43 protein-coding genes and 2 tRNA genes (2 of these 45 only partly in view) are annotated in these 57671 nt (G+C 66.4%); 23 read left to right on the forward strand and 22 right to left on the reverse strand.

Going from position 1 to position 57671, the window contains the following annotated elements:
- The 3 genes from Q4F19_RS11200 to Q4F19_RS11210 all read left to right on the forward strand — a co-directional run.
- Positions 1-1151 carry the 3' portion of a galactocerebrosidase gene (locus Q4F19_RS11200; RefSeq protein ID WP_303542563.1) on the forward strand. 1030 nt of this gene lie to the left of the window's left edge, so only the last 1151 of its 2181 coding nucleotides appear in the window; its start codon lies beyond the left edge, outside the window; the stop codon is at positions 1149-1151.
- Complete coding sequence (locus Q4F19_RS11205) at positions 1148-3766, forward strand: glycosyl hydrolase 115 family protein (RefSeq protein WP_303542565.1); 2619 nt, start codon at positions 1148-1150, stop codon at positions 3764-3766. The genes Q4F19_RS11200 and Q4F19_RS11205 overlap by 4 nt, the downstream gene beginning before the upstream one ends.
- 70 nt (positions 3767-3836) lie before the next feature.
- Complete coding sequence (locus Q4F19_RS11210) at positions 3837-5879, forward strand: beta-galactosidase (protein ID WP_303542566.1); 2043 nt, start codon at positions 3837-3839, stop codon at positions 5877-5879.
- Positions 5880-6013: 134 nt separating this feature from the next.
- Here Q4F19_RS11210 and Q4F19_RS11215 read toward each other — a convergent pair whose 3' ends face one another.
- The 3 genes from Q4F19_RS11215 to Q4F19_RS11225 all read right to left on the reverse strand — a co-directional run bounded on the left by Q4F19_RS11215 (position 6014) and on the right by Q4F19_RS11225 (position 12510).
- Complete coding sequence (locus tag Q4F19_RS11215; RefSeq protein WP_303542567.1) at positions 6014-6169, reverse strand: DUF3309 family protein; 156 nt, start codon at positions 6167-6169, stop codon at positions 6014-6016.
- A gap of 367 nt (positions 6170-6536) precedes the next feature.
- A complete protein-coding gene (locus Q4F19_RS11220) occupies positions 6537-11309 on the reverse strand; it encodes a beta strand repeat-containing protein (RefSeq protein ID WP_303542569.1) in 4773 nt (1590 codons plus the stop codon).
- A 310-nt stretch (positions 11310-11619) separates the two neighbouring features.
- Positions 11620-12510 (reverse strand): LysR family transcriptional regulator, encoded by an 891-nt coding sequence (locus Q4F19_RS11225; protein ID WP_303542571.1) that lies wholly within the window; start codon positions 12508-12510, stop codon positions 11620-11622.
- 116 nt (positions 12511-12626) lie between these two features.
- Between Q4F19_RS11225 and Q4F19_RS11230 the strand changes: the two genes are divergently transcribed.
- Both Q4F19_RS11230 and Q4F19_RS11235 read left to right on the forward strand, forming a co-directional pair.
- The gene (locus tag Q4F19_RS11230) at positions 12627-14222 is read left to right on the forward strand and encodes a carboxyl transferase domain-containing protein (RefSeq protein WP_303542573.1); all 1596 of its coding nucleotides are present in this window, start codon (positions 12627-12629) and stop codon (positions 14220-14222) included.
- 5 nt (positions 14223-14227) lie between these two features.
- Positions 14228-16084 (forward strand): acetyl/propionyl/methylcrotonyl-CoA carboxylase subunit alpha, encoded by a 1857-nt coding sequence (locus tag Q4F19_RS11235; protein WP_303542574.1) that lies wholly within the window; start codon positions 14228-14230, stop codon positions 16082-16084.
- Positions 16085-16096: 12 nt separating this feature from the next.
- On the opposite strand, the gene Q4F19_RS11240 is transcribed toward Q4F19_RS11235, so the two are convergent.
- The 3 genes from Q4F19_RS11240 to Q4F19_RS11250 all read right to left on the reverse strand — a co-directional run bounded on the left by Q4F19_RS11240 (position 16097) and on the right by Q4F19_RS11250 (position 20203).
- Positions 16097-17311 carry a CaiB/BaiF CoA transferase family protein gene (locus Q4F19_RS11240; RefSeq protein WP_303542575.1) on the reverse strand — a complete coding sequence of 405 codons (1215 nt, stop codon included), beginning with the start codon at positions 17309-17311 and terminating at the stop codon, positions 16097-16099.
- A 130-nt stretch (positions 17312-17441) separates the two neighbouring features.
- The gene (locus Q4F19_RS11245; RefSeq protein ID WP_303542577.1) at positions 17442-18593 is read right to left on the reverse strand and encodes an FAS1-like dehydratase domain-containing protein; all 1152 of its coding nucleotides are present in this window, start codon (positions 18591-18593) and stop codon (positions 17442-17444) included.
- Positions 18594-18637: 44 nt separating this feature from the next.
- Entirely contained in the window at positions 18638-20203 is a 1566-nt protein-coding gene (locus Q4F19_RS11250; protein WP_303542580.1) for an acyl-CoA synthetase, read from the reverse strand.
- 115 nt (positions 20204-20318) lie between these two features.
- Between Q4F19_RS11250 and Q4F19_RS11255 the strand changes: the two genes are divergently transcribed.
- The 9 genes from Q4F19_RS11255 (at position 20319) to Q4F19_RS11295 (ending at position 30788) form a co-directional block, all read left to right on the forward strand.
- Complete coding sequence (locus Q4F19_RS11255) at positions 20319-21128, forward strand: IclR family transcriptional regulator (RefSeq protein ID WP_303542582.1); 810 nt, start codon at positions 20319-20321, stop codon at positions 21126-21128.
- 49 nt (positions 21129-21177) lie between these two features.
- Positions 21178-21966, forward strand: a complete 789-nt coding sequence (locus tag Q4F19_RS11260; protein WP_303542583.1) for a thioesterase family protein — start codon at positions 21178-21180, stop codon at positions 21964-21966.
- Between the two features lie 66 nt (positions 21967-22032).
- Positions 22033-22614, forward strand: a complete 582-nt coding sequence (locus tag Q4F19_RS11265; protein ID WP_303542584.1) for a pseudouridine synthase — start codon at positions 22033-22035, stop codon at positions 22612-22614.
- 217 nt (positions 22615-22831) lie between these two features.
- Positions 22832-23662, forward strand: coding sequence for a 23S rRNA (adenine(2030)-N(6))-methyltransferase RlmJ (locus Q4F19_RS11270; RefSeq protein ID WP_303542586.1), 831 nt, complete (start codon positions 22832-22834; stop codon positions 23660-23662).
- Positions 23663-24336: 674 nt separating this feature from the next.
- A complete protein-coding gene (locus tag Q4F19_RS11275) occupies positions 24337-24873 on the forward strand; it encodes an RNA polymerase sigma factor (protein WP_303542587.1) in 537 nt (178 codons plus the stop codon).
- Positions 24870-25817: a FecR family protein gene (locus Q4F19_RS11280; protein WP_303542588.1), complete on the forward strand. Its 948-nt coding sequence runs from the start codon at positions 24870-24872 to the stop codon at positions 25815-25817. Before Q4F19_RS11275 ends, Q4F19_RS11280 begins: the two co-directional genes overlap by 4 nt.
- Positions 25818-25946: 129 nt before the next feature.
- Positions 25947-28901, forward strand: coding sequence for a TonB-dependent receptor (locus tag Q4F19_RS11285; protein WP_303542591.1), 2955 nt, complete (start codon positions 25947-25949; stop codon positions 28899-28901).
- A 58-nt stretch (positions 28902-28959) separates the two neighbouring features.
- Positions 28960-30006, forward strand: coding sequence for a phosphatidylinositol-specific phospholipase C1-like protein (locus tag Q4F19_RS11290; RefSeq protein WP_303542593.1), 1047 nt, complete (start codon positions 28960-28962; stop codon positions 30004-30006).
- On the forward strand, positions 30003-30788 hold the full coding sequence (locus Q4F19_RS11295) for an acid phosphatase (RefSeq protein WP_303542595.1): 786 nt from the start codon (positions 30003-30005) through the stop codon (positions 30786-30788). Before Q4F19_RS11290 ends, Q4F19_RS11295 begins: the two co-directional genes overlap by 4 nt.
- A 172-nt stretch (positions 30789-30960) precedes the next feature.
- On the opposite strand, the gene Q4F19_RS11300 is transcribed toward Q4F19_RS11295, so the two are convergent.
- Positions 30961-31050: transfer RNA gene (locus Q4F19_RS11300), tRNA-Ser, on the reverse strand.
- A gap of 121 nt (positions 31051-31171) precedes the next feature.
- On the opposite strand from Q4F19_RS11300, the gene hspQ reads away from it, so the two are divergent.
- From hspQ to Q4F19_RS11320, 4 genes are all read left to right on the forward strand, one after another.
- Complete coding sequence (gene hspQ, locus Q4F19_RS11305; RefSeq protein ID WP_303542597.1) at positions 31172-31555, forward strand: heat shock protein HspQ; 384 nt, start codon at positions 31172-31174, stop codon at positions 31553-31555.
- Positions 31556-31628: 73 nt separating this feature from the next.
- Positions 31629-32873 carry a putative DNA modification/repair radical SAM protein gene (locus Q4F19_RS11310; protein ID WP_303542600.1) on the forward strand — a complete coding sequence of 415 codons (1245 nt, stop codon included), beginning with the start codon at positions 31629-31631 and terminating at the stop codon, positions 32871-32873.
- A 14-nt stretch (positions 32874-32887) separates the two neighbouring features.
- Positions 32888-33862, forward strand: a complete 975-nt coding sequence (locus Q4F19_RS11315; protein WP_303542805.1) for an ABC transporter ATP-binding protein — start codon at positions 32888-32890, stop codon at positions 33860-33862.
- Complete coding sequence (locus tag Q4F19_RS11320; protein ID WP_303542602.1) at positions 33859-34620, forward strand: ABC transporter permease; 762 nt, start codon at positions 33859-33861, stop codon at positions 34618-34620. Before Q4F19_RS11315 ends, Q4F19_RS11320 begins: the two co-directional genes overlap by 4 nt.
- Positions 34621-34648: 28 nt before the next feature.
- Here Q4F19_RS11320 and Q4F19_RS11325 read toward each other — a convergent pair whose 3' ends face one another.
- From Q4F19_RS11325 to Q4F19_RS11355, 7 genes are all read right to left on the reverse strand, one after another.
- Positions 34649-35383: a dienelactone hydrolase family protein gene (locus Q4F19_RS11325; RefSeq protein WP_303542604.1), complete on the reverse strand. Its 735-nt coding sequence runs from the start codon at positions 35381-35383 to the stop codon at positions 34649-34651.
- Positions 35384-35439: 56 nt separating this feature from the next.
- Positions 35440-35967 (reverse strand): tetratricopeptide repeat protein, encoded by a 528-nt coding sequence (locus tag Q4F19_RS11330; protein ID WP_303542605.1) that lies wholly within the window; start codon positions 35965-35967, stop codon positions 35440-35442.
- Positions 35968-36002: 35 nt separating this feature from the next.
- Positions 36003-37178, reverse strand: coding sequence for an RsmB/NOP family class I SAM-dependent RNA methyltransferase (locus Q4F19_RS11335; protein ID WP_303542606.1), 1176 nt, complete (start codon positions 37176-37178; stop codon positions 36003-36005).
- 156 nt (positions 37179-37334) lie between these two features.
- Positions 37335-38792 carry an IMP dehydrogenase gene (gene guaB, locus Q4F19_RS11340; protein WP_303542608.1) on the reverse strand — a complete coding sequence of 486 codons (1458 nt, stop codon included), beginning with the start codon at positions 38790-38792 and terminating at the stop codon, positions 37335-37337.
- Positions 38793-39059: 267 nt separating this feature from the next.
- On the reverse strand, positions 39060-39872 hold the full coding sequence (locus tag Q4F19_RS11345) for an HpcH/HpaI aldolase/citrate lyase family protein (RefSeq protein ID WP_303542806.1): 813 nt from the start codon (positions 39870-39872) through the stop codon (positions 39060-39062).
- 110 nt (positions 39873-39982) lie between these two features.
- Positions 39983-40273, reverse strand: coding sequence for a hypothetical protein (locus Q4F19_RS11350; RefSeq protein WP_303542610.1), 291 nt, complete (start codon positions 40271-40273; stop codon positions 39983-39985).
- A gap of 164 nt (positions 40274-40437) precedes the next feature.
- Positions 40438-41193, reverse strand: a complete 756-nt coding sequence (locus Q4F19_RS11355) for a queuosine precursor transporter (RefSeq protein ID WP_303542611.1) — start codon at positions 41191-41193, stop codon at positions 40438-40440.
- 58 nt (positions 41194-41251) lie between these two features.
- Here Q4F19_RS11355 and Q4F19_RS11360 point away from each other — a divergent pair.
- Positions 41252-41328, forward strand: a tRNA-Arg gene (locus Q4F19_RS11360).
- A gap of 44 nt (positions 41329-41372) precedes the next feature.
- Here Q4F19_RS11360 and Q4F19_RS11365 read toward each other — a convergent pair.
- Genes Q4F19_RS11365 through Q4F19_RS11385 form a run of 5 tightly spaced genes read right to left on the reverse strand, consistent with a single transcriptional unit; the run spans position 41373 to position 48127 of the window.
- Positions 41373-42149 (reverse strand): NTP transferase domain-containing protein, encoded by a 777-nt coding sequence (locus Q4F19_RS11365; protein ID WP_303542613.1) that lies wholly within the window; start codon positions 42147-42149, stop codon positions 41373-41375.
- On the reverse strand, positions 42149-43234 hold the full coding sequence (locus tag Q4F19_RS11370) for a D-alanine--D-alanine ligase family protein (RefSeq protein ID WP_303542615.1): 1086 nt from the start codon (positions 43232-43234) through the stop codon (positions 42149-42151). Before Q4F19_RS11370 ends, Q4F19_RS11365 begins: the two co-directional genes overlap by 1 nt.
- A gap of 38 nt (positions 43235-43272) precedes the next feature.
- On the reverse strand, positions 43273-44439 hold the full coding sequence (locus Q4F19_RS11375; protein WP_303542617.1) for a sugar-transfer associated ATP-grasp domain-containing protein: 1167 nt from the start codon (positions 44437-44439) through the stop codon (positions 43273-43275).
- Positions 44440-44462: 23 nt separating this feature from the next.
- Entirely contained in the window at positions 44463-45755 is a 1293-nt protein-coding gene (locus Q4F19_RS11380) for an alkaline phosphatase family protein (RefSeq protein ID WP_431312400.1), read from the reverse strand.
- A 5-nt stretch (positions 45756-45760) separates the two neighbouring features.
- The gene (locus tag Q4F19_RS11385) at positions 45761-48127 is read right to left on the reverse strand and encodes a TonB-dependent receptor (RefSeq protein ID WP_303542620.1); all 2367 of its coding nucleotides are present in this window, start codon (positions 48125-48127) and stop codon (positions 45761-45763) included.
- Between the two features lie 197 nt (positions 48128-48324).
- On the opposite strand from Q4F19_RS11385, the gene Q4F19_RS11390 reads away from it, so the two are divergent.
- From Q4F19_RS11390 to Q4F19_RS11400, 3 genes are all read left to right on the forward strand, one after another.
- The gene (locus Q4F19_RS11390) at positions 48325-50919 is read left to right on the forward strand and encodes a TonB-dependent receptor (RefSeq protein WP_303542622.1); all 2595 of its coding nucleotides are present in this window, start codon (positions 48325-48327) and stop codon (positions 50917-50919) included.
- A gap of 13 nt (positions 50920-50932) precedes the next feature.
- A complete protein-coding gene (locus tag Q4F19_RS11395) occupies positions 50933-52153 on the forward strand; it encodes a histidine-type phosphatase (RefSeq protein ID WP_303542623.1) in 1221 nt (406 codons plus the stop codon).
- An 86-nt stretch (positions 52154-52239) separates the two neighbouring features.
- Positions 52240-53886 (forward strand): inorganic phosphate transporter, encoded by a 1647-nt coding sequence (locus Q4F19_RS11400; protein ID WP_303542624.1) that lies wholly within the window; start codon positions 52240-52242, stop codon positions 53884-53886.
- Positions 53887-54069: 183 nt separating this feature from the next.
- Here Q4F19_RS11400 and Q4F19_RS11405 read toward each other — a convergent pair whose 3' ends face one another.
- From Q4F19_RS11405 to Q4F19_RS11415, 3 genes are all read right to left on the reverse strand, one after another.
- Complete coding sequence (locus tag Q4F19_RS11405) at positions 54070-54300, reverse strand: hypothetical protein (RefSeq protein ID WP_303542626.1); 231 nt, start codon at positions 54298-54300, stop codon at positions 54070-54072.
- A gap of 165 nt (positions 54301-54465) precedes the next feature.
- The gene (locus Q4F19_RS11410; protein WP_303542628.1) at positions 54466-54939 is read right to left on the reverse strand and encodes a response regulator; all 474 of its coding nucleotides are present in this window, start codon (positions 54937-54939) and stop codon (positions 54466-54468) included.
- 122 nt (positions 54940-55061) lie between these two features.
- Positions 55062-55775 (reverse strand): GDSL-type esterase/lipase family protein, encoded by a 714-nt coding sequence (locus Q4F19_RS11415; RefSeq protein ID WP_303542630.1) that lies wholly within the window; start codon positions 55773-55775, stop codon positions 55062-55064.
- Positions 55776-56184: 409 nt separating this feature from the next.
- On the opposite strand from Q4F19_RS11415, the gene Q4F19_RS11420 reads away from it, so the two are divergent.
- Positions 56185-57671 carry the 5' portion of a cation:proton antiporter gene (locus Q4F19_RS11420; protein ID WP_303542631.1) on the forward strand. Its footprint extends 55 nt past the window's final position, so the window shows 1487 of its 1542 coding nt (coding positions 1-1487); the start codon lies at positions 56185-56187; its stop codon lies beyond the right edge, outside the window.

The raw sequence follows: 57671 nt of genomic DNA on the forward strand, positions 1-57671 counted from the left end.
GCGGGCACTTCGAGATCAACCCCTCCTTGTGGGGATACGCGCATTACGGGCAATTCACCGCGCAAGGGTGGCAGTATCTGACGGGCGGCAGCGGCGATCTGGGAGGCGGCGGCACGTTCGTGACGTTGAAGTCGCCCGCCGACGACTACAGCATCATCGTCGAGACGAAGGACGCCTCCCGTGCGCAGCGCGTCGACTTCGCGATCGGGACGGGGCTGTCGCAATCCAGCCTGGCGGTCTGGCGAAGCGACCGCGACGAGCAGTTCGTGCGCGAAGCCGACATCACACCCCGCGACGGCAAGGTCTCGATCACGCTGAATCCCAATTCGGTCTATTCGCTGACGACGACGCGGGGGCAGCGCAAGGGCACGTTCCCCGAAGTGTCCGAGAAAGCCGCATTCCCCTTCCCCTATCTGGAGAGCTTCGACGGCTACGGGGCGGCGGAATCCTGGGGTTATCTGCCGCATTATTTCGCCGACATCAGCGGCGCGTTCGAGCTCTCGCCTTGTCCGGCCCGGCCGGGCGGCTGCCTGCGCCAGAAGGCGCCCCGGCCGACGATATCGTGGGCGCCCGATTGGCTGCCCTATACGATCATCGGCGACGATCAGTGGCACGATTACCAGGTCGATGCCGATGTCTATCTGGGAGACGGCGAGTCCGCCGCGGTCATGGGCCGGATCAACGATACCGGGACGGGCTACGGCTTCATTCCGAAGGGATATGTGCTGCGGCTGGATGCGAGCGGCGACCTGCGATTGAGCGTGGTCCGGGGCAAGGCGGACAAGAAGAAGCTGGTAGGCGACGCAGAGCAGCAGGCGCTGATCAAGGCACAGAACGACATGAGCGAAGGCGGCGAGAAGCTTCTGGCCACACAGCATGTCTCGGGCGTCGGGGCGCGGCAGTGGCACACCGTGTCGCTGCGTTTCGCCGGCACGTCGATCACCGGCTTTGTCGACGGGCGGCAGATCCTGCAGGCCGATGACGGTCTCTATGCGCACGGCATGGCTGGCTTGCTGGCGGGCGCTGCCGGCACGAAGCTCAGCATGCCCTATTTCGACAATGTCGCGATAACGTCGATCGGCACGCCGACGCCCGCGCCTGCGACGAAACGACGGTGGACGCCCATCTACGCGTCAGGAAAGCGATCATGAATCTTCTGCAGCATGCCGGTCGGGCAGCGAGGTCCACCGTTGCCGGCCTCGCGCGCGGGATACGGCATATCTGGCGAACCCGGATCGTCCGGCCGGCGCTGTTCGGCCTGTCCTTTGCAGCGGCGGCATTGCCCGCCCACGCGGCCCCGCCGCGCGCGCCCCTCGTGTCCGAGACGCCGCTTCCCGGCGCCTTCGCCCTGGCCGGCGCCGGCCAAGCGGCGATGCTCGTCTATGATCCGGCCGATCATGCCGTCGTCGCGCATGCCGTGCGCGACCTGGCTGAGGATGTCAGCGCGGTTACCGGGATCCGGCCCGACCTGCGCGCGAGATCGACGGCGCCCAAGAGCCGGCATATCGTGCTGATCGGCACGATCGGCCGCAGCCGCGCGATCGACGGCCTGATCCGCCAGGGCAGGATCGACGTGCGCGCGCTGCGCGGCGCCTGGGAGAGCTTCCTCATTCTCACCGTCCCGCATCCGCTGCCGGGGATCGAGGACGCACTCATCATCGTCGGCAGCGATCGGCGGGGCACCGCCTACGGCGTCTATGAACTGAGCGAGCAGATGGGCGTCTCGCCCTGGACATGGTGGGCGGACGTCCCCGCGCAGAAGCATGAAGCGCTCTGGATCCCTGCGGGGACCCGCCGCTTCGGGCCGCCCAGCGTCCGCTATCGCGGCCTCTTCATCAACGATGAGGATTGGGGGCTCTTCCCCTGGGCGGCGCGGACCTTCGATCCGGCCCGCGGCAATATCGGCCCGAAGACCTATGAGCGCGTCTTCGAACTGCTGCTTCGCCTGAAGGCGAACACTTTGTGGCCGGCGATGCACAAGGTCAGCGCGCCGTTCAACGCTGATTCTGCCAATGCGAAGCTCGCCGACGATTATGCGATCGTCATGGGCTCGTCCCATGCCGAGCCGATGCTGCGCAACAATGTCGGCGAATGGAAAGGCACGGCACAGGACTTCAACTATGCCGACAATCCGGCGGGCGTGCGCGCGTATTGGGAGCAGCGCGTCAGGACGAATGCGCGCTATGAGAGCCTGTGGACGCTCGGCATGCGCGGCATCCATGACGGCGGCATGGTCGGCGCATCGACGCTGGAGGGACGGATCGACCTTCTCTCAAGTGCGATCGCGGACCAGCGCGCGATGCTGCGGCGCCATGTCTCGCCCGATCTTTCGGGCGCCAAGCAGATGTTCATGCCCTACAAGGAGGTGCTGGATCTCTATCGCGGCGGGCTGAAGATCCCAGATGACGTGACGATCGTCTGGCCGGACGATAATTTCGGATATATCCGCCAGTTTCCGAGCGACGCCGAGCGCGCGCGCAAGGGCGGCATGGGTGTCTATTATCACCTCTCCTACCTTGGGGCGCCACTCTCCTATATCTGGCTCGGGACGACGCCGCCCGCGCTCGTCCAGGAAGAGATGACGCGCGCTTACGATGCCGGCGCGCGAACCGTGTGGATCGCCAATGCGGGCGACATCAAGCCGGCGGAGATCGGTGTCAGCCTGTTCCTGGAAATGGCCTGGGATATCGATCGCTGGCGCGACCGGGATCAAGTGGGTTTTCTCACGGACTGGGCGGGCCGCACGTTCGGACCCGCGCGGGCCGAGCCGATCGCCGCTTTGCTCGACGAGCATTTCCGCCTGAATTTCGAGCGCCGGCCCGAACATCTCCAATCCTGGCTGCCGGGAGAGCGGCCGCTCTATCCGCCGACGACGCCGTTCGAGATCGGCAATCGCTACAAGATATCGTCCGTCGAGATCGATCAGCGGCTCGATCGGTTTCGCACGCTCGCGGCCGGCAGCGACGCGATCCGGGCAAGCTTGCCGCAGGACTATGCGGACGCTTTCTTCGAGCTCGTCGATTATCCGGTGAAGGCTGCCGCTGCCGCCAATCGGCGTTTCTTCGGGGCGGAGCGCTACGACTCGCTCGTCGATACGCAGCCGACGATCGCGCGCGATGCCGGCGCCGCGGCGATCGCGGCCGATGTCGAACTCAAGGCCCTGACGCGCCGGTTCAACGAGACGATCGCCGGCGGCAAGTGGCGCTACATCATCACCGAGGAGCCCGCCGACAGCCAGTGGCGGCAATTCCGCACGGCCCCCGTTTCGCTTCCGGCGCCGGGGCTTGCGGGCGAACGTCCGTCGATTGCGCCCCCCTCGCCGCTTAAGGATGGCGGCGTGCTGTGGCAGGAAGCCGAGCAGTTCGTGTCGAACGACGGGTGGGTTCTGCACAAGAGCCTCGGCCGCGGCGCGGGGACGATGATTGCCCAGCATGCCGGCGCCCGTCTCGCGGTGCGCATGACCGTGCCCGCAGGCGGGCCGCGCACGCTCAGCCTCGGCATGTTGCCGCTTTTCTCGAACGACGGATCCGATGCCGTCCTGCATCTCGACGTCCAGATCGACGCCAATCCTCCGGTTCGGCTCGACGTCTCCCACCCGGCCGAAAGCCCCGCCTGGACGCAAGGCGTGCTCGATAATCTGCTCGCGGTGGAGCTACCCGATCGGCTTTCGCCGGGCATGCACGACATCGTCATCGTCGCGCGCAGCAGCGGCGTCGCGCTCGATCGGATCGCCAGCTCGCCGTCTGCCCCAGCGGCGGCGCATTGACACGCAGGATGTCGGCAATCCCGCGACCTGCCGGCGCCCGCGAAAACAGAACCCAGTTCAGGAGAAGACAATGACCGATCCGACCCGGCGACAGGTAGTCCAGGCCGCGCTCGTTCTCGCGGCGGCGGGACAGGCGGGCGCGAAAGCCTCGGCGGCGATGCTGGGCCCGGACGGGGACGCCGACGCGTTGCGTCTCGGCTGCTGCTATTATCCCGAGCAGTGGGATGAATCGCGCTGGAAGCAGGATGCCACCGACATGGTCGCGCGCGGCCTCAGCCGCGTCCGCATCGCCGAATTCGCCTGGACGCTGATGGAGCCCGAGGCCGGCCGCTACGACTGGGGCTGGCTCGATCGCGCCGTGGATACGCTGTCCGGCGCGGGACTCGGCGTGGTGATGGGCACGCCGACCGCCTGTCCGCCCGAATGGATGGTCGCGCGCTATCCCGAGATCCTGCCCGTCGCGAAGGACGGCCAGGTGAAGGGCTTCGGCTCGCGTCGCTATTATAGCTTCTCGAGCCTGCTCTACCGCCGCGAATGCGCGCGGATCGCGAAGGCGATGGCCGATCGCTACGGGCGCCATAAGGGCGTCGTCGGCTGGCAGATCGACAATGAATATGGCTGCCACGACACGACCTATTCTTATGGTGCCGCCGACCTCGCGGGGTTCCGGACGTGGCTGCGCGCGCGCTACGGCACGATCGCGCGGCTCAATAAGGCATGGGGCACCGTCGTCTGGTCACAGCAATCGCCGAGCTTCGAGGCGATCGGGCTGCCGACCTCCTCGCCCTACGATTTTCCGCCCGACATGCTGCTCGACTATCGCCGCTTCGCATCCGAACAAGTGATGGCGTTCCACAAGGTGCAGGCGGACGTCATCCGGCCGCTGTCACCGGGTCGATTCATCACGACCAACTTCATGGCCAACTTCACCGAGTTCGATCATTATCCGGTCGGGCAAGCGCTCGATATGGCATCGTGGGACAGCTATCCGCTCGGCGTCGCCGCCGGCAAGGACGATGCGCGCTGGGACCGCACCGGCAATCCCGATCTGACGGGCTGGAACCACGATCTCGTCCGCGGGCTGAACCCGGCACCCTTCTGGATCATGGAGCAGCAGCCGGGTCCGGTGAACTGGGCGCGCTACAATCCGGCGCCGCTGCCGGGCATGGTCCGCCTCTGGACGTGGGAAGCATTTGCGCACGGCGCGGGCACGGTCAGCTATTTCCGCTGGCGTCAGGGCCAGGTCGGTCCCGAGCAGATGCATTCCGGGCTCAACCGGCCCGACGGCCATATCTCCGCCGGCGGCGAGGAAGCCGCGCAGGTCGCCAAGGAGATCGCGCGCATCGGACCCATTCCGAAAAGCGCGCGCGGCGATGTCGCGCTCCTGTTCGATTACGAAACGGTGTGGATGACCGAGATCCAGCCCAACGGCAGCGGGCAGGATCATCTCGTCCATGCGCAAAGCTGGTACGCCGCGCTCCGTAAGATCGGGCTCAACGTCGACATCGTCCGCGCGGGCACGCCCGTTGCGGGCTACAAGCTCGTCGTCGTGCCGTCCGTCTGGACGATCGACGAGAAAATACGCGCCGAACTGGCCGCCGCCAACGGCCTTGTCGTGATCGGGCCGCGATCGGGCTCCAAGACCGCCGACTTCGCCATTCCCGGCGATCTTCCCCCGGGGCCGCTGCAAAGCCTTGTCCCGGTCAAGGTCAAGCAGGTCGCCATTGCGCGGGCCGGCACCGGAGTGCCCGTCACGGGCACCGGCATAACCGGCCAGGCCATGGGCTGGCGCGAATGGCTGGAAACGGCCCTGCCCGTGCTGGCACATTATGACGACGGCGAAGCCGCCGTCATGGGCAGCGCGCGCATCTGGTATGTCGGTTGCCAGGGCGATGCCGCTTTCACCGGATCGCTGTTGAAAACGGCATCGAACCGTGCCGGCCTGAAGACCTATGACCTCCCCGACGGGGTGCGCCTCCAGCGACGCGGCGCCCTCACTTTCGCGCTGAACTACGGGCCGCGCAGCTGGACCATTCCAGAGGCGCGCCGCAGGTTCGTGCTCGGCGGGAAGCTCGTCGGCCCGCAGCAGGTCTCGGCCTGGCGCGACGCCTGACAGCGCCCGATCGGACTATGCGGCGAGGTTGATCGCCTCGCCGTACGCCCGAGACAGCAACGGATCGCATCATCCACTGAGCGCGCAACAGGACAGGCGGACTTTTCCTCCCGGTCGTCTGACGGTCCTGCCGGTCAGATCCGACCCATCAGGAGCAGGATCACGACGATCAGGAGGACGAGCCCGAGTCCGCCAGAGGGTCCGTAGCCCCAGCTGCGGCTATGCCCCCATGTCGGCAGAGCGCCGACCAGAATGAGGATCAGAACAACGATCAAGATCGTACCGAGCATCTCGCTCTCCTGTCGATGACAACGGATACGCAACAAATCCCGCAGCCCCCTGTTCCGCCCGACACCTGCATCGGGGGATCCAGTGGCAGATTTCGATCAGCGGGCTTCAACGCGCGGGGCGGCTCGCGTCGCTGATCAGCGACGCGAGGCGATCATCCCAATTCGCCTGCCAAAGCAGGCTAGCCTTTGCGACCATGGCCGGCACCGAGCGCTCTCGCCGCATGACGAGATTGCCGTAGCCGACCACGCCGTGTTCGCACCGGCGCTTGTTATAGCGTCCGAAACGCGCCCTCTTATTCGAGGAGCGTCAGGCGTGAGGCGCTCACCGCATTGGCTTCATGGCTGAGCGCAGCCGGACCGGAGCCGATCAGAACGAGTAGCTGATCGATGCCCGCGCGCCATACTCGCCGATCGCTCCCGAGGTCTGACCGAATGCGCTGGCGCCCAGACGGAAGGCATCGCCGAAGCGGATGTCGGAGCCCCCCTCGACGCGGAGCGCATCCTTGCCGGTACGTGCTCCCACAATCGAGAAGCCCGTCCCGGTCCCGCCGAAATTCGCATTCTCGATACCAAGCGTGTTCCCCCAGTAGCGCTGATAGGAGATCGCGACATGGGGCAGCAGCGTCGCGGAGCCGAGCGGCGCGGTGCCGTACATCTTCGCGCCCGCCTGCAGCACGTCGATGCTGCGCGTCGAGCTCGCGACGGTCAGGGCAACCGCGCTGCCGGTCTCGGCGAAGCCGTCGCGATGGGTGCGCAGATGGGAGTAGCCAAGGAACGGTGCGAAGGTGGCGGCGCCGCGGGTAACGCCATAGGAGGCCGTCCCGAAGATCTGCGCCGTATCGGCATCGTATTTCGCAACCTGCAGTCCACCGATCGTGCCGACATTGACCGAGCGGCGCGTGCTGACATCATGCCAGCTATAGCTGACGCCGCCCGCCAGCATCACCGCATCGCGGCTCCAGCTGGCATAAGCGGTGAGCAGCTTGGTATCGATATCGGCATGGCTGGCCCGGCCGCGCAGCCCCATATCGCTGACCAGATAGCCGCCCGCGGCCCCGAAGCGCAGGCCGTCATGCCCGATATCGATGCCGGCGATCCCGCCGCGACGATCGGTGCGCGACGAGGCGACCCCCTGGCGCGAAGCGCTCTCGACCAGCCCGTACATCGCCTGGCCCCAGACGCCGACGCCGTCGCCCGTCGTGCTCGCGCGGGACAGTACGGCCCGCCCAACCTCCTGACCTTCAACCAGCAGGGCCGTGGGCAGGCTGGCGTGGATCTCGCCTGCGAGCGCCGTGAAGGCCGTGCGTGCGCCCGCCGCGGACAGGCCGAGGGTGTAGTTATAGAGCGTATTGCCGAGCCCGCGCGACTGGACGGCAGCTCCGACACTAGCCTGATTGGCGTCGGCCGCGATCGAGGCGAAGCTCACATCGTTGCGCGCCAGCGTCAGCGTCACCGCATTCGCGCCATAGCTGAGCAAGGGCGTCAGATAGGCAAGGCTGCTGCTCGTGCCCGTGAAGGTGCCCGAGACGCCGCCCGCCGCGGTCAGGATCGTGTAGCTGGTGAGGTTGGCATAGGTGCCGGTAGCATCGGGGAGGACGCGCACCGCGCCCGCCAACGTCGCCGTTCCCGTCGCGTTGATGCGATCGGCCTGGCCAGCGGCGTTCGCCTCGACCGCGAAGGTCGAACCGGCCTGGAAGACGACGTTGCCGTTGACGGTCTGCGTGCCGATCGAATTGCCCGGCGCATAGGTGCCGCCCGATCCGATCGTGACCGAGGCGACATTGCCCGTGCCGCCGAGCGTGCCGCCGCTGGTCACGGTGGTCGGCGAGACGATGCTGCCATTGACCGAGAGCGTGCCGCCGGAGACGGTCGTCGGGCCGGTATAGGTATCGACGCCGGTCAGGTTGAGCCGCCCGGCGCCCGTCTTGGTGAGGCTGCCATTGCCGGTCAGATTGCCCGCAAAGCTGGTGCTGGTCGCCTGGTTCACGGTCAGCGCACCGCCGGCGATGTTGACGCTGGCGGCGCTGCTGACGCCGGCCAGTTCCGCCACGACCTGCGTCGTTCCGGAAAGATCCAGCTGGCCTGCACCCTCGACCGCCAGTTCGGTGGTCGCGGCGACCGGCGTCGAGAGCTTGATCGAGCCGGCGAGAATGTTGGTCGTGCCGGTGAAGGCGAAATTCGTCCCGAACGTCAGCTTGCCCGAACCCGATTTGTTGATCGTGCCCGCCCCGCTGACCGCGCCCGTGAAGACATAATCGTCAGACCGGTTGACCACCAACGTGCCGTTGTTGGCGAGGCTGCCCGTGAACACGCCGGTCGTGCCGCCGGCGCCAACCTGCAACGTGCCGGTCGGCGTGGTCGCGAAGTTGCCGCCCTGCGTGCCCGTGATGATCGCGGTCGTGCCGCCGTCGATCGTCGTCGCGCCCGTATTGGCCAGGCTGTTGACGCCGTCGAGGCGGACCGTGCCCGCGCCGGTCAGCAGGACCGCGCCGCTGCCCGTGATCTGCGTCGCGCCGAAGGTCGAGCCCGCGGACGCGCTGCTGCTGCGCACCACCAACGTGCCGTTGTCGATGATGGTTGGCGCGGTGACACCGGCAAGGCCGGTCGCGCCGTTGACGTTTTCGAGGCTGGCGCCCGAGGCGATCGTCGCGCTGTTGAAGGCGCTGCCACCGCTTGCCGGCGCGGTCCAGTAGCCGCTTTGGACGGTAAGCCGGTCGAAGCCGGTGAAGGTCGCGACCGTCTGGCTCGACGAGGCCGCCGCCGACGTGCCGGCGAGAATTGCCGCATCGGTGCCGCCGCCGCCCGCGATCGTCCCGGTGACGGCCGATCCGTTGCGCAGGATCACGCTGTCGTTGGTCGCGCCGAGCTGGACGGCGACCCCGCCGCTGCCGGCGGCGATCACGCCGCTATTGTCGACCGTCGTGATGCCCGTCGCGACGATCGCCGCGCCCGTCCCGCTGGTCGAGACCGTGCCGAGGTTGACGATGTTGTTCGTCGCCCCGACCGTGCTGAGGCCGGCGACGCTGCCCTTCGCGCTGGCGCCGCTGGCGATCGTCACGTTCACGGCCGCCGGCGGATCGATGAACAGGCCGGTGCCGTTGGCGGCGCTCAGCGCCCCCGTGACGTTGACCGTGATCGGACCGCTCGCGGAGACGATGTGGACCGCGTCCGAGTTCGCGCCCGTCGTCGTGACATTGCCGGTCGCGACCGTGATCGCGCCCGCATTGCTCGACACGTTGATGCCGGCCGAATTGGCACCCGTCGTCGAAACGTTGGCGCTCGTCAGGGTAACGATATTGTTGTCGGCAAGGATGTTGATGGCGTTCGAGGTCGCGCCCGTCGTCTTCACGGTGCCGGTATTGGTGACGGAGATCGCCGCCGTGCTGATCGCGCCGCTCGGCGTGCCGAAATTGTTCCGGGCGCGACCGGCCTCGACGTCGATACCGCGCGCCGTGGCGCCGGACGTGGAAATCGTGCCCGCGCTGGACACCGTGATCGCCCCCGTGTCGCTCAACGCATCGATACCGTCGGCATAGCGCGCATTGGCCGCGTTCACGACGCCGGTGACATATCGGGTCGTTCCGGTCGTGGTGACATCGCCCGTGCTGACGATCGTCAAAGCGCCCGTGGTCGAGACGCCGTTGATGCCGTAGCCACCGTTGCCGATGACTGAGACGGTGCCACTGTTGATCGTGCCCGTGCCGCCGCCGACGGCCTGCAGCTGGATGCCGAAGGTGTTGCCGGTGCCGGTGTAGACGATGCTGCCGCTGGTGATCGTGGCCGCCGCGGTGCCGCTCGCGACCGCGGTAATGCCGAGACCCTGCAGCGAATTGACGCCGGCCGCCGTCGTCGTCAACGCGATCGTGCCGCTGGTCAGGCTGATCGCGCCGTCGTTGTTGAGGCTGATGCCGCTGCCCGTGCCGGTAATCGTGTTGCTGCTGACGGTGAGCGCGCCGTTCGTGCCGCCCGTGAAGTATGATTCGATCGCCTGGCTGGTGCTGTTGATCTTGTTGCTGACGATCGTGATCGCACCGGAGCCAGTCTCGCCACCGGTGACGGAGATGCCGTTGCCGCCTGCCGCGGAGAAAGCGATCGTGTCGGATCTGATCGATGTCGCGCCGGTGCCCGCGTTGACGACGATGCCGGTGTCGAACGTGCCGCTCCCGGTGATCGTGCCCGAATCCACGCTGGTCGCGCCGCTGCCCGCATCCACCTGGATGCCGGTGGAATTGCTGGCGAGGCTGATCGTGCCGCTCTTGATCGTGCTGGTGCCGCCGCCGCCTGTCGTATCGGTATTGATCCCCGTCGCCGATTGGGTCGCGGTGATCGTACCCGAATCCACGTTGACCGATCCGTTGTCGGACAGGTTCGCCTGGATGCCCGCCTGATTGACGCCCGACAGATTGACCGCAGTGGACTTGATCGTCGCGCCGCCCGCGCCCGCCTGGACGAAGATCGCTCCGCCGCCGTTGCCGCTCGCATTGGTCAGCGAAGCTGTACCGGAGTTCACGATCACCGTCGCGCCCTGCGCCACGATGGCATTGACCTGGCCTGTGCCGTTGGCGGTGGCGATCCCGCTATTGATCGTTGTCGTGCCGGTCGGCAGTGCCGCGCCCGTGCCATCGCTCGTGGAAATACCGCGCAGGCTGCCAACCGCGCGAGTCGACGTAATCGTGATATTGCCGGCTGGCGACGTGACGTTGATCGCGCGATCATTATTGTTGGTGTTCGCCGTCGTCGTCCCGGCGACCAGGTTGATATTGCCGTTAGTCCCAGAGATATTCACGCCGTTGGTCGAGTTCGCGCCCGTCACGTTGACCATGCCGGTGGTCACCCCGATCGTGCCGGCCGTTGTCACGTTGGCGAACAGCGCAGATCCGTTGGTGGCGCTCGCCGCCTGCAGATTGGCGAAATCGAGCAGGATATTGCCGGTCGTCGTACGGACATCGACCACCTGCGCGGTATCCGTCAACGTGTCCGAACGCGTCGCCGAGAAGTTGCCCGAGCCATTGAAGACCACCTTTTCGGCAGAGGCCGGAAGGCTCCACGAGCATCCGATCGCAGTGCCGAGTAGCGCAGCACACCGAATGGCGCGCGCGCGGCCGCGATTGCCGGCAACCCGGCGAGCAACGATGATCATAGAACCCCCTCGTCTCGATAACTTGTCGCGGCCCGCGTAGTTGATCGAGCATTGGTCAGCAAGCGGTACTTATCTGATAAATACCTGAAATTTCTCGCAAAAGTTAATAGAAAATCAACTTTTCGGCGACTTGCTCGCCCGACTGCCTTGCGTAGATCGCCGGCGACCAGCCCCCTCTCGATCTGCACTGCAATGCACTTCACAGATCGATCAATGCAAGGGAGACCGTCCGCTCGTTGACCATGGCCGAGCGGATGGCATCTCGACGGCAGGTCCGGTTTGCACAGCGTCCGCCAGCAGGACCTTGAGCCTATTCGGATTGGTCGCTTTGCTTCAGCGCAGCTGACGTCAGCCCATCGGCGATGATGTCGAGCGCCTTCGACGACGGTCGCTCCGAAGGCGCGCGATCATATATTAAACCGATCGTTCGGTCCGCCTCGAAACCGGAGAGCGCAACCATACGGACAGACGGCGCATGAAACCCTGCGGGCATCACGGTCAGGCCGTGTCCGCCGCGAACCAGCGCGAGGGCTTGAGCGTCACTGGTGGTCCGAGCGGAGATGAACGGTCGGACTCCGCGCGACGTGAAGTAGCGACTGGTTTCCTGCAGCGCTTCGCAGTGGCGGCGGACGACCATCGCGCTGTCCGCCACCTCTTCCGCATGGATCACATCCCGGCGACCGAGAGGATGATCGCGCGCGAGGACCAGTCGATAGGGTTCATGGAACAAGGCGCGCGCGAACTTCGCTCGATCCGGCCTGATCAACGACAATATGACATCGACGCGTCCGCGATCGAGGTGGCTGAGCATAGCCCGTTCGTTTCCCTCGACGATCTCGAGCCTTTCCTCGCTCCCGCCTGCCGCGACCGCGGCCGCCGCCGTGCCCAGCCAATCGGCGGGCAGCGTCGAGATGACGCCCAGACGGATCGTCGTCCGGAACTTGGAGACGCGCGCCTCCTGCTCCGCCAGCGTGAACTCTCGTTCGATCCGTCGCGCGCGATCGACGAGGCGGGTGCCGGCACCGGTCAACTCCACGCGCCGGTTGGTACGAAGGAACAAGGTCCTGCCGACTTCCGCTTCCAGCTTCGCGATACCAACAGAAAGAGTCGGCTGAGAGACCCCACAATGCTCCGCCGCGCGCGAGAAATTGCCTTTGTCGACCACGGCAAGCAGGTATCGGAGCAGGTATCGGTCGATCATAGACCATGTCTATCCCGTGGTTCAGCCACTATCAATTTTCCACATGCCGATTAGGTTGTTATCACCGACCGTACAGGACGAGGATGCATTGATGTGACGTGGACGCGGCTCAGCGCATGACGCGGATTCGGACGCTCATCGATCCAGCCTCCGCGGCGTTTGCCGCCAACGCCGCGCATAACGGGGCGCTCGCCGACGAATTGCGGGCGAAAGTTGCGACCGCCGCGCTGGGCGGATCGACGGAGCACCGTGAACGCCACGTTGCGCGCGGGAAGCTGCTGCCGCGTGACCGCGTCGCGCGCTTGCTCGATCCGCTCTCGCCGTTTCTCGAAATCGGCGCGCTTGCGGCCAACGGTCTTTACGACGACGGCGCGCCGGGTGCCGGGGTGGTCGGCGGGATCGGGCGCATCGCCGGGCGCGAGTGCATGATCATCGCCAACGACCCGACCGTGAAGGGCGGCGCCTATTTCCCGATGACCGTGAAGAAGCATCTGCGGGCGCAGGAAATCGCGCGCGAGAACCGGCTGCCGTGCATCGCGCTCGTCGATAGCGGCGGGGCCAATCTGCCCCATCAGGCGGAGGTCTTCCCCGATCGGGATCATTTCGGGCGGATCTTCTACAATCAGGCGCAGATGTCCGCCGAGGGCATCCCGCAGATCGCATGCGTGATGGGCAGCTGCACGGCCGGCGGCGCCTATGTCCCGGCCATGTCGGACGAGACGGTGATCGTGCGCAACCAGGGCACGATCTTTCTCGCAGGCCCGCCATTGGTGAAGGCCGCGACGGGCGAGGTCATCACGGCCGAGGAACTGGGCGGCGCGGACACGCACGCCCGCAGGTCCGGCGTGGTCGATCACGTCGCTGAGAATGACGAGCATGCCCTGCTGATCGTCCGCGACATCGTCGCGACGCTGAATCGGCCCAAGGCCGTCGATATCGATATCGCCGAGCCCCGGCCGCCGCTGTTCGATCCCGCCGAGCTTTACGGGATCATTCCGCAGGACGTGCGCGCGCCATATGATGTCCGCGAGGTGATCGCGCGCATCGTCGACGGCTCCGAACTCCACGAATTCAAGGCGCTCTACGGCACGACGCTCGTCTGCGGCTTCGCGCGGATCTGGGGCATGCCGGTCGCGATCCTCGCCAATAACGGCGTGCTGTTTTCGGAAAGCGCGCAGAAGGGCGCGCATTTCATCGAGCTGGCGTGCCAGCGTCGCGTGCCTTTGCTCTTCCTCCAGAACGTCTCGGGCTTCATGGTCGGCGGCAAATATGAGGCGGAGGGCATCGCCAAGCATGGCGCGAAGCTTGTGACCGCCGTCGCCACCGCCTCTGTGCCCAAGATCACCGTGCTGATCGGCGGCAGTTTCGGCGCGGGCAATTACGGCATGTGCGGCCGCGCCTATCAGCCGCGCTTCCTCTTCACCTGGCCGAACAGCCGGATCAGCGTGATGGGCGGCGAGCAGGCCGCCTCCGTGCTGGCGACCGTGCATCGCGACGCGGAGAGGTGGACGGCGGACGAGCTCGAAGCGTTCAAGGCGCCTATCCGCCGGAAATATGAGGATGAGGGCAATCCATATTATGCGACCGCGCGCCTGTGGGACGATGGCGTGATCGATCCTGCGCAGACGCGCGACGTGCTGGGGCTCGCCTTCTCGGCGACGCTGAACGCGCCGATACCGGAGCGAGCGCAGTTCGGCCTGTTCAGGATGTGACGGCGATGATCGAAAGCCTGCTCATCGCCAATCGCGGCGAGATCGCCCGCCGCATCATCCGCACCGCACGCAAGCTGGGCGTACGGACGATCGCGATCCATTCCGACGTCGATCGCACGATGCCGTTCGTGCGCGAGGCGGACGAGGCGGTCTGCATCGGCACCGCGCTCGCCAAGGACAGCTACCTTCGCCAGGATCGACTCCTGGCCGCGGCCTCAGAAACCGGCGCGGCCGCGATTCACCCCGGCTACGGCTTTCTGTCCGAAAATGCCGAATTCGCCGAAGCCGTCATCGCGGCCGGCCTGGTCTGGGTCGGCGCGCCGCCCGCCGCCATTCGCGCGATGGGGTTTAAGGATGCCGCGAAAGAACGCATGATCGCAGCCGGCGTACCGGTGACGCCCGGCTATCTGGGTGCCGACCAGTCGCCCCATCGTCTTCAGGCGGAGGCGGACGCGATCGGCTATCCCGTACTCATCAAGGCAGTCGCGGGCGGTGGCGGCAAAGGCATGAGGCGCGTCGACGAGGCTGGCGCTTTCGGCGAAGCCCTCGCCAGCTGCCAGCGCGAAGCGGCCGCATCGTTCGGCGACGAGCGCGTCCTCATCGAGAAATATATCCTCGCGCCGCGTCACATCGAGGTTCAGGTGTTCGGCGATACGCGCGGCAATGTCGTGCATCTGTTCGAGCGCGATTGCTCGCTGCAGCGGCGGCACCAGAAGGTGATCGAAGAGGCGCCCGCGCCCGGCATGGATGCAGCGACCCGGGAAGCCGTCTGCGCCGCGGCGGTGAAGGCCGCAGCCGCCGTGGACTATGTCGGCGCCGGCACGATCGAGTTCATCGCCGATGCGTCGGATAGGCTTCGCGCCGACCGGATCTGGTTCATGGAAATGAACACCCGGCTCCAGGTCGAGCACCCCGTCACCGAGGCGATCACGGGACAGGATCTCGTCGAATGGCAGATCCGCGTCGCCTCGGGCGAGCCTCTGCCGAGGCGGCAGGACCAGCTCGCTATCGACGGATGGGCGATGGAGGCGCGCCTCTATGCGGAGAACCCGGCCACCGGCTTTCTGCCCTCGACGGGACCGCTCGAGACGCTGCACTTCCCGCACGGCATCCGGATCGACAGCGGCGTGGAACAGGGCGGAGAGGTCACGCCCTATTACGATCCGATGATCGCGAAGCTGATCGCGCGCGGCCGCACCCGCCCCGAGGCGGCGGGCAAGCTCGCGCGCGCCTGCGCGAAGGTCCGGGTCTGGCCGGTCAGGACCAACGCCGCCTTTCTCGCGCGCGCCGCTGCGCATCCCGATTTCGTCGCCGGTCGCATCGACACCGGCTTCATCGAGCGCCATGCCGAGGCGCTGATCCCGGCTACCGAGCCATCGGAGGCCGTCCTGCAGGCGGCTGCCGCCGCGATCCTGCCGACGGGAGCGGACGATCCCTGGACCGCGCTTCGCGGCTTCCGGGTCAACGCCGGCGCGTCGCGGCAGATTCAGGTCGTGGTCGCGGACCGTACCTATCTCGTCGAACTTACCGACGACGTGCCGGCCGCGCACGTGACCGACGGCGTGCTCTTCCTGAATGGCGAAGCGTGGCCATTCGGACCGGACCGCGCCGATCATGTCGCCGGTGGCGCCGCGGCCGGCGACGGAGCGATCCTGTCGCCGATGCCGGGCCGGGTCATAGCGGTGCTGGTGAAGGAAGGCGACGCGGTCGCCAAAGGCGATCGCCTCGTCGTGATCGAGGCGATGAAGATGGAGCAGGCGCTGCTGGCTCCGTTCGACGGCAATGTCATCGAGCTTAAGGCGAGCGAAGGGGCTCAGGTCAGCGAGGGCTCGGTGCTCGCCCGGATCGAAGCACAAGGTTGAGGCCTGGCCTCTTCAGGCGACCACCCCATCCGCGCGGAGCTGCGCGATCCGCTGCGCATCAATGCCCAGGATGCCCCCCAATATCTCGTCCGTATGTTGCCCCAGAACAGGCGGCGGCATCGGCTTCTCCTGCTCGGCGCCCGGAAATTTGAAGGGCCGGTTCACGATCGGCACCTTGCCCAGCACCGGATGCTCCACCTCCACCACCATCTCGCGCGCCACCGCTTGCGGCTGCGCCAACGCCTCGCCGACGCCGAGGACGGGGGCGTGCGGCACCTGATATTCGGTAAAGAGCTCGACAAGTTCCGCCACCGTCCGCGGCGCGGTGAAGGCTTGGATCAGGTCGTTGACCGGCGCGCGGTGGGCGCGGCGCTGGCCGATCGTTTCGAAGCGCGGATCCGTCGCCGCATCGGGACGGCCGATCGCCTGGCAGATGCGGCTCCAGAAGGAATTGGTGAGGCAGGCGATGATGATCGACCCGTCCGCCGCGGGGAAGGCCCCATAAGGGACGAGGCTCGGATGTTGCGAACCCTGCGGCTGGGGCTCCTCGCCCGTGAAGAAGGACAATTGGGCGATATAGCCGAGCATACCGAACAGGCCGTCGAGCAGGCTGATATCGATGAGCCGGCCCTTGCCCGTCGCATGGCGCTCGTGCAGCGCCGCCAGGATCGCGATCGGGCCGTTGATCCCGCCGACCAGATCGCCGAGCGGAATGCCGAGCTTGGTCGGAAGCCCGCCTGGCTCGCCATTCACGCTGAGCACGCCGGAAAGCGCCTGCGTGACGATGTCGAAGGACGGCCGATCGCGCAGCGGGCCCGTCATGCCGAAGCCGGAGATCGCGCAGTAGATCAGCCCCGGGTTGATCGCGGACAGAGCCTCGTAGCCGAGCCCGAGACGATCCATCACACCCGGGCGGTAATTCTCGATCAGAATGTCGCATCGGGCCGCGAGATCCCGCGCGAGCACGACACCCGCCTCGACCTTGAGATCGATGACGATGCTCTTCTTGCCCCGGTTGTTGCCGAGGAAATAATGGCTTTCGCCGTCGCGGATCGGCGGGAAGGTGCGCGTCTCGTCGCCGGTGCCCGGCGGCTCGACCTTCCACACCTCGGCACCGAGATCGGCGAGCGCGAGGCTTGCCGCCGGCCCGGCGAGGACGCGCGTGAAATCGAGCACGCGGATGCCTGCGAGAGGCCCGGCCCAGATCGAAGAGGAGGTATCGGTCATAGCTGGACCAAGGCCGTGTGCAGGCCGCCGGCGGCCTCGGTTGCGGAATGTAACAGGCCCCTGCCCGTCAGGGAAAGGATCGAGTGAGACGCAGCATGCGGCAACGCATAAGCGCCTCACTCCTTGAACGTCAGCCCTTGCTCGGCAGCTCGGCGATGGCCGTGCCGATCGCGGAGAGCTCGCCGCGATGCGTCTCGGCGCGCTGCTGCACCTCGACCAGCTTCTTGCCGCCTTCCTCGAACTTGCGGACGACCGAGCCGTCGATGAAGATCACGTCGCCGTCGGGATTGTGGCGGCGGATCTGGCAGCCGGACTGCATCAGGAAGCCATCGTCGCCGATCCAGTTGGTCATGTGGTGGGTGAGCCACGAGCAGCGCTCGGGGCCATAATCATAGGCGCCCGGCGTGCCGACCTCGCGGGCGAAATCGTCGTCCCAATGGACGCGCTCGGGCACGTCGCTCACGCCGAACTTGTTCGGGATGCCGAGCCCGGGATGATCGTCGATGAGTCGGAAGTGCAGCTTGTTCGTGCGGATATAGAGGCCGCCCCAGCCCTGCGCATAGCCGATGAAGCCAGTGACCGTCATCGGCCCCTTGAGCATCCTCGGCAGCGCATCGCCGACGGTGACGTCTTCCCAGTAGCGGGGCGTGGCGCCGCGAACCTCTTCGTTGCGATAGAGATCGAACCACTCCTGCATCTGCGCGTCGGTGAGCCGCTCTTCGCGGTTGGCGCGCGCCTCGGTATATTTCGTGCCGCGCTCGCGTGCCTCGTCACGATCGGTGCGGAAGACATAGCTGTCGCACGCCGCGACCTTGTCGCCATGCTGGTTGAAGAAATCGACATGGTAGATCTGCTGGTAGGCGCGGCCGGCGAAGCGCGTCTCGTGGCCGATCAGATCCTTCAGATAGGCTTCGGTCGTGATCGTGTCGCCGCGCAGCACCGGCTTGATCCAGGTCCAGTCGGCACCCGCCCACATAGCGTGGACGCCGGGAAGCCCGCCGCAATAGCCCGAGACGATGCGGCTGGTGGAGAAGAGGAAGCTCGGCAGCGCGACGATTCCGCCATATCTGGTCTTCTCGGCATAAGCGGGATCGCACCACAGAGGGTTATCGTCGCCGATGCCGTGCGCGTAATGGCGGATGCCGTCGCGGGTCGCCTCGTAGTTCCACGGCTCGACCGTATTCTCGATCTTGACCCCGATGCGCTTGCGCAGATCGTCGAGCCCCTCCTCGGTGATCTTGGGGAATTTGTCGGTGGATCGTTCTGCCACGCTGGTTGCCATGTCTCTTCTCCTGAAAGTCCTTGTTGCCGGCCCTGTCCGGCGGGTCAGTCTGCGAGTTCGGCCGCTTTCGCAGCCTCGCGATCGCGGAGGATCTTGCGGTGGACCTTGCCCGCCGGCGTCTTGGGCAATTCGCTCACGAACTCGACAATGCGGGGGAATTCATGCTGGGCGAGCCGCTCCCGCGTGAAGCTTTGGAGTTCCTTGACGAAGGCGTCGCTCGGCGCGCGCGGGCTGACGACGAACGCCTTGGCGACCAGACCGCGCGTCGCATCGGGCGCGCCGATGACCGCGCATTCCTGAACATCCGGATGCTTGAGCAGGGTATTTTCGATCTCGACCGCGCTCATCGTCCAGCCGGCCGAGATGATGACGTCGTCGGCGCGCCCGCAATGGTAGAAATAGCCGTCTGCATCGATCTTCGCGAGATCCTTGGTCGTCTCCCAGCGATTGCGACGCCACAGCATCAGCTCCCCGATCTCGCCCGGGGCGGAGGGCGTGCCATCGGGCCTTTGCGCCTGCAGCACCTGACCCGGCACGGCCTTGCCGAGCGAGCCGGGCTTGACCGTGAAATCCGCAGCGCCGGGATAGTTGACCAGCACGACACCGATCTCGGTGGTACCGTACATGCTGCAGGCAGGCACCTTGAAATAGCGATCGATGAAGTCGAGCGTCCCGGGATCGATCGGCTCGCCCGTGTAGGAGAGTTTCCGGAAGTGGAAGGTGAAGTCGCCCGCCGCGCCGCTATTCTTCATCATCCGGTAGTGGGTGGCGGCCGCGGACATGTTGGTGATCTTGTGATCGCTCAGCGCCTGCATCAGCCGCACGGGATCGAAGCGGCCGGCGAAGGTGCCGGTCGTAACGCCAAGTCCCAAAGGCGCGAGCGTGCCGTGCCACAGGCCATGCCCCCAGGCGGGCGAGGACGGGCAGAAGAACTCGTCGCCCGGGCGGATGCCGGTGCCGTACAAAGCCGCGAACATCAACGTCACGAGCGAGCGATGCGTGTGCCTGACCGCCTCGGGCAGCTCGCGCGTCGTGCCCGACGTATATTGGAAGACCGCGAGATCATCGGCCTTCGATCGGGGCGCGTAGCTCGACGGATATTCCGCGATGACGTCGAGCAGGCCCTCGTCGGCCACCACGACGCGGATCCCGTCCATCCCGCGAGCCATTTCGGCCTTTTCACTGTTGGTGATGAGGATCTTGGGCGTGCAGTCGTCCACGCGTAGCCGGAGCGCGTCGGGGCCGAACAGGGTGAAGAGCGGCACGGAAATCGCGCCGGTCTGCATCGCGCCGAACAGGCAGACGTAGAAGGGCAGCGAAGGCTCGAGCATGAAGGCGATGCGATCGCCGGGTCGGACGCCCTCGGCCTCCAGCCAGTGCGCGAACCGCGCGGCACCGGCGGAAATCTCGTCGAAGCTCAGTATTTCGTCGCGTCCGTCGGCATGCGCGATGCGGACGGCTGGCCGCCGGGAGCCGTCGGCATGACGCGTGATGCATTCGTGCGCGATGTTCAGACGGTCGCGATCGCCATCGAACAGCTCCCACAAGGCAGCCGAACCGGCATGCGTCTGGGCATCCGCATAGCTCGTATAATCGGTCAGCTTCGCCATCGGTTCGCCGGTCGTTGCTCACGAAACCGAGCGACATGTCGCTCGACCTCTCCGCGACGAGCCATGCCACGGGCGACTTGTCATTGTAAATATAGAATGATATTCGATATATTGAATGGAAAAAGAAAATGACCCCGTCGGTCGGTCCGCCGACCTCTCGCTCGCCAGAGCTGTGCGAGACAGCAAGGCGCCTGCCATCGCCCGGGCCGCCGCGGTGATGCGGCTGCTGGGCAAGAGCGAGACGCCGCTCGGGCTGCAGGGAATTTCGGGCGCTCTGGGCCTCGTGCCGAGCACCTGCCTGTATGTGCTTCGCGCGCTTGTCGCCGAGGAGCTGGTCTCCTTCGATCCGGACACGAAGCGCTATGCGCTGGAAGTGGGCGTGCTCACGCTTGCGCGACAATGGCTCCGGCGCAACCAGTTCAGCGATCTCGCCCAGGCCGTGCTCGATCGGATCGGCCAGGCATTCGACGTGACGATGCTCGGCGTCCAGATCGTCGGGCTCGAGCATATCATCGTGGTCGCGACCTCGCGTACGGGCCGGAACTTCCAGTTCAGCGCGCAGGTCGGCGATCGTTTCCCTGCGCTGATCAGCGCCACCGGCCGCTGCATCGCCGCATTCGGAGCCTATCCGGAGCGCGAGCTGGAGCGCCGCTTCAAGAGCCTTCGCTGGGATGATGCGCCGAGCCTGGAGGCGTGGCGCGAGCAGGTTGCGCAGACCCGCGCGCAGGGCTTCGCGGTGGACGAGGGCAATTACATATCGGGCATGACCGTGATCGCGGCGCCCGTCTGGAAAGGGCGTGACCGGCCCAGCCATGCGTTGGTCGCAATCAGCATCGGCAGCGCGCTCAAGCGATCGGGATTGCCGGAGTTGCAGGACATGCTGGTCTCGTCCGCAGCGACGATCTCGCGCCAGCTGAGCGGGTAACGCTGCTCCCGCGCGGGACTCAGGACGCAACATGCGCGAGGGGGAGTATATGTCCGGTCTTACGGCGATCCTTGACAGTCTTTCCAATGAACATGGCGAGTATCGATTGGAGGCGCCCGAAGCGTGGTCGCAGGGACGGACGCTGTTCGGCGGGATGACCGCCGCGCTCTCTTACTGGTCGATCAGAAAGGCGCTCGGGGATCTTGGCCCGCTCAGGTCGGCGCAATTCGCTTTCGTCGCCCCTGCCAAAGGCATGCTGCGTTTTCAGCCTGCGCTGCTCCGTCGCGGTCGATCAGCCGCGGTGGCGAGCGCGGACTGCTGGACGGCCGATGGGATCGCAGCGCGCTCGACCTTCACCTTCGGTCGCGCGCGCGACAGCGAGATCTCCCACGATTTCACACCGCCTCTACCGGTCCCCCCATCCGAGTTGTGCAGCCCCTTCCACAAGACCGACAAGCCTCTCGCGGGCTTTCTCGGTCAGTTCGAATTTCGCCTCGCCGCAGGCGGGCGTCTGTTCGAAACCGACAAACGCCCGGAATTCGCAGTCTGGACACGCCTGCGGGACGGCGATGGCGCGGATCCCGTCGCGACATTGCTGGCGGTCGGAGACGCGCTTCCGGGCGCGGCAATGGTCCGCTTTCCCAGATTGGCGCCGATTAGCACCATGACGTGGGGGTTCGATTTCTATCCGGAGACCCGGGAGGCAAGCGGCTGGTATCTGATCTCTTCCTCCAGCCAAGCGGCCCACAACGGATATTCTCTGCAAGAGATGCGCGTCTACAACGAGCAGGGCGAGCCGCTGGCGGCCGCTCGACAGGTCGTTGCCGTCTTTCTTTAAGAGATGGGCGCCGGATGGCGGCATGGGCCTGAAGACATGGCCGCAACCGGACGATATGAAATCGGGATGGCCCGGCTCCTCCTGTTCAACAAACCCTTCGGAGTCTTGTCGCAATTCACCGACCGCGGATCGCCGACGGCTCGGTCGACATTGTCGGACTTCATTACCGTGGAGGGCGTCTATCCCGCCGGAAGGCTCGATCGGGACAGCGAGGGCCTCCTGCTGTTATGCGATGACGGGCGGCTGCAGGCGCGCATCGCCGATCCACGCTTCAAGCTGCCCAAGACCTACCTCGTGCAGGTCGAGGGCGATCCGCAGGAGCTGGAATTGGAGCGCCTGCGGCAGGGCGTCCGGCTCAAGGATGGCATGACTCTGCCGGCCGATATTTCTCGCATGGACGAGCCGGACCTGTGGCCGCGCGATCCGCCGATACGCCAGCGCAAGTCCATCCCCGACAGCTGGTTGAAGATCACCATCCGCGAAGGGCGCAACCGGCAAGTGCGCCGGATGACGGCGGCGGTCGGGTTGCCCACGCTCAGGCTGGTGCGCTGGTCGATCGGCGGCTGGGCTGTCGCCGGGATCGCGCCAGGCCATTTCGAGGAGCTCCCCAGTCTGGGCGAGATGAGCCGTGGTCCGTATGACCGCTGATGCAGTTTGGCGGGCGAAGGGGAACCGGCTGGCGAGATTGCGGATCAAGCCGGTCGTGCCGTCGACCGCTCAAGTGGACTTGAGGCTTCGCGCGGAAGGGCTTTGAAGCTTTCTTTCTGGCTCATACGAGCTCCGGACCGGTTGCTTCCATCGCATCGCGCTCGGCTTCCTTGCCCAGCAGCTCACACCAAGGCCGATCGGCAGGATTTTCGATCCAATGAATTATCGCCATTCCTTCCATGCCGGCAACAGCGCCGACGTCGTGAAGCACAGCCTCCTGATCGCCCTCGTCCGAGCCTTGCAGCTCAAAGAGGGGGCGCTGACGCTGATCGACGCCCATTCCGGTTGCGGGCTCTACGACCTTGACGGCGATCAGGCCCAACGCACCGGCGAGGCCGCGCAGGGCGTGCTGCGGACCTTAACCGACCCGAACCCTTTGCTGAACGATTATCGCGCCGCCGTACAGGCGGTGAATGTGGGAGCCGAGCCGCATCTCTACCCCGGCTCACCGCGCATTCTGGCGCAGTTTCTGCGCCCGCAGGACGTCCTGATCCTCAACGAAAAACATCCCGAGGACGCCAATGCCCTGCGCGGCGCGATGCGCGGCACACCCGCTGCGGTGCATGAGCGCGACGCCTACGAGCTTTGGCTGGCGATGGTCCCGACCCGTACCGGGCGCGGCGTGGTGGTGGTCGATCCGCCCTACGAGCAGACAGACGAACGCGAACGGATCACGGTCACCCTCGCCGCCGCTTACCGCAAATGGGCGCATGGCGTGACGGTGATCTGGTATCCGCTCAAAGACCGCGCCGCGCATGGGCGGTGGAAGGAGCAGTTACGCGCGCTCGGCATCCCCAAATTCATGAGCGTGGAGCATTGGCTGTACGATCACATTCAGCCCGGCCTCTACAACGGCGCGGGTCTTTTCATCGTCAATCCGCCATACGCCTTCACACAGGCGCTGCCGCCTCTGTTGGAAGCCCTCCGCGCCGCGCTGGCGCCGGAAGGGCATAGCGGCGAGATCACGGCCGATTGGTTGAACGATTAAAGCAAACGCGTATCGCCGCCTTCTCCGAAGACGGAATTGCCGCTCTCAGGTTACGAGCAAACCATCTCGCGAGTTTCGCGGGATGTCGGATTTCGGCTGGCGACTATCGCTTCACTTGCACCACGTTGATCGCAAGACGCTGGCCGGTCCGCTTTTTCAGTAGCTCGACTATTTGCGGCCGTCGGAACGGCAGCTGAGCCCCACCACCAGATTCTCTCCGAAACCATGATGGCGAGATGAACGAACGACGGCTTTCAAGATCGACGACTCGCCGCTCACGCGACCGATCATGGGGCGCGTGTCCGATCAGCAGCCTATGCCGCGAGCTGACATTTGCTCGGGCGGCGCTGAACGACTGGCTCTCGTCGTTAGCTGCCGCGACCATCAGAATCGATGAGACGCCATTCGCGCAGGCCATGGGGAATCCGAAACCGGGCGTTGGGCCGGCTCAATTCTAGCTGCTGCAAGGGCGTGAAGCGAACAATGCGGCGGCGCACCGTCCGAAAGCAGCCATGCCGCTCATGATCAATTGCCGATCTGCCAACGTCCGCTGTCACAGACGCTTCACGCAGCTGGCTTACGCAGTCGGAATTGGGCGTTTTTCAGCCGGGAACGAGTCGGGATGACACTGCCAAAGCCGGCTGCCGCCGGGACGCGCCCGCGAGGTCGCCTCGATGAATGAGCTGACGGCCGTTGCCGCCCGGCGAAGCGCCGCCGCCGAGGAGACGGCGCTTCATCGGGCGCTGCACGGTTTCGTGACCGGGCGCCTGAGGGATCGCTGCGCGGGCGAGGACATCGTCCAGGAGACCTACGTCCGCCTCTACGATTATCGGCGGACACGGACGATCACGGACGCTGCCGCCTTCTGCTTCGCGGTCGCGCGCAATCTGGTTCACGATCATTTTCGCCGGCTGCGCGCTTTGCCGCCGGGCGCGGAGCTTGCCGACGACATCGCCTGTCCGCAGCCACGCGCCGAGGAGGTGCTCGATTTCCGCCAGCGCGTCGATGTGCTTATCGGCGCGCTCAGGGTGATGCCGCCGCTCCGGCGCGAGATATTCCTGCGGCGCCGGCTCGACGGCATCCCGGGCCGCACGATCGCTGGCGATCTCGGCATGACCCCCGCCGCCGTGGAGAAGCATTGCACCCGCGCGCTCGCCGACCTGCGCCATGCCCTGGAGCGGCGCGGCCTTGCGATCGGCGCCAGCGCATGAGCCGCCGCGCCGCTCTGCTCGACGCTGCGCGCTGGACATTGTGCGAGGAGGAGCATGCGCTCGCCGAGCCGCCGCCCCACGCTGCCGACGACGTCCAGGCCACGCTTCACGATCCCGCGCTAAGCGCCGCGCTCGCGGAGATGGGGGCGATCGCCCGGCTTTCGGACGCCGATGTGCGGGCCCTCCGCGCCGGTCGCCGTCATGCGATCGGCACCGGCATCGTGGCGGTGCTGGTCGCGGTGGTCGGCATCGGCGCCTGGCAGCGCACACGGATCGCGCCGACGGGCTCCGAGACACGGCATTTCGAGACGCGCCGCGGCGAGCAGCGCGTCGTCCGGCTCGAGGACGGATCGACGCTGCGGCTGGATGGCGCGACGAGCGTGGACGTGACGTTGGATCGCCGGGAACGACGGGTCGAACTGCGCCGTGGCGACGCTTATTTCGATGTCGCGCATGAGGCGAACCGTCCGTTCGTCGTCCAGGCCGGCGGCTCGGCGACGCGCGTGCTCGGCACCGCCTTCACGATCGACCTCGCCGGCCAGGACGTGCGGCTTTCCGTCTATCGCGGCCGGGTCCGTTTTGGTGGCGACAAGGGCTCAATCCTCGTCTCGTCCGGCTGGCGCTCGCGCTTCGCCAGTGGGTTCGCCCGCACGCCGACGCGCTTCGACGCGGCGCAGCAGGACTGGCGCGGATCGTGGATCGATACCGATGACATGCAGCTCGGCGAGCTAGTCGACGCGCTCAACCGGCGTGCCGGCCCGCTGATCCTGCGGCCCTCACCTGGCCTCGCCGCCATTCCCCTAGCCGGCCGCTTCAGGCTCGATGATGCCGAACTTCTTCTGGGCGCGATGGGCGCCGCCTATGGCTTCCGCGTCGAGCGGGAGGGGGATCGGCTGCGCCTGACGGGCCTCGTCGATCCTATCGCGAGATCGACGCCGAAATGACGCCGCACTGCAACAAAATTCTTTTGTCCTGATCCGGATCGCCCCCCGTCTTCCTGTTCGGAGGCGCATCGCGCTGCAACGGAGGGACAGATGACACGCTCAAGGGGGATTTCGCTCTCAGCTTTGGCCATGGCGCTCGCCACGCCATCGATTACACACGCGCAGACGGCGCAGACGGCCAATCTGGCGCGCGCTATGCAGTTCGACATCGCGCCGACCGATCTGCGCACCGGCATCTCCCAATTCTCGCTGGCGACCGGCCTGCAGGTAATCGTCGCGCCGACGGCGGTAGCCGGGCGGCAGACCGGGGGCGTGCAGGGTTCACACAGCGTGCGCGCCGGTCTCGATCAGCTGCTGCGCGGCACCGATCTCGTCGCCTCGATCAAGGGTGGGGTCGCGGTGCTGAAGCCCGCCGGCGGGGGCGGGCGCCGTGCACCGATGGTGACGCCGGTATCCGCCGTTTCGACGGCCACGGTCGCCGAAGCCGGCAACGGCGCACCGTCCGACATCGTCGTTTCCGGCTATCGCCAGAGTCTTACGGAGGCGCAGGTTCTGAAGCGCGGCGCAGTCGGCGCGGAGGACGACATCGTCGCCACCGACATTGCCGCCTTTCCCGATCTGAACCTCGCGGAATCGCTCCAGCGCATTCCCGGCATCACGATCACGCGCGACAGCGGCGAGGGTCGCCAGATCGCCCTGCGCGGCCTGGGCGCGGATTTCACCCGCACCCAGCTGAACGGGATGGAAGTGCTCGGCAACACCGCCTCCGGCATGGACAATCGCGGCAACGTCGCGCGCTCGCGCTCGTTCGACTACAGCCTGTTCGCGTCCGAGCTCTTCAACCGCGTCTCTGTCCAGAAATCCTATTCGGCCGATCAGGACGAAGGCGGCATTGCCGGCACCGTCCAGCTGACCAGCGCGAAGCCGCTCGACTATGAAGGCTCCAAATTCGTGGTCTCGGCCAAGGGGCAGACGAACACGAATACGAACGGTGTCACACCCCGTCTTGTGGGCCTCGCCTCGGTTCGCTCGGGTGACCTGGGCGCGCTCGTCTCCGTCGCCTACAGCAACATCCGCAACAACGAATATGGCTATCGCAACTGGGGCTGGGGCCTCACCAGATATGCCGCCGCCAATATCGGCCCGAGCGTCGATGCGGCGACGCGCCAGAAGCTCCTCGCGGGCGTCTGGCAGCCGACCGCGCAGTCGCCGTCGAGCTGGTATACGAACCGGAAGCGGCTCGGCGTCACCTCGTCGCTGCAATATCATCCCGGCGACCGCTTCAAGATCGACGTCGATCTGCTCTACGGCCGGCTGTGGGATCATCGCGACGATTATGCGCTGGCGACCGCAGGCGCGAACCCACTGACCGGCACGACGATCAACGGCACGCAGATCATCCAGAGCGCGACGATCGACGACACGAACACGCTGCGCGCGGCCAGCTTCACCGGCATCGACCTGCGGTCCGAGCATCACATCGTCAAGAACCACACCGATTTCTACCAGGCGGTCGCCAATACGAGCTGGACCGCCACGGATCGGCTGACGGTCCACGCGCTGGGCGGCTACGAGGAAGCCGATTTCGCGCAACCGGTGTTCGACAAGGTGTTCATGGAGGCCAAGAACACGGCCTTCAGCTACGACACGCGCCCGACGGTCCCGGTCAACACCTACAGCATCGACCTGACCAACCCGAACCTCTGGCAATTGCAGCGCCTCGACGTTCAGGAGAACAAGGTCGTCAATCGCTACGCCAACGGCAAGCTGGACGCGACATACCAGCTCGACGATGCCCTGACGCTGAATGCCGGCGGTCAGTTCAAGCACTTCACCAACAGCGGCTATACCTGGGCCAACAAGGTCTTCCACAATGTGCCGACCCTGACCGCGGTCCCGAACGACCTGAAGCAGACGGTCGGCGTCGACACGCTGACCCAATATATCGTCGGTGATGTCGACGGCATCTATTCGCTGATCGGCGACCCGCGGAACCTGACCGCGGCGAACCTCCAGGCGGGCAGCGACTATCGCGTCGACGAGAAGACCTGGGCCGGTTTCGCGCAATTGAACCTCGACACGCGGGTGGCCGACATGCGGCTGCGCGCCAATGCCGGCGTGCGTTATTATTCGACCGATCTCGTCTCGTCCGGCAATCTCGCGACCGGTGCCGGTTTCGTGCCGGTCTCGATCTCGACGAACAGCCACGGCTGGCTGCCCGCGGCCAATATGGCGCTGGACGTCGCGCGCACCGTCGTGGTCCGGCTGAGCGCGAGCCGCAACGTCAATCGGCCGGGCCTGGGCGATCTCGCCGCGGCGGGCACGATCACGACGCGGCCGAACGGCGGATCGCTGAGCCTCGGCAATCCCTTCCTCAAGCCCTACAAGGCGACGTCGGTTGAGGGATCCGCCGAATGGTATATGGACCAGCACGGCTTCGCCTCGCTTGGCGTCTTCTACAAGAAGATGGGCAGCTTCGTGACCACGTCATCGCAGCAGATCCCGTATGGCCAGACCGGCCTGCCGCTGTCGCTGCTGATCCAGGGTCAGGACGCCAACACGCCCTATGACGTGAGCCAGCCGATCAACGGCCCGGGCGCGGATATCAAGGGTATCGAAGCCGCCTTCCAGCACGACTTCACCTTCCTGCCGGGCGCTCTCCGGCATCTGGGCATGGTCGTGAACGGCACCTATTTCGACGGCGACCAAACGGTCTTCTACACGACCGGCGGAGTGACGACCTCGCGCAGCCTGCCGCTCTACAACCTCTCGAAATGGGCGGCGAACGCGACGCTCTATTATGAGAATGCGGTTTGGGGTGCGCGCGTCTCGGCCGCCTATCGGAGCCAGTATCTGACGGGCGCCGGCAACGCGCTCGCCAATGCCGGTGGCGGCATCAAGGGCACCACCAACGTCGACTTTCAGGCGCATTTCAACATCACACCGCGGATCCGCCTGATCGCCGAGGGCATCAACCTTACGAACGAGCCGATCCGCCAGTTCGCGAGCGTCGATGCGGACCGGACCGAGGTCTACACGACCGCCGGCCGGATCTTCTCGTTCGGCGTCAGCGCCGAATTCTGACGCGGAGCGCCCGCTCGGTCTCTGGCCGGGCGGGCGACCCAATTGCTGTGGTGATGAGATGATTCCACTCCTGCTTGCGCTCACGTCTGCCGCCGTCCCCGCGATCCGCATGAACGACATCAGCGTGGTCGGCACCCACAACAGCTACAAACAGGCGATGCCGGCCGCGACGATGGCCAGGCTGCGCGCCGCCGATCCAAAAGCCGCCGACACGCTCGATTATGGCCACCGGCCGCTGGCCGACCAGCTCGACGCGGGCGCCCGCCAGCTCGAGATCGATGTCAATTACGATCCGCAGGGTGGCCATTATGCAGCCGGATCCACCGATCCGAAACTAGGCGTGCCGGGCTTCAAGGTGCTGCACATCCCCGGCATCGACAATGGCAGCGCCTGTCCGCTGTTCACCGATTGCCTGCGCACGATCCTCGCATGGTCGAACGCCCATCCCCGCCACGTCCCGATACTGCTGATGTTCAACGCCAAGGACGAGCAGAATGCGGCGCGCGGCGGCATCGATGCCCTGCCCTTCACCGAAGCCGCTTTTGATGCGCTGGATGCCGAGATCCGCTCCGTCCTGCCGGCCGCCAAGATCATCACGCCGGATGAGGTGCAGGGCCGCTACCCGACGCTGCGCGACGCCGTGCTGGCGGGCAACTGGCCGACGCTGGAGAAAGCACGCGGCCGCCTCCTCTTCGCGCTCGACGAACCGCCCGCGAAGGTCGCGGTCTATCGCGGCGCGCGCCGCTCGCTGGAGGGCCGCATCTTCTTCATCAACACCGACGAGCAATCGCCGGCCGCCGCCTATCTGACGCTCAACCGCCCGATCGAGGATCAGGCGCGGATCCGCCGCGACGTCGCTGCAGGCTTCCTCGTCCGCACCCGCGCCGACGCCAACACGATCGAGGCGCGTGCAAACGACACGAGGGCACGAGAGGCTGCGTTCGCCAGCGGCGCGCAATATGTCTCGACCGACTATCTCTGGCCGGATCCGCGCTTCGGAAACGATTACGCCGTCCGCCTGCCTGGAGGCGCCGCGGCACGCTGCAACCCCGTGCGCGCGCCGAAGGACTGCCGCGCTGCGGATCTCGAGGGTGCGCACAGATGAAGCGAGCCGCCTTTCTCGCTGGTGCCGTCGTCGCGCTTGCCGGCGCCCGGGCCGCGAATCCGCCCAGACCCTATCTGGCCGATGTGCCGAAAGCGGAGCTGATCCGCATCCTGCCGCCGCCGCCCGCCCGGGGATCCGCCGAGGACGTGGCCGACCGCCGCATCTTCCGCGAGACGCGCACGCTAGCAGGCGGCGCCCGCTGGCGGCTCGCCACGCGCGACGTGACCGACGATCGCTTCACCACCTTCGCCTGCGCGATGGGCATGACGCTCGATCGCCAGACCGCTCCCGCATTGGCCCGGATGTTCGACCGGATGGGCGGCGTCGATCTCGTGGGATCGGTCAAGAGCGCCTACCAGCGCCGCCGTCCCTATCTCGATGCGCCCGGACCGATCTGCGAGCCCCGGACCGCGCACCTTGCCGCCAATGGCGATTTTCCTTCGGGCCACGCCGCGACCGGCTGGTCGACCGCACTGGTACTGGCAGAGCTTATACCCGAGCGGGCGACCGCGATCCTGCGTCGCGGACGCATCTATGGCGAGAGCCGCTTCCTGTGCGGATCGCACAGCAGGAGCGCGGTCGAGGCGGGCTATATGTCCGGCGCGACGATGGTCGCCCTGCTTCACGCCTCGCCCGATTTCGGCACGGACATGCTGGCGGCCCGCAGGGAACTGGAGAGCCTGCGATCGCGCGCGCAAGCGCCGGGTGCCGCGCGGTGCGGGCCGGAGGAAGGAGAGGCATTGCCATGGACCGCCCCCCGGCGAGGCAATAAGCATCGATAGACACCCATTGTTCGGCATGCCGCATGGTCCGCGAGCTTCGCTCATCAGCCGCCTCACGTAGCCAGACATGGCGGTCGCATCTCAGCATGGCCGCGAGGCGTCGCCATGCTCGGTGGGTCCAGAGAAAATCGTCGATTCTCATGGAGGAGTGCGGCCCCAATAGATGGGCCCGTGGCGGAGAGGGTGGGATTCGAACCCACGGTGAGCGCAAACCCACAACGGTTTTCGAGACCGTCCCAATCGACCACTCTGGCACCTCTCCGCAGCGAGGTTCGAAAGCCACCCGAAGGGCGGCCGGATCGATCGAGCGGCGCCTCTAGCCGAGCCGAACCGGCTTGCCAAGGGCGCTTGCGCAGGTCCGTACAGGACCTAAATAGGAGCGCATGACGCTCACGCCCCGCACCAACATCGTCTCATCCGGTCCGCTGCCCGTGATGCCGCCGATCTCGCACGCGCGTTTCGCGCTGGGCGAGGTCGTGCGCCACCGGCTGTTCGGCTTCCGCGGCGTCGTCTTCGATGTCGATCCGGTCTTCGCCAATAGCGACGAATGGTATGACGCGATTCCCGAGGAGGTGCGCCCGGTCAAGGACCAGCCCTTCTACCATCTGCTCGCCGAAAATGCCGAGGCGAGCTACGTCGCCTATGTCAGCCAGCAGAATCTGGAGCCCGACCGCAGCGACGAACCGATCGATCACCCCGCGATCAGCGGCCTGTTCGAGCCTTTCACCGACGGCCGCTATGCGCTGCGTCGCGAGCATCGCCATTAGAATAATTCGCTAAATCGAGGAGCTTGCGTCGATTGCCCTTGCCCTGCCGTTCTGGCGAACATATCACGAACGCATGGCGCAGCTGGACACCAAGGCGAAGCTGGCGATCCTCGCCGATGCCGCCAAATATGATGCGTCCTGCGCTTCCTCCGGCACGGCCAAGCGCAACTCTCGCGACGGCAAGGGGATTGGCTCCACCGAGGGCATGGGCATCTGCCATGCTTATGCGCCGGATGGCCGCTGTATCTCCTTGCTCAAGATCCTGCTGACCAACAGCTGCATCTTCGACTGCCATTATTGCATCAACCGCAAGAGTTCGAACGTCCGCCGCGCGCGCTTCACCGCCGAGGAGGTCGTCCAGCTCACGCTCGCTTTCTATCGGCGCAATTATATCGAGGGGCTGTTCCTCTCCTCGGGGATCATCTCCTCGTCCGATTATACGATGGAGCAGATGGTCGAGGTCGCGCGCAGCCTGCGCGAGGATCATCATTTTCGCGGCTATATCCATCTGAAGACGATCCCCGATGCGGATCCCGCGCTCGTCCACGCCGCTGGGCTCCATGCCGATCGCCTGTCGATCAATGTCGAGCTGCCGACCGCGCATGGCCTCGCCCGGCTCGCGCCCGAGAAATCGGTCGTGCGGATCGCCGGCGCGATGGGCGATCTGAAGGAATCGATCGACGAGGGGCATGACGCGCGCAAGCGCTTCCGTTCCGCTCCCAAATTCGCCCCCGCCGGCCAGTCGACGCAGATGATCGTCGGCGCGGACAGCGCCAATGATGGCGAGATCATCGCCAGCGCGAGCGGGCTTTACGATCGCTTCGGCATGCGCCGCGTCTATTATTCGGCGTTCAGCCCGATCCCCGACGCGAGCGCGATCCTGCCGCTCAAGCGCCCGCCCTTGATGCGCGAGCACCGGCTTTATCAGTCGGACTGGATGATGCGCTTCTACGGCTTCAAGGCGGCCGAGGTCGCCGCCGCCACCGACGCATCGGGCATGCTCCCGCTCGACATGGACCCGAAGCTCGCCTGGGCGCTCAAGTTTCGCGACATCTTCCCGGTCGACATTAACCGCGCACCGAAGGAGGCACTGCTGCGCGTCCCCGGACTCGGCACGAAGGCGATAGCCGCGATCCTTACCGCGCGCCGCGTCCGCCGGCTGCGGCTGGAGGATGTCGCGCGGTTGACCGTTTCGATCGCGAAGGTCCGTCCCTTCCTCATCGCCGCCGACTGGACGCCCGCGCGGATCGACGGCGCGGTCGATCTGAAGGCGCTCGTCGCGCCCAAGGTCGAGCAGATGGAATTGTTCGCCGCCTGAGCGCGCGGGTGGCGATGTCCGCTGCGCCGCCCTATGTGGCGCGCGTGACCAACATTCTTTCGATTTCCGGCCTCTCTAAGACATACGAAGGCGGCCACCAGGCGCTGAAGAGCGTCGATCTCGATATCCGCCGCGGCGAGATCTTCGCGCTGCTCGGGCCCAATGGCGCGGGCAAGACGACGCTGATCGGCGCGGTGTGCGGCCTGGTCCGCCCCACCGCGGGCACGATCATGGTCGACGGCGAGGATGCGCGCCGCAACTGGCGCAAGGCGCGCGCGCGGATCGGGCTCGTGCCGCAGGAGCTGTCGACCGACATGTTCGAGCATGTCGCGCACACCGTCGCCTTCTCGCGTGGTCTGTTCGGCAAGCGCCGCGATCCCGCGATCGTCGAGCGCGTGCTCCGCTCGCTGTCGCTGTGGGACAAACGCGACGCCAAGATCATGCAGCTCTCCGGCGGCATGAAGCGCCGCGTGCTCATCGCCAAGGCGCTCGCGCACGAGCCGGACATCTTGTTTCTCGACGAGCCCTCGGCGGGCGTCGACGTCGAGCTGCGTCGCGAAATGTGGGCGATGATCGGCAAGCTGCGCGACGACGGCGTCACGATCATTCTGACGACGCATTATATTGAGGAGGCCGAGGAGATGGCCGACCGGATCGGCGTCATCAACAAGGGCGAGATCATCCTCGTCGAGGAGAAGAAGGCGCTTCTGGCCACGCTCGGCAAAGCGGAGGCGGTCGTCGGCCTGACCGAGCCGCTCGCCGAGATCCCGCCGGGCCTCGCCGACTGGCCGCTCGCGCTCTCCGACGACAGGCAGACTTTGACCTACACGATCACCGCCGAGGAGGCCGAGGCGCGCGGCCTCGCCCAGCTCGTCAAAAGGCTGGAGGCGGAGGGGATCGACTTCCGCACGCTCGACACGCGACGCTCGAGCCTCGAGGACATTTTCGTCGATCTCGTCGAAGGCAGCCGCGGAGGATCGGGCGCATGAACCTTACCGCGATCCGCGCCATCTATCTGTTCGAGCTCGCCCGCACCTGGCGCACGCTCTTCCAGAGCATCTTCACGCCGGTGCTGACGACCTCGCTTTATTTCGTCGTGTTCGGCTCGGCGATCGGCGGGCGGATGCACGAGGTCGGCGGCGTGCCCTATGGCGCGTTCATCATCCCGGGGCTGATGCTGCTGACGATCCTGTCGGAGAGCATCGCCAATGCGAGCTTCGGCATCTACCTGCCCCGCTTCACGGGGACGATCTACGAACTGCTCTCGGCGCCTGTCGGCGTCGCGGAGACGCTGATCGGCTATGTCGGCGCGGCGGCGACCAAATCGATCATCCTCGCGCTCATCATCCTCGCCACGGCGCGCTGCTTCGTGCCCTATCATATCGTCCACCCGTTCTGGGCGGTGGGCTTCCTGCTGCTGATCACGGTCAGCTTCTGCCTGCTCGGCTTCATCCTCGGCTGCTGGGCGGACGGGTTCGAGAAATTGCAGGTCGTGCCCCTGATGGTGGTGACGCCGCTCACCTTCCTCGGCGGCACCTTCTACTCGATCGACATGCTGCCCGAGCCGTGGCGCACGATCACGCTCTTCAACCCGATCGTTTATCTCGTTAACGGCTTTCGCTGGGCGTTCTACGACATTGCCGACGTCGACATCCGCATCTCGGCGGGATTGATCGTCGCGTTTCTCGCCGTCCTGATCGGCGTGATCTCGTGGATCTTCAGAACGGGCTGGCGGCTGCGCAGCTGACGCCGGGGATCCGCGGCGATCGCGGATCTCAGCGGAGCGTGCGATCGAAAAAGGCCAGCATCTCGCGCCAGCCGCGCTCGGCGGCGGCCTCATCATAGACGGGGAAGTCCGGCTTCATCCAGCCGTGCGCTGCAGGATAGGTTTCCGCGCGATAGCGAACCTGCGCCTGATTCAGGGCAGTTTCGAACTGCTGGGCCATGGCGGGCGGGTAACCGCCGTCATTCTCGGCCGCGGCAATGTACAATTCGGCCTTGAGCCGGGGAGCGTAGCTATGCGGGCTGCCGGGTGTTTCGGTCGCCAGATTGCCGCCATGGAAGCTGGCGACGGCGGCGAAGCGATCGGGCCAGGCGCCCGCCGCCGCAATCGCCATCCCGCCGCCCATGCAGAAGCCGACCGCGCCGACCTTGTCGCCCTGTACGTCCGCGCGGCCATCGAGATATGCGAGGAACGCCTCGCTGTCCTCGGCGGCCTTCACATTGCCCGTCGTTGCCACCAGCGGGCCGATGACCGCTCGGAAATCGCCCTTGAAAAGTTCCTTGGGATCGAACGGACCATAAGGGCCGTAGCGGTAGAACAGGTCGGGCAACAACACGACATAGCCGGCGTCCGCCAGCCGCTCCGCCATGCCGCGCACGGCAGGCCGGATGCCGCCTGCATCCATGTAGAAGATGATGGCAGGGCCGGGCCGGCCGTCTCCCGCCGTGAACAGGTCCGCCGGGCATTCTCCGTCGCGGGTCGTGATCGTCGTCCGCTCGTGAGGCATGATCATGCTCCTGGATCGGGGATCAGGGCCGTCGATTCCCGGCCATCACAATATGCTCAGGGCTTGGCGCTTGCGTCTTCCTTGCCCTTGGGCGGCACGGTCGTGGTGTTCTGGGCGGTGACGACCGCGGGCGGCGGGCCTTTGGCGATCGCCGCGGCGAGCGTCACGGCAGGCTGGCACTCGGCCTTGCAAAGCGTGCGGACCTTGGCGAGATTGGCCTTGGCGCGCTCCACCGCGCCGCGATCGACGAGAGCGACGCCCTGGCCGGAGAGCGCCGCCACATCGTTCGGATCGATCGCCAGCGCCTCGCGATAGAAGCGCACCGCCTTGCCCGGCAGCGCCTGCGCGGTCGCGACCTTGCCCATTGCGATATAGGCGCCGCGATTCTTGGGATCGATCGCCAGCGCCGTCTCCAGCAGGTCCTGCGCCTGCGTCAGCTGGCCCGCCGTGCGCGCCGCATCGGCACGCGCGAGCAGCGCCAGGCTGCGCGGATCGATCTGGTCGTCCGGCTTCTGGCTCTCCACGCTCGACGAGACGGTGGCCAGCACGAAGGCCATCGCGACGGCAGCAGGCGAGAAACGCATCACATTCTCCCAGAAGGGGTCAGCCGGCACGGCTATCACGCCCGGATAAGACTGGCGACGAAAAAGCCGTCGGTGCCATCGCGCGCGGGGGTCAGCATAGAGCCCGCACCTGAAGCACGGCCTAACGACAGCGCCTCCGCGGTCCAGCCGGGATTGTCAGCGAGGAAGGCGGCTATCCGGTCGGCGCCCTCGTCGGGCAGCAGCGAGCAGACCGCGAACACCAGCCGCCCGCCCGGCCGCACCAAAGCCGCGCCCAGCGCCAAAACGTGCGCCTGCGTCTGCGACAGCCGCGCGAGCCGCTCGGGCGTCAGCCGCCAGCGCGCCTCGGGATTGCGGCGCCACGTGCCGCTGCCGGAGCAGGGCGCATCGACGAGCACCGCATCCGCCTGGCCCCCGAGGGGCCCGAGCGCGCGATCTTCGTGCCCCGCGTCGAGCAGCAATTCCTCGATCATCTCCGCGCCGGCGCGCGCCTTGCGCGGGGCGAGCCGCGCCAGCCGCATCCGATCGACGTCGCACGCGATCAGCCGGCCCTCGTTCGCCATCGTCGCCGCCAGCGCGAGTGTCTTGCCGCCTGCGCCCGCGCACAGATCCACCACCATCTGCCCCGGCCGCGCGCGCACCGCCTCGGCCAGCAACTGGCTGCCTTCGTCCTGCACCTCGAACAGGCCCTGATTCCATTCGGGCATCGCCTCGACGCGCGTGCCCTCGGGCAGGCGGAAGGCGTCGGGGGCAAGGCTCCCCGCCACGGCCTCGGGCAGGCGGGCGAGTAGATCGGCGCGGCCGATCTTGAGCCGATTGGCGCGCAGATCGAGCGGCGCGCGTTCCAGCAAGGCGGGCAGCTCGTCCGCACCGATCACGGGCAGCAGCCGTTCGGTCAGCCAGGCGGGTAGCGGCGCGGCCAACGCAACCGGCTCGTCCGTCGCGATCGGAGCGGGGCAATGCGGCGCACCGTTGAACAAATCGGCCAGCTCGGGCCGATCGCCCGCCAGCCCGATCATCGCCGCCCGCCCGCTCGCCGGCACCTCGCCCGCGCGCCTGATGCCCGCAAACACAAGATCGCGCACCGCGCGCCGATCCTTCGACCCCGCATAACGCCGCGTCGAGAAATAGCGCGCGACGATCACGTCGGCGGCGGCCCCCTGCCCGCGCGCGGCGGCGACGACCTCGTCGAGAATGTCGATCGCGGCCTGCATCCGCGCGGCGGGGGTCATGCGGCCCATCCTCTAGCCCGCGCACATCCCCACCGTTCGTCCTGAGCCTGTCGAAGGACGTGCTCTGGGTGATGCGCCCAGCTCCCCGTGCTTCGACTTCGCTCAGCACGAACGGCATAGAAGCGTACAGGCGTCACGAGATGGCGCTGCCGCGCGTCACCCCATGCTCGGATAGTTGGGCGCCTCGCGCGTGATCGACACGTCATGCACGTGGCTTTCGCGCAGGCCCGCATTGGTGATCCGCACGAACCGCGCCTTCTCGCGCAGCTCGGGCAAGGTCGCCGCGCCCGTATAGCCCATCGCCGCCTTCACGCCGCCGACGAGCTGGTGGATCACGTCCTTGGCCGCGCCCTTGTACGGCACCTGCCCCTCGATCCCCTCGGGGACGAGCTTGAGCTGATCCTTCACGTCGCCCTGGAAATAGCGGTCGGCAGAGCCCCGCCCCATCGCGCCGACCGATCCCATCCCGCGATAGCTCTTGAACGCGCGGCCCTGATACAGGAACGTCTCGCCCGGCGCCTCGTCCGTACCCGCGAGCAAAGATCCGACCATAACCACCGAAGCGCCCGCCGCGAGCGCCTTGGCGAGATCACCCGAGGTGCGCAGGCCGCCGTCGGCGATGACCGGCACGTTGGACTTCCACGCTTCCTCGGCTGCCTCCATCACGGCGGTCAGCTGCGGCACGCCGACGCCCGCGACGACGCGCGTCGTGCAGATCGAGCCCGGCCCGATGCCGACCTTGATCCCGTCCGCGCCCGCATCGATCAAGGCGCGCGTCGCCTCCGCCGTGGCGACATTGCCCGCGATCACCTGCACCGAATTGGACAGGCGCTTAACCCGCTCCACCGCGCGCGCGACGTCGCGATTATGTCCGTGCGCGGTGTCGATCACGATCAGGTCGCACTCGGCATCGATCAGCGCTTCGGTCCGCGCAAAGCCCTTGTCGCCCACCGTCGTCGCCGCCGCGACGCGCAGCCGCCCGGAGCCGTCCTTCGTCGCCGAGGGATAATTGACCGCCTTCTCGATATCCTTGACCGTGATCAGCCCGACGCAGCGATAGGCGTCGTCGACGACGATCAGCTTCTCGATCCGTCGCTGGTGGAGCAGCCGCCGCGCCTCTTCCGAGGTCACGCCGATCGAGACCGTCGCCAGATTCTGGCTCGTCATCAGCTCGGACACCGGCTGGTCCAGCCGCTCGGCGAAGCGCACGTCGCGGTTGGTGACGATGCCGACGAGCTTGCCGCTCGCCTCCACCACCGGAATGCCCGAAATGCGGTTGCGCGCCATCAGCGCCAGCACGTCGGCCAGGGTTTCATCGGGTCGCACCGTGATCGGATTGACGACCATCCCCGCCTCGAAGCGCTTGACCGCGCGCACCGCGGCGGCCTGTTCATCGACTTCCATGTTGCGGTGGAGCACACCGAGCCCGCCCAATTGCGCCATGACGATCGCCATGTCGGCCTCGGTCACGGTGTCCATCGCCGCGGAGAGGATCGGGATCGTGAGCGCGATATCGCGCGTCACGAAGGTGCGCGTGTCGGCGCTGGTCGGCAGCACGTCGGACGCCCCCGGCCGCAGGAGGACGTCGTCGAAGGTGAGGCCAAGCTCGATCATATGCAGCGCGAATCCCGTCGGAGGATCAGAGGATTCGCGCCTCTATAGGCATGGCTCGCGTCGGTTGCCAGCAGGGGGACGGGCGCATGGCCTCCAACGACCTCGTTTCTTTCTCCGTTCGCACAGAGCTTGTCGAAGCATGTCCTGAGCGACTGCTGCAAGCAGCCAGTCGAAGGGTGCCGCCCTGCTTGTCGACCGGCGGTAAGAGGAAGGAAGGTGCTTCGACAGGCTCAGCACAAACGGGCGATGAACGACGCTGAAGGCGCCCTACCGCCCCGCCCGCGCCAGCAGCCGCTTCGCCGCCTCCACGTGCAGCGTTTCCACCATCCGCCCGCGAAAGCGCTCCGCGCCGCCCGTCGCCGCGGCGATCAAAGCCCCGGCCTCCTCCAGTTCCGCCTCATCCGGCGCGAACAGCCGGTTGCACGGCTCGATCTGCGAGGGGTGGATCAAAGTCTTGCCGTCGAAGCCCAGCAGCCGCCCGTCGCGGCATTCGGTGGCGAAGCCGTCCGCATCGTCGAGCCGGTTCCACACGCCGTCCAGCGCGATCACGCCCGCGGCGCGCGCCGCCAGCACAACCGCTTGGAGGGCATAGCTTAGGCTCGCGCGCGGCGCGCCCTCGGGCAGGCGCAGTCCGGCGGCGAGATCGTTGGGGCCGACGATCAGCCCCGCCACGCCCTGCGCGGCTGCGACCGCGGTGGCGTTGAGCACGCCTGCGGGCGTCTCGATCATCGCCAGCAACGGCCGCTCCAGATTGGCGGCGAGCGCAGCGATGCCCTTGGCCGATTCCGCCTTGGGCACGACGATCAGGTCGGCGACGCCGGCCTCGGCGATCAAACTCACCTCATGCTTGTGCCAGCGCGTGCCTGATCCGTTGATCCGGATCGCGAGCAGCCCCGGAAAGCCGCCCTCCTCTGCCGCGGCGATCGCCGCATAGAGCGCATCCTCCTTGGCCTCCTCGGGCACCGCATCCTCCAGATCAAGGATCACGAGATCCGCCGCCAGCGTCCGCGCCTTGGCGATGGCGCGCGCATTGGAGGCAGGGAGGAAGAGCGCGGAACGGACGAAGGCGAGATCGGTCATCGCGCGATCATAAGCAGTGCCGACGGACGTCGCCAAGCGGATTGGGACGCTAGCCTATCCGCGGGCCAGTGGGGCAAGGGCGACCCACAGATCGGGCCGCCCCGCGCAATTCACTTGGTCTTGACGGTCGTGCTCATGTCGCCGTTCGAGCTGACCTTGGTCTTCTCGACCGTCTGATGGACCGCCGTCTTGTGGCCGACCTTGACGCCCAGCACCTTCTTCGGCCGGCGCGTCTTGCGCTTGGTCGTGTGCGTCTCGGTGCGCGTCGTCGTCGCGACGCCGTTCGACATGCTGGTGTTCGTATCGACCTTCGTCTGGCGGACGGTCTGCGCAAGCGCCGGGCCGGAGAGGACGAGCGCGGCGGCGGCGAGCGCCACGGGAATATCGCGGATCAGTTTCATGTCGGCATCCTTTTCGGTTTTGCCGCCAGGCACGAACGGCTCGGCAGGCGGGAGGACACGAAAAACCCCCGGCACGGCTCGCGGTTCATTTCGACCGCTCTGGCATGTTCGAAAAGCTTCGCCGGTCGCGCCGACACGCGTCGTCCCCGTCGAACGCTCGCCCCTTAGACGCGCGCCCGGAACGGCGAGAAATCGGTCGCCGTGTCGTAGACGTCGATCCCCTCGCGCCGCTTGAGGAAGCCGACCGCCGCATAGGTGACGGGCGTCAGCACCACCTCCCATGAGACCTTCAGTATGAACTGGCTCAGCATCACCATCGCCAGCGCCTGCACCGGCCAGTCGGGCAGCCCGTAGAAGGCGAGCGGATAGAAGATCAGGCTGTCGGCGCCCTCGCCGATGATCGTCGAGCCGATCGTGCGCGTCCACAGCCAGCGGCCTTTGGTCGCCACCTTCATCTTGGCGAGCACGAAGCTGTTGAGGATATCTCCTACCCAGAAGGCGGCGAGCGACGCGCCGACGATCCGCCAGCCGCTGCCGAACACGCGCTCATAAGCCGCCTGGCCGTTCCACCCCTCGGCGACGGGCAGGTGGACGACGGTCCACTCCATCACCGCCATGAACAGCAAGGCGGCGAACGCGGCCCAGACTGCCCGGCGCGCGCGCGCGTAACCATAGACTTCGGTTAGCACGTCATCGATCACGTAAGAGATCGGGAAGAACAGGATCCCCGCACCGAACGGCCACAGCCCGATGCCGGGCAGATCGATCACCGAACGCTTCTCCGCGCCCACGATGTTCGAGAGCAAGAGGATGACGACGAACGCGCACATCACGAAATCGAAATAGCGCAGCGGCCGCCCGGCGAGAGCGCCCGCCTCCACCGCCGCCACGCCGCCGCTCTTTTCCGTGCCTGTCGCCATGGCGAGGCAGACTATCCGAGTTCCCGCCCGGCGCAATCCACGCTATCGGCAGCGACGGGCGCCCGTAGCTCAGCTGGATAGAGCAAGGAGCTTCTACCTCCTTGGTCGGGGGTTCGAGTCCCTCCGGGCGCGCCATTCCTCCCCACCCGAACCACCCTCTTCGCCGGGTGAGCCTCGTGTCAGCGTGCGCGGGCGGCGAAGATCGCTTCGGCCACCGCGAGCGTCCGGGCATTGTCCACGTCGATGGCGATCGCACCATCGTCGTAGAGAACAGGCCGGATGCGGAATCCGAACCGCCGCGAGAAGCGCACAAACGTCGCGTCGAGCGTGCCGAGACCGAAGCGGAACGCGATCAGATTGTACAGCCCCAGCGCCCGGACGATCCGCCAAGGATGCTTGGCGAATTGTCCGCCGCTTCGAAACACTTCGGCCGCCCTGAGCGCGTCCGGCGTTCCGATCCAGTAGCTGTTGCAGTTGGAATAGCTGTCGTCGCGAAAGCGGTAGAAGCGGCGCTGCCCGTCCGGATGCGCGGCGAGCACGGCGGCGCGTCGCGCGAAGGCGACCGCAACGGCCGCATCGTCGGTCTGGCCGATCGCGTCGATCGCGGCGGGCGTCAGCAGGACATTGTCGGCGGTGGTCACCAGCACGGGATAGGCCGCGGTCTCGATCGCGGCGAACAGACTGTCGACGAGGTTGTGCCGCGCGGGCACCGCCGTCAGCCGTCCGGCCGCGATCAGCGCCTTCGCAGCGGGGACCTGATCCAGCAGCGCCGGATCGTTGATCGACACGATGATCCGGCCGATCGACGACGCAGCGGCAAGCGCACCGAGCACATGTGCGATCATCGGCACGCCGGCGACGGGGACGAGACATTTGTCGGCGAGCCCCGCCGCGGCCGCGAGCGGATCGATCGTCCCCTCGCGCCGCCCGGCCATGACGATCGCGGTGCCGGTCATCAGGATGCGAGGGCGCGCTGGTCGTCGAGCGCGCCCGCCTGCCAGACGGGAAGCAGCGTCTTCGGCTTGCGCGCCTCGATCAGGCCGTGGCGGTGCAGGCTCTCGGCGACGATCGTCTCGATCAGCTCGGCATGGCTCCAGCCGCCGAGCCGGGCGGCCATGGCGATCGTCTTGCGCGACCACAGATTGCAGTTGAGATTGACCTCCAGGAAGTGGACGGCGCCCGTCGTCACATCCAGCCGGAACTCGAACCGGCCATAATCGAACGGCATATATTCGGGCAGGAGCGCGCGCGTCGCCGCCTCGATCTCGGCCAGACGGGCATGATCGTTGAAGGGCTGGATCGCATAGGCCTGGCCGTCGACGAGATTGCGCTTCTCGGCATAGCTGCGCAGCAGCGACGGATCCTCCTGCTCGACGATCATCGTCGGCAGGATGACCGGCTTGCCGTCGACCGTGATCACCGAAACCTCGATGTCGTGGCCCGTGATGAACGGCTCGACGATCGCGTCATGACCGTCGGCGTGAATTGCCGCTACCGCATCGCGAACGTCCTGCCATTCGTAGGCGCGGGATACGCCCCAGCTCGCCGACGAGGCGTTGGGCTTCACGACATAGCTCAAGGCGCGCGGGCAGCGATCCTGCTTGATCGGCATCATCCGCCGGTAGATCGCCCAGTCCGCCGTCTTCAGCCCCCGCGCCCGTGCGACCGTCTTGGTCAGATGCTTGTCGTCGGAAAGGCCGCGAACGATCGGGCTGCCGCCGAGATAGGGCAGGCCGAGCCGGTTGCAGAGCAATGGCAGCATCATCTCCGAATTCAGGAAGCCGCCGCGGTTCAGCAGCGGGAACACGAAATCCGCGTCCACCGGACCGAACAGCGCTTCGTAGCTGTCCGCGACCGAGAGGTTCAGCCCGATCCCGGTGAGGACGTCGCGTATCTCCGCATGATAGGTCGCGTGCGTACCGTCTTCGCCATCGGCATCGCCCCGCGAGAGAGCGTGCTTCGCGATGTAGAGGATGCGGAGCCGCGCCTTGGCTTTCTTGGAAATGGACAGCGGGCGAGGTTTGATGAGGCTGCGGGTCATGCTCTTCTGACTAGCCGGCGGATGCGTAATTTTCGGGGCTAGTCGATGACAGTCCGCGCAAGCTGGAAGGCGAGGAGCGCGCCGTAGCGCTCGCCGCCGAGGCCGCGGCGCGCCGCGCGCTGCGGCATGAGCACGCCCGGCTTGCCATTGCCCTCGATAAGGATCGGGCCATCGGGCGAGAGGCCGACATCCCAGCCGATCAAGGCATAATCGGGGAAGGCGCGGATATGCGCATCGGCGACCAGCGCTTGCGCGGCCGCCCAATCGGGCAGGCGCCGGCCCGGGATCGGCGCATCGGTCACCGGATGCGCGTCATAATCGCCGCCGCCATAGCCCTTGCACGCCTGGCCGAGCCTGCCGTCGGCAAGATCGATCGGGCTGAGAAGCCCACCCTGCTTCATATTGTCGACGACCGCGTCCGGGTTCGAAGGGATGCGCAGGACCGCGCTGACGAGCTCGGGCACACCGGCTTCGTTCAGGATCGTCGTCATCCGGGCCGTCGGCAGCGCGTTCAGCGCGAGATCGGCCAGAGCGGCATGCGGCGCGATCCGGTGCTGAACGAGCCAGGCATGGCGGCGACGCCCGAAACGCGCGTGCAGCCATTCGGCCCAGGCGCGCGCATCCTCGGGCGCGCCGTCGACGAACTCGACACCCGCCCCACCCTCGCCGCGCGCCGGCTTGATCAGCAGCGGCCTGCCGCCCGGAGGCGAGACGATCGACACCCGGCCCTCTGCGATCGTGGCGACGACGATCGGATGAGGAAGGCCGTGCGCGGCGCAGCGCGCATAGAAAGCGATCTTGTCGGCGAGTACGCAGTCAGCCGCCCATGCGCGCGGATTGATCCGCTTGTTGAGCCCCGCATCCTCGAAGCGCCGAATATAGCCGTTAAGCTGGGCCGGATGCTCGATCCGGAAGAGCGCGATATCGTTCGGATCGGCGAAGGCCTCGCGCGCGATGGCGATCGCGCGGGTCCGCCAGGCCGCATCCAGCTGATGGCGGCGCTGGACCTTGCGCGCGCGCAGCGGAACCCAGGCGAGGAAGCCCAGGCCGACAACGCAATCGAGCGCCGCGCGCAGCGGACCGCGAACACGCCGCCGCCGGGCATAATGATCGGCGAGAAACCGCCCCGACACGGGCGCGACGACCCCCGGATAGAGCGAATAGGCCTTCTTGGCCCGATACCAGAGCTCGGTCGCCGAGAGCATCCGCGCCTCGCCGCAGCGGTCCGCTACCGGCGGGCCGCGGCGGGCAGATCCACGCCGAGCGTCTTCGCGAGCATCGGCGCGATCGCGCGCATGTCAATCTGGCCGAGGTCGCCGCGCGGGGCGATGCCCGGGCCGGCGACGATGAAGGTCGATTGCATCGCCGGATATTCGGGCAAATAGCCGTGCATGCCCTTGTACACCGAAGCGCTCGTCACCGGCGCGGCCGGATCGCGCCCGGTCTCGAAACCGGGCTGAAGGGCGACGAGGAAGCTCGCCTCGCGCGGGCCTCCCACTTTCTCGATCGCCGCGCGATCGAGCACCGCGGCGATATGATAAGCGGGATCGGCCGCCAGCTTGGCGAGCAGCGCGCGCACGCGAGCGACCAGCGCCGCGTCGTCCGGTCGTGCCAGCCGGATTGCGGCGGTGCCGCCCGCGATCCACGGCTCGGCCTCCCACGCGCTCACCCTCTGGTCCTTGTCGAGCGTGACGAGGCCGGCGGCGATGAACGGCGCGAACAGGTTGACGTCGGTGGAGACGGGCAGGAAACCGTGATCCGAGACGACCGCGATCGTGATGTCGGGACGCGCCTGGCGCGCGGCGTCGATCAATTGGCCGACGAGCGCGTCGGTCTTGGTGATCGTCGCATCGGCCTCCGCCGATCCGGGTCCGGAGCGATGCTCCTCATGATCGATCCCGGCGAGATAGATCGTCAGCAGATCGGGCTTGTCCTCGATCAGTATCCGCGCGGCGAAGCGGACGCGGACGGCATCGCCCTCGACGGTCTCGTCAATCCCCTGCGCATAGGGCCCGAGCGCCGCCTCGAGCCTCGGCAGCAGGCCGGGCGTGGCCAGCGCTGCCAGCATCTTGCGGTCGTCGTCGCTGCCGGTCCGCCAGATCTGGGGAAGATTCTCGTCGATCCCGGCCGCGCCGACCGTCACCGGCCAGTGGACATTGGCGGTGCGCAGGCCCTTGGCATGCGCGGCCTGCCAGAGCGTCGGCACCTTCACGTCGGAGGCGTACCAGTACCAGCCCTGCTGGTTGATGTTCAGCGGATCGAAGGTCAGATTGTTGGCGATGCCATGCTCTGCTGGAGAGACGCCCGTCACCAAAGTCGTATGACTGGGATAGGTCAAGGTCGGCAGGACGCCGGTCACGCCCTTCGCATGCGTGCCTTCACGCGCCAGAGCGGCGAGCCGCGGGGTGCGCTGCGCCGTCACGTCGCCGGGCCGCAGCCCGTCGAGCGAGATCAGCAGCACCGGCGACGCGGGGGCGGCGTTCGCCACCCCCAGCGCCACGCAGGCGGCCCACCATTTCACCACGCTCAGAAGCCCTTCTTGAGCGTGACGAACCACTGGCGCGGCGCGCCGGCGAGCAGGGTCTGGTTGTCGCCCGAGGCGGTGAAGCCGTTCGAGCCGATCGTCGAGACATACTTCTTGTCGGTCAGGTTGGTGACGTTCACGCTGATGCCGATGCCGTCGAGGAAGCCCTCGCCGCGCAGCGTGTAGCCGACCGACGCATCGACGACGACCCGATCGGGCACCGACTGGTCGTTGAGATAGGTGAAGTAGCGCTTGGTCATATAGTCCGCGCCGGCGCGTGCCATGAACTGGCCGTCGTCATAGACGACCTCGCCCTTCACCATATGCTTGGGGCTGTCGACCGCGGTCTTGCCGTCGGTCGCGACGAGGACGGTGCCGGCGGCGGAGACGACGTCGTCGGCATATTTGCTGTTGTTGTACGAATAGCTGGCGAACAGCGAGACGGCCGGCATGATGCGATAATTGGCGGTGAATTCGGCGCCATAGGTGTGGACCCCGCCGACATTGTTGAGCGTCGAGGGATTGCCGATGATGCCGGCGCCGTTCTGGAAGGCGAGCAGGCGGTTGGTGAAGTCGACATAATAGCCGACCGCCGAGGCCTGGAGCGGACCCTGGCGGAAGCGGACGCCGCCTTCATAGGTCTTGGACCGCTCGGGCTTGAGCTGCCCGCGGATCGCGTCGAAGCCGACCTGCGTGGTCGAGAAGGGCCCGGTCGTCGCCGAGCCGACGAACGCGCGCATATTCTCGGTATAGTCGGCGAACACTTCGGTCGACGACGTCGCGTGATAGATGATTCCCGCCTGCGGCTGGAACCAGTCGCGCGCATCGATGCGACCCGAGGCCAGACCACCCGAAATCTTCATCGCCGCGCGGTTGATGACGTGAACGCCCTTCCAGCCGCCGTTGAGCACGAGCTGATCGTCGAGCAGCTTGATCGTGTCCTCGACATTATACTGGACCGTCTCGGTATCGTAGGTGCCGTCCCACTGGGTTAGATACGGGTTCTTCTGGAACTCCAGCGTGTCGCGATTGGGCGTCGCGCTGTCGGTCATGCCGTAGAAGCGGCGCGCCTGACGGAAGGTGTTGCTTTCATACCAGCCGCCCACCGCGAACGTGTTGATCCCATGCTCCCACGTCGCCTGGCTCAGCGCGCCGCCGCGATGCATCGAATATTCGGTGGTGCGGAAGCCGAGTGGGCTGGGCGCGGTGATCGCGCTGCCGTCGTCGTTGAACGCGCCCGCCGGGGTCGGCGAATAGGGCGTGATCCACGAGCCCTGGCCCTTGTTGGTGTGGTAATAGCCGGTCGTCTTGAGCGTGAATTCGGGCGTCAGGTGCGCGTCGAACGTCAGCCCACCCAGATAATCGCGGCGCAGGCCGCCGGCATCGAAATACTGATCGTCAATCGTCACGCCGGCGGGAAGGCTGTTCGCCGCGCCCGCCCAGACAGCGCGCCCGCCGGCTGCGATCGAGACCGAGTTCTGATACGCCTTGGCGAGCGCGATCGCCGTCGGATAATCTTCGGAGCGCGTGAAATTGTCGAGGCGCAGGCCGCGCCGCGCGATCATGTCGAGGCTGAGATCCTGATAATCGGTCTCGCGGCGATCCGAGAAATTCAGGAAGCCGGTGATGCTGCCGAGATCGCCGAGATCCTTGACCAGCTTGGCATTGGCCTGATGCTGGCGCTGCGGGCCGTCGCCCTTCCACTTGTCGGTCTTGTAATAAGCGTAGCTGACATAGCCCTTGAGGCCCGAGCCGCCGATATCGCCCGAATCAAGCCGGATATAGCCGCGCACCGTATCGTCCGCGCCGTAAGTCCCGGCGACGGAGATGTCGGTCTTTTCCTTGGGGGCGGACGAGTAGAACTGGATCGTGCCGCCGAGATTGCTGGTCGATGCCGTCGCCAGCGCGCCCGCGCCCTGCGACACGGTCGTGCGCCCGACATTCTCGGAGATGATCGCGCGGCTGATATGGAGGCCGTTGACGTTGCCGTAGCTCATGTCGCCGAGCGGCACGTCGTCGAGCGTGAAGCCGAGCTGGTTCTGGTTGAAGCCGCGCAGCGAGATGCGCACTGCCCATTCGTAAGCGCCGAACGGATCGGCCGACTGGAAGTTGACGCCCGGCAGCTTCGAGATCGCCTTGAGCGGGCTCGCGCCGGGCACCAGCCGCGCGATGTCGAGGCTCGTCACTTCCTGCACCTGGCGGCTGCGGCCGAAGCCCAGCACCGTGATCTCGCCGGCATCGTCCGCATCGGCCGCGCCCATCGGGGCGGCGTCGGCGGCAGCCGCGGCGGGTTCGGCCCACGCGGCCGCCGGTGCGAGTGCGACGAGTGCAAGGAGCGCGACATTCGCCAGCGCGGTCGATTTGGTCATGGATGGAGCCCTTTCGCGCCGATCTGGCGTCTGGGCGCTCGATGGCGGCGCTCCGTTGCGGGAGCATGACGATATGCGGTCAGATTGACGGCACTGCGGCGAACCGAGATCGCCGCCGATTTCCCGGATATATCCACTGCCGCGGCGTCATCGAACTGTCGCCGATCATGCCTAGCGCGCCCTCAAAAGGGGCAGACATGATGCAGAAATACTGGATGGCAGGCGCTTGCCTGGCGGCGATGTTGATGGCGGACGCCGCCTTCGCGGCGGATCCGGCGCCCGCCGCCGACATCGGCGCGGGCGACGCAGGCGACATCGTCGTGACCGGCACGCGCCAGGGCGAGGCCAAGGCGATCAGCACCAAGAAGGAAGCGCTCAACATCGTCGAGGCGCTCTACGCCAACGATGTCGGCAAGCTGCCCGATCAGAATGTCGCAGAGGCCGTGAAGCGCCTGCCCGGCCTGACCGTCGCCAACGATCAGGGCGAAGGCCGCTACGTCGTGATCCGCGGGATCAATCCCAATCTCGTCAACGTCACATTGAACGGACTGACCCTGCCCGCGCCCGAGCCGGACGGCCGGCAGGTGAAGCTGGACGATATTCCCTCCGCGCTGATCTCCTCGGTCGTCGTGACCAAGGCGATCACCGCAGATCAGGACGCCAACGCCATCGGCGGCGCGGTCGACATCCGCACCTTGGGCGCGTTCGATCGCAACAAGAGCTTCTTCCTCGATGCCCGCGCGGCATATGGCTGGGCAAAGCTCGGCGAGAACCATCCGTGGGAGGGCGACGCGCAGGTCGGCGGCATTTTCGGTTCGGACGGCCAGTTCGGCGCGGTGCTCTCGTTCAATTATTCGAAGCGTCCGATCGAGTCCGAGAATTTCCAGGGCTCCGCGAACTGGCGTGCGACCGCGACCGCGGCGGGCGTCACGCGCGGCTTCGTCGTTCCCGACAATTATGGCCTGCGCGACTATAATCTCACCCGCAAGCGGCTCGGCGCGGTCGCCAATTTCGATTGGCATCCCGATGACGTGACCAAGGTCTGGCTGCGCACCAGCTATTCGAAGTTCGACGACAATGAAGTGCGTGATCAGAATCTGATCGAAAACCAGACCTTCTCGGCCGCGCAGATCGCCGCCCAGACCGCGACGACCGGCAGCTTCACCGGGCGCGGCAGCATCCGCATCCGCCGCCGGATCGAGAAGGACAATACCAAGTCGGTCCAGTCGGGCGGCACGTTCCAGCTCGGCACGGGCACGCTCGACATCTCCGGCGCCTTCACGCGGGCGACCAAGAAGGACCCGCTGCGCTCGGAATATAATATCCGCACCGGCGGCACCGCGCTGACGGTCAATTACGATCTGACCAACTCGCCGTTCGTGATGACCGCGACCAACACGCCCGCGCTGACCGCCTACACGCTCAACAGCGTCAATTATGATCGCCGGCTTGCGGTGGAGACTTTGTGGCAGGGCCGCGCCGATTACACGCTGCCGATCGGGCTGGGCGACGAGAGCAATATCAAGTTCGGCGGCAAATATCTCGATCGCCACAAGACCAACAATCGCGATTACGAGACATACAGCCTGACGGCGGGCCGCACCTTCACGCTAGCCAACGCCGCTTATACCGGCAGCACGACCTTCTATGACGGCGACTACGCCTTCGGCCCGCGTATCAGCTACGATACCGCGCAGGCTTACCTTGCCGCCAATCCCGGCACGATCACGCTGAACCGGGCGAGTTCGATCGCGAATGCGCTGGCAAACGACTATGACGCCAAGGAGCGGATCGCGGCGGGCTATGTGATGGCGACGCTGAAGTTCGGCGGACTGACGCTGCTGCCCGGCGTCCGCATCGAGAATACGCGCGACAAGGTCCGGGGCAAGCTGATCACCGCCGCCTCGGCGCTCGATCAGGGCTTCAACAGCTCGGTCTCGAAGAGCTACACGGACTTCTTCCCGAGCCTCAGCGCGAAATTCTCGGTGACGCCGGCCTTCGTCCTGCGCGGCGCGGTGACGACCGCGATCGGCCGGCCCAATTATCCGGATCTGTCGCCCTACCAATCAGTGGACACGACGACGACGCCGCGGCCGACGATCACGCTCGGCAATCCCGACGTGAAGCCCTACAAGGCCGTGAGCGCGGACATCGCCGCCGAATATTATCTGCCGGGCTCGGGCATCGTCTCGCTCGGCTTCTTCTACAAGCACCTGAAGAACCCGATCTACACGCTGACCGTGATCAACACGTCCGGCACGTTCGCCGGCCAGACCTTCGCCAATGCGGATCTGGTGCAGGCGCAGAATCTCGATCATGCAAATCTGAAGGGCATCGAGGCCAATCTGCAGAAACGCTTCGATTTCCTGCCCTCGCCGCTCGACGGCTTCGGCATCGCCGCCAATTATACCCGCGTCACGGGCCATGCGACGAGCGGGCTGACCGGCGTCAGCCGCATCACCGACGCGCCTTTGTTCCTGCAATCGAAGAACAGCGGCACGGTCCAGGTCTTCTACGAGAAATATGGCGCGGCGATCCGCGTCGCCTACACCTATCGCTCCAAATATCTCGACACGCTCGGCACCGATGCCTCGACCGATCAATATACGGATCATAACGGCCAGCTCGACGTGAATGCGAGCTACCAGGTCTCGCCGCAGCTGACCTTCTTCGCCAATGCGACGAACCTGACGGACGCCGCGTGGCGACGGTTCGTGGGCGTGAAGAACCAGCTGATCGAGCGCGAGCGCTACGATTATACGGTGCGTTGGGGCGCGCAGCTCCATTTCTAGGAGCCGCCTTGCCATGACCCATGCCCTGACGCGCGCAGCGGTAGCGATGCTGGCCGCGGTCGCCCTGCCGGCCGTCGCCGCGCCATTGACGGTCGAGCGCGTCGCGATCCTGATGCGGCACGGCGTGCGCCCGCCGACCAAGGATCCGGCGATGCCGGCGGGGATCGCCGCCGAGGCCTGGCCGATGTGGGACACGAAGCCCGGCTTCCTGACGAGCCGGGGTGCGCAAGCGGTGGAGACACTGGGCCGTGCCGATCGCGCCGCGCTGGCGGCGGACGCCCTGCTGCCCGCGACCGGCTGCCCCGCGGCAGGTTCGATCGCGCTGATCTCCGACAGCGACCAGCGGACGATCGCGACCGGCGACGCCTGGGCGGCGGGTTTCGCGCCCGGCTGTCCGGTCGGCAATGCGCACAAGCCGCAGGATGAGGCCGATCCGGTCTTCGGCGCGATCGAGCAAGGTGTGGTCGACTACGACCCGCAGGCCGCAGACGCCGCCGTCGCCGCAGCTTTGCCTGCCGGCGGGATCGCGGCAGTCGAAGCGAAGGAACGGACAAATCTTGCCCGTCTCGACGCCATTCTATGCGGCCCGGCCACGAGCGCCTGTGGTCTTACCACTCGCCACAGCGGGATCGCGCCCGCAAAGCCCGGCGAACGCTCCAAGCTGACCGGCGCGCTCGATCGCGGATCGACCGCGGCGCAGATCCTGTTGTTGGAATATGCGGACGGCAAGCCCTTGTCCGAAGTCGGCTGGGGCCGCGCGACACCGGCCGACGTGACCGCGCTCGGATCGCTCCACGCGACCGAATTCGCCCTGCTCGCCCGGCCGAAATATCTGGCGGCGCGGAACGTGGCACCGATCGCGAAGATCCTGCGGCAGGCGCTGGTCCCGCCGACGTCGGGCAGCCCCAAGGTGACGATCGTCGTCGGCCACGACACCAACATCGCCAATCTGGGTGGCTTGCTCGATCTGCATTGGCAGATCCCCGGCTTCGCCGTCGACGATCCCGCGCCCGGCGGCGCGATCGTGCTAAGCCTGCTCCGGGACGCGCACGGCGATCGCTTCGTGCGCGCGACCTATCGCGCCCAGCCGCTCGCATCGATCCGCGCGCTGACGCCTGATACGACGAGCATCGTGCTCGACATTCCGGCGTGCTGGAAGCGGGCCGATCATCTTTGCCCGGCTGGCACGTTCGATCGTCTGATCGGCGAGGCAGCCGACCTCGTGAGGCGATAGCCGCGCGCGGGAACTAGTCGCTTCGCTTGGGCCTTTGGCCTAGGCTTCACGCATATTTCGCAGTTTTGGCGATCGAGGAACAGAGCATGGCGAGTCGCGCCCCGGCCCGCGAGAATGATCCGACGCGCCGCGTCGATCTCCACCGCCCGCTGCACCCCTCGGCAAAGATCGCCTTCCTGGCCGTCCTGCTCGCGGGGCTCGCCTTTGCCGGCACCAACGTCGTGCTCGATACGGTGCATGCCGGGCAGACGCTGGCGATCGGCGCCTTCTCGTTCCTCACGCTCGCCCTGATCATCGCGCTCGCCTTCGAGTTCGTGAACGGCTTTCACGATACCGCCAATGCGGTGGCGACGGTGATCTACACCCACTCCATGCCGCCGATCACGGCCGTGATCTGGTCGGGCGTGTGGAACTTCATTGGCGTCGTGATCTCGACCGGCGCGGTCGCTTATTCGATCATCACTTTGCTGCCCGTCGAGCTCATCCTCAATGTCGGCAGCGCCGGCGGGTTCGCGATGATCTTCGCGCTCCTGCTGGCGGCGGTGGTCTGGAACCTCGGCACCTGGTGGCTGGGCCTTCCCAATTCCTCCAGCCACGCGCTGATCGGATCGATCCTCGGCGTGGGATTGGCCAATCAATTTCTGTCGACAGCGGCCGGGGGCACCTCCGGAGTGGACTGGAAGCAGGCGGAAAGCGTGCTGCTAGCGCTGCTGGTGAGCCCATTGATCGGCTTCATCGGCGCGCTCGTCCTGCTGTGGACGATGAAGCGGTTCCTGCGTGATCCGGTGCTGTACCGCGAACCCGCCGGAGACACGCCGCCGCCGTGGCATGTGCGCAGCCTGCTGGTGTTCACCTGCACCGCCGTCTCCTTCGCGCATGGCAGCAATGACGGGCAGAAGGGCATGGGCCTGATCATGCTCATCCTGATCGGCGTCGCACCCACCGCCTATGCGCTCAATCGGACCATGCCCGACAGCTCGACCGCGGCGTTCGTCAGCACCGCGCACGTCGCCGGCACGGTCCTGCATGCCCATGGCGGGGGCGCGGCGCCGCTCCGCCCCGAGCGCGCCTCGGCGACGTTGAGCGAGGCGCTGCGAACCCAGAAGGCCGATCGGCCCGAAGTGTTTCAGGCGCTTGAGCTCGTCTCCGGCGATATCTCGCGGCAGCTCGAAAATTACGGCTCTATCCGGCAGGTCCCGGCCGCCGCCACGCGCAACCTGCGCAACGAAATGTATCTCGTCTATGATACGCTGCGGCTGCTCACCGAGGATCGCGAGAAGGCCGGCGTCGATCTCTCCGAAGGCGACGTGGCAAAGCTGCTCGCCTATCAGCACCTGCTCGAGAAGGGCACGCGCTACATCCCGACCTGGGTCAAGATCTCGGTCGCGCTCGCGCTCGGCCTCGGCACGATGGTCGGCTGGAAGCGGATCGTCGTCACCGTGGGCGAGCGGATTGGCAAGACGCATTTGACCTATGGCATGGGCGCCGCGGCCGAACTCGTCGCGGCGAGCACCATCCTGCTCGCCCAGGTCAAAGGGCTGCCGGTCTCGACCACGCATATCCTGTCGAGCGGCGTGGCCGGCGCGATGGTCGGCGACGGCGCCGGTCTGCAGATGGCGACCGTGCGCAACATCGCGCTTGCCTGGGTGATGACGCTACCGGCCGCGATGCTGCTCGCCGGCCTGCTTTACGCGACGCTTCTGGCCGCCGTCCGCGCCTTCGGGCTTGGCTAGAATTCGAAAGCGCCAACTATCGAGTAGATCAAATCGATCGCTGGATCGGCACCGGACGAGGCCAAACGAACGGCAAGGCTAAGAACAAGAGAATAGTCCGGCTCTCGCTTTGCTTGTGCAGCGCTGCAGAGGGAACGGACGCTTCGAGGTCGATCGCCCCGGAAGCTGTGCTTGCCGAGTTCATCAGGAGGCGGCGGGCGGCTGAGTTGGGCGAACCTCGCCCGACGACGACGCCCGGGCCGTTTCCGGATCGACGCGCGCGACGAGGCGCCGCCCGCACCAGATCTCCACCATCGCGGCATGGTCGAGCCGAATTCCTTCGGCGACAGCCAGCTCGTCGCTCTCGGCCGCGAAGTCCGTTCCGCCGATCACGCGATTTTCCCGATTGAGGCGATAGATACGATAATCCGCCAACCCGTTCCCTGCCCGCCACACCGTAATCGATCGCAAATATAACAGGCCCAGGCATTGCGGGAAAGGACGAACTTATATCGGGCTATTGGTCGTTCCCATAGCCGACATACGTCTTTTTACTTGGTTAATCTGCCGTTTTTCGTATTGCATTTTGGCCCGACAAGATCAGGCCGTGCGTCGCCAGTCATTGCCGTGGCGCGCGATCGTCGAAGACAATATCTCCCGCACCTGGCTCGCCAGCGTCATCGCATTGAACGGCTTGCCGACCACGCCGGCGGCGCCGAGCGCGAAGTAGCGGTTCAGATCGTCGCGATGCACGTTGGCGGACATGACGATCAGCTTGATATCCTTGAATCGTTCGTCGGAGCGGACCGCGAGCATCAGCATCTCGCCGCTCATCATCGGCATGCGCGAATCCACGATCAGGCAATCGGGCAAGGTCGCGCGCCGATTCAGGAGTTGGAGGACGTCGCGACCGCTCGAGACGCATTCGATCGCGATGTTCGCGTCGAGATTCAGCGCCTGCCGCGTGATGAAACGGATATCGTCGTCATCGTCGACGCAGATCAGGTCCAGCGCGTCCTGTGAGGTCGGCGGCGAAGGGTCTTCATACTGACCGTCGAATCGCGTTATTCTCATGGCGAACAGGTATTTGGCGCCCCCGAGACCGTCAATCACGGACGCTCCGCAACCGTTCGACTTTGGTCGCTGGCGACGCCTGGTCCGTATCTTGCCGAAGCGAAGTCTTCGTTTCGGCTCTACTAACCGATCGCCCTCGATAGGGCCGGCGCGATGCGCTGATAGCCTTTCCAGTTCAGATGCACGCCATCCTTGGTCAGATCGGGATCGAGCGCGCCCTGTCGCCCGATCAGAGCATTGAGATCGACGAAAACGCATCCGCCCGCCGCGCACATATGCTGCTCGTGCGCCACGATCGGCGCCATCGCCTGATTGGTTTTGGGCATCGTCGTCAGCGGCGTCGATGCGAGGATGACGCGCTTGCCGCCGAGCGCGTGCAGGATGCTGTCGAGGTTCGCCGTGGTCTGCGACTCCCCGATCCCGGCCGCGATGTCGTTGACGCCGACCAGTAGGACGACCGTCCGTCCCAGGCGCTCGCCCGCCCGGATGCGGCGCAGCACGCCGTCGGTGGTGTCGCCGGGAATGCCGTGATTGTCGGGCTTGATCCCGCCCAGCAGATGCTCCCAGCGCGCATAGGAGATCAGAGAATCTCCCAACATCGTCACCGGAGCCACCTCCGTCTGCCCGCGGAAGAGATCGGCCATCACCGTATAATTGGGATTGTCGATCGGCTCGTAAGGGCGGAATTCATGGATAACGCGGGAGAGCAGGCCATAGCCGGCAGATCGATAGTAAGCGGTCAGCGTCGAAACCACACCAACCGCGGCGATCATCAGTGCAACGAAAATCCAGAATAGCGGCAAGCGCCCGGTATCGCGATCCGCCAGCAATGCCATCCTGAACTCCCCAATCGTGTCCCCACACGATGGAGCCTAATGACGTTATCGTTTACGGCATGTCAACCATCTGGACTGCGAATATTGCCTTTTACTGATGATCAATACCATCACACACTTGGCGCTACCGATCCTAATCTATATTAAATTGACGGCAGCGCGGACGCAGGGTCTGTGAGACGCTTCGCTGCGGCCCGTAAGCACTCCCCGCGTCGGGACCCCGCTCTGTCCGTGATCCATCCCTCCACCGCAACGCGCCATCTCTCGCCCTTGCCGCGGCGGAAGATGGGGCGCCCTTGTTCGTGTCGCTGGTCGCCGCGCCTGCCTTCCGGTCGGTGTCGGTCGATAGGCGACGGTGAAGCCGGTCGAACCGTCTGGGCATCGCCCTTTTGTCTGGTAAGCTTCGCGGGTGACCTTCTTCGAAAGCCTGATCGTCCTGATGGGCGTCGCCACTCTGCTGCTGCAGGTGGCACGGCGGCTGTGCCTGCCTTATCCCAGCATGCTCGCCGCCGCCGGCGTCGCGGTCGCGGCGATCCCCGGCGCGCCCTCGATCCCGATCACGCCCGAGACCGCGCTGGCGCTGTTCATCGCCCCGATCCTGATCGATGCCGCCTACGATTTCCCCCTCGGCGCGGCGCGCAAGCTGCTGGTGCCGCTGATCGTCTATGCGGTGATCGCGGTGCTCGTCACCGCCGTGCTCGTCGCCTTGCTCGGCGTGTGGATGGTCGGGCTTCCGCTCGCCGCCGCTTTGACCTTGGGCGCGATCGTCGCGCCGCCCGATGCGGCGGCTGCGACCGCCGTCCTCTCCAACCTCCCCGTCTCGCGCCGGGTCGAGGCGGTGCTGAAGGGCGAGAGCCTGTTCAACGATGCGACCGCGCTTCTGCTGTTCACCGCTGCGGTTACGATCCAGTCGCGCGGCGGGCTCGATGGCGCGACCGCGCTCCAGCTCGGGCTGGCGGTGCCGGGCGGCATCCTGCTCGGCATCGCGCTCGGCCTGCTGATCCGCCGGCTGACCCCCTTCGTCGAGAATACGGTGGGCGGCACGCTCAGCCAGTTCGTCTATGCGTTCGCCACCTGGCTCATCGCCGAGCGGCTGCATCTGTCGGCCGTACTCGCCACCGTCGCCAGCGCGATGACAATCGCCGCCTCGATCGACGAGCGCGATTCCCCGCGCATGCGCGTCCACAGCTTCGCGGTATGGACGACGGTCGTCTTCCTGCTCAACGTGCTCGCCTTCCTGCTGATGGGGATGCAGGCGCGCACGATCTTCTCGGCGATGAACAGCGCGCAATTGCATCGCGCGGCGGGTTTCGCGGCGGCGGTCGTCGTGGCCGTGATCCTCGCGCGGCTCGTCATCGCGCTCGTCTATCGGCTCTATGCCGTAGCCCGGCACCGCCGCCGGGGCGGTTTGGCGCCGGTCCTGCCCGCCGAATCCTTTTTGATCGGCTGGACGGGGATGCGCGGCCTCGTCACGCTCGCCACCTCCTTCGCGCTCCCGGCGAACTTCCCGGAGCGCGACATGATCGTGCTGGTCGCCTTCGCCGTCGTCCTTGCGACCCTGATCATCCAGGGCGCGACGCTCGGCCCCCTCATCCGCTGGTTCGGCCTGAACCGCGAGGATGAGGCGCATGAGGAACTGGAGCAGGCCCGCGTCGCACTGGCGGAGGCGGCGCTCGTCCGGCTGGAGAAGGAGACGGGCGACGCCGCCGATGCGCTGCGCCTCTCCTATCGCGAGGCGCGTGACGCGGCCCGCTCGCCGCAGACGCACAAGCCCTATGCGCATCGCAACGGGCTGGCGGTGGCGGTCGTGCTGGCGGAACGGCGGCGGCTGGACGAATTGCGCGCCGAGCATGTCGTCGGGCCGGACGCCTATCTTGCGCTGCAGGAGGATCTGGA

Source organism: Sphingomonas natans (assembly GCF_030546695.1).
GTDB lineage: Bacteria > Pseudomonadota > Alphaproteobacteria > Sphingomonadales > Sphingomonadaceae > Sphingomonas_I > Sphingomonas_I natans.

Coding starts and splice junctions, on each gene's coding strand:
- Q4F19_RS11205 (WP_303542565.1), top strand. CDS start 1,148: ATGAATCTTCTGCAGCATGCCGGTCGGGCAGCGAGGTCCACCGTTGCC.
- Q4F19_RS11210 (WP_303542566.1), top strand. CDS start 3,837: ATGACCGATCCGACCCGGCGACAGGTAGTCCAGGCCGCGCTCGTTCTC.
- Q4F19_RS11215 (WP_303542567.1), bottom strand. CDS start 6,169: ATGCTCGGTACGATCTTGATCGTTGTTCTGATCCTCATTCTGGTCGGC.
- Q4F19_RS11220 (WP_303542569.1), bottom strand. CDS start 11,309: ATGATCATCGTTGCTCGCCGGGTTGCCGGCAATCGCGGCCGCGCGCGC.
- Q4F19_RS11225 (WP_303542571.1), bottom strand. CDS start 12,510: ATGATCGACCGATACCTGCTCCGATACCTGCTTGCCGTGGTCGACAAA.
- Q4F19_RS11230 (WP_303542573.1), top strand. CDS start 12,627: ATGACGCGGATTCGGACGCTCATCGATCCAGCCTCCGCGGCGTTTGCC.
- Q4F19_RS11235 (WP_303542574.1), top strand. CDS start 14,228: ATGATCGAAAGCCTGCTCATCGCCAATCGCGGCGAGATCGCCCGCCGC.
- Q4F19_RS11240 (WP_303542575.1), bottom strand. CDS start 17,311: ATGACCGATACCTCCTCTTCGATCTGGGCCGGGCCTCTCGCAGGCATC.
- Q4F19_RS11245 (WP_303542577.1), bottom strand. CDS start 18,593: ATGGCAACCAGCGTGGCAGAACGATCCACCGACAAATTCCCCAAGATC.
- Q4F19_RS11250 (WP_303542580.1), bottom strand. CDS start 20,203: ATGGCGAAGCTGACCGATTATACGAGCTATGCGGATGCCCAGACGCAT.
- Q4F19_RS11255 (WP_303542582.1), top strand. CDS start 20,319: ATGGAAAAAGAAAATGACCCCGTCGGTCGGTCCGCCGACCTCTCGCTC.
- Q4F19_RS11260 (WP_303542583.1), top strand. CDS start 21,178: ATGTCCGGTCTTACGGCGATCCTTGACAGTCTTTCCAATGAACATGGC.
- Q4F19_RS11265 (WP_303542584.1), top strand. CDS start 22,033: ATGGCCCGGCTCCTCCTGTTCAACAAACCCTTCGGAGTCTTGTCGCAA.
- Q4F19_RS11270 (WP_303542586.1), top strand. CDS start 22,832: ATGAATTATCGCCATTCCTTCCATGCCGGCAACAGCGCCGACGTCGTG.
- Q4F19_RS11275 (WP_303542587.1), top strand. CDS start 24,337: ATGAATGAGCTGACGGCCGTTGCCGCCCGGCGAAGCGCCGCCGCCGAG.
- Q4F19_RS11280 (WP_303542588.1), top strand. CDS start 24,870: ATGAGCCGCCGCGCCGCTCTGCTCGACGCTGCGCGCTGGACATTGTGC.
- Q4F19_RS11285 (WP_303542591.1), top strand. CDS start 25,947: ATGGCGCTCGCCACGCCATCGATTACACACGCGCAGACGGCGCAGACG.
- Q4F19_RS11290 (WP_303542593.1), top strand. CDS start 28,960: ATGATTCCACTCCTGCTTGCGCTCACGTCTGCCGCCGTCCCCGCGATC.
- Q4F19_RS11295 (WP_303542595.1), top strand. CDS start 30,003: ATGAAGCGAGCCGCCTTTCTCGCTGGTGCCGTCGTCGCGCTTGCCGGC.
- hspQ (WP_303542597.1), top strand. CDS start 31,172: ATGACGCTCACGCCCCGCACCAACATCGTCTCATCCGGTCCGCTGCCC.
- Q4F19_RS11310 (WP_303542600.1), top strand. CDS start 31,629: ATGGCGCAGCTGGACACCAAGGCGAAGCTGGCGATCCTCGCCGATGCC.
- Q4F19_RS11315 (WP_303542805.1), top strand. CDS start 32,888: ATGTCCGCTGCGCCGCCCTATGTGGCGCGCGTGACCAACATTCTTTCG.
- Q4F19_RS11320 (WP_303542602.1), top strand. CDS start 33,859: ATGAACCTTACCGCGATCCGCGCCATCTATCTGTTCGAGCTCGCCCGC.
- Q4F19_RS11325 (WP_303542604.1), bottom strand. CDS start 35,383: ATGCCTCACGAGCGGACGACGATCACGACCCGCGACGGAGAATGCCCG.
- Q4F19_RS11330 (WP_303542605.1), bottom strand. CDS start 35,967: ATGCGTTTCTCGCCTGCTGCCGTCGCGATGGCCTTCGTGCTGGCCACC.
- Q4F19_RS11335 (WP_303542606.1), bottom strand. CDS start 37,178: ATGACCCCCGCCGCGCGGATGCAGGCCGCGATCGACATTCTCGACGAG.
- guaB (WP_303542608.1), bottom strand. CDS start 38,792: ATGATCGAGCTTGGCCTCACCTTCGACGACGTCCTCCTGCGGCCGGGG.
- Q4F19_RS11345 (WP_303542806.1), bottom strand. CDS start 39,872: ATGACCGATCTCGCCTTCGTCCGTTCCGCGCTCTTCCTCCCTGCCTCC.
- Q4F19_RS11350 (WP_303542610.1), bottom strand. CDS start 40,273: ATGAAACTGATCCGCGATATTCCCGTGGCGCTCGCCGCCGCCGCGCTC.
- Q4F19_RS11355 (WP_303542611.1), bottom strand. CDS start 41,193: ATGGCGACAGGCACGGAAAAGAGCGGCGGCGTGGCGGCGGTGGAGGCG.
- Q4F19_RS11365 (WP_303542613.1), bottom strand. CDS start 42,149: ATGACCGGCACCGCGATCGTCATGGCCGGGCGGCGCGAGGGGACGATC.
- Q4F19_RS11370 (WP_303542615.1), bottom strand. CDS start 43,234: ATGACCCGCAGCCTCATCAAACCTCGCCCGCTGTCCATTTCCAAGAAA.
- Q4F19_RS11375 (WP_303542617.1), bottom strand. CDS start 44,439: ATGCTCTCGGCGACCGAGCTCTGGTATCGGGCCAAGAAGGCCTATTCG.
- Q4F19_RS11385 (WP_303542620.1), bottom strand. CDS start 48,127: ATGACCAAATCGACCGCGCTGGCGAATGTCGCGCTCCTTGCACTCGTC.
- Q4F19_RS11390 (WP_303542622.1), top strand. CDS start 48,325: ATGATGCAGAAATACTGGATGGCAGGCGCTTGCCTGGCGGCGATGTTG.
- Q4F19_RS11395 (WP_303542623.1), top strand. CDS start 50,933: ATGACCCATGCCCTGACGCGCGCAGCGGTAGCGATGCTGGCCGCGGTC.
- Q4F19_RS11400 (WP_303542624.1), top strand. CDS start 52,240: ATGGCGAGTCGCGCCCCGGCCCGCGAGAATGATCCGACGCGCCGCGTC.
- Q4F19_RS11410 (WP_303542628.1), bottom strand. CDS start 54,939: ATGAGAATAACGCGATTCGACGGTCAGTATGAAGACCCTTCGCCGCCG.
- Q4F19_RS11415 (WP_303542630.1), bottom strand. CDS start 55,775: ATGGCATTGCTGGCGGATCGCGATACCGGGCGCTTGCCGCTATTCTGG.